This window comes from Hydrogenophaga sp. (assembly GCF_051860785.1).
Lineage (GTDB): Bacteria > Pseudomonadota > Gammaproteobacteria > Burkholderiales > Burkholderiaceae_C > Hydrogenophaga.
Genome location: NZ_JBIMLB010000001.1, coordinates 445,851 through 502,352, shown reverse-complemented (window position 1 = coordinate 502,352; position 56,502 = coordinate 445,851). Strand labels below are relative to the sequence as shown.

At 65.7% G+C, this 56,502-nt stretch carries 49 protein-coding genes (2 of these 49 running past the window's edge); 31 read left to right on the top strand and 18 right to left on the bottom strand.

Translation table 11 applies throughout. The annotated features are described in order from the left end of the window. Positions 1 to 629, bottom strand: the 5' portion of a protein-coding gene (locus ACTIF6_RS02355) for a patatin-like phospholipase family protein (protein ID WP_439586391.1). The gene continues 652 nt to the left of window position 1, outside the view; the window shows 629 of its 1,281 coding nt (coding positions 1–629); it begins with the start codon at positions 627 to 629; its stop codon lies off the left edge, out of view. A gap of 314 nt (positions 630 to 943) precedes the next feature. On the opposite strand from ACTIF6_RS02355, the gene hpf reads away from it, so the two are divergent. From hpf to hprK, 3 genes are all read left to right on the top strand, one after another. Beyond that, the gene (gene hpf / locus ACTIF6_RS02350; RefSeq protein ID WP_439586390.1) at positions 944 to 1,273 is read left to right on the top strand and encodes a ribosome hibernation-promoting factor, HPF/YfiA family; all 330 of its coding nucleotides are present in this window, start codon (positions 944 to 946) and stop codon (positions 1,271 to 1,273) included. A gap of 142 nt (positions 1,274 to 1,415) precedes the next feature. After that, entirely contained in the window at positions 1,416 to 1,886 is a 471-nt protein-coding gene (locus ACTIF6_RS02345; protein WP_439586389.1) for a PTS sugar transporter subunit IIA, read from the top strand. Between the two features lie 6 nt (positions 1,887 to 1,892). Then, positions 1,893 to 2,843, top strand: coding sequence for an HPr(Ser) kinase/phosphatase (gene hprK, locus ACTIF6_RS02340; protein ID WP_439586388.1), 951 nt, complete (start codon positions 1,893 to 1,895; stop codon positions 2,841 to 2,843). Between the two features lie 3 nt (positions 2,844 to 2,846). Here the strand turns inward: hprK and fur are convergent, their stop codons facing one another. Continuing rightward, complete coding sequence (gene fur, locus ACTIF6_RS02335) at positions 2,847 to 3,287, bottom strand: ferric iron uptake transcriptional regulator (RefSeq protein ID WP_439586387.1); 441 nt, start codon at positions 3,285 to 3,287, stop codon at positions 2,847 to 2,849. A 147-nt stretch (positions 3,288 to 3,434) separates the two neighbouring features. Between fur and ACTIF6_RS02330 the strand changes: the two genes are divergently transcribed. From ACTIF6_RS02330 to holA, 7 genes are all read left to right on the top strand, one after another. Next, a complete protein-coding gene (locus ACTIF6_RS02330; RefSeq protein ID WP_439586386.1) occupies positions 3,435 to 4,007 on the top strand; it encodes an outer membrane protein assembly factor BamE in 573 nt (190 codons plus the stop codon). Beyond that, positions 4,004 to 4,813 carry a 4-hydroxy-tetrahydrodipicolinate reductase gene (gene dapB, locus ACTIF6_RS02325; RefSeq protein WP_439586385.1) on the top strand — a complete coding sequence of 270 codons (810 nt, stop codon included), beginning with the start codon at positions 4,004 to 4,006 and terminating at the stop codon, positions 4,811 to 4,813. Before ACTIF6_RS02330 ends, dapB begins: the two co-directional genes overlap by 4 nt. Next, positions 4,810 to 5,484, top strand: coding sequence for a MotA/TolQ/ExbB proton channel family protein (locus ACTIF6_RS02320; RefSeq protein WP_439586384.1), 675 nt, complete (start codon positions 4,810 to 4,812; stop codon positions 5,482 to 5,484). The genes dapB and ACTIF6_RS02320 overlap by 4 nt, the downstream gene beginning before the upstream one ends. After that, a complete protein-coding gene (locus ACTIF6_RS02315) occupies positions 5,481 to 5,915 on the top strand; it encodes an ExbD/TolR family protein (protein WP_439586383.1) in 435 nt (144 codons plus the stop codon). The genes ACTIF6_RS02320 and ACTIF6_RS02315 overlap by 4 nt, the downstream gene beginning before the upstream one ends. Positions 5,916 to 6,027: 112 nt before the next feature. After that, complete coding sequence (gene leuS / locus ACTIF6_RS02310) at positions 6,028 to 8,676, top strand: leucine--tRNA ligase (protein WP_439586382.1); 2,649 nt, start codon at positions 6,028 to 6,030, stop codon at positions 8,674 to 8,676. A 10-nt stretch (positions 8,677 to 8,686) separates the two neighbouring features. After that, positions 8,687 to 9,235: an LPS-assembly lipoprotein LptE gene (locus ACTIF6_RS02305; protein ID WP_439586381.1), complete on the top strand. Its 549-nt coding sequence runs from the start codon at positions 8,687 to 8,689 to the stop codon at positions 9,233 to 9,235. A gap of 13 nt (positions 9,236 to 9,248) precedes the next feature. Continuing rightward, positions 9,249 to 10,301: a DNA polymerase III subunit delta gene (gene holA / locus ACTIF6_RS02300; protein ID WP_439586380.1), complete on the top strand. Its 1,053-nt coding sequence runs from the start codon at positions 9,249 to 9,251 to the stop codon at positions 10,299 to 10,301. Between the two features lie 28 nt (positions 10,302 to 10,329). Here holA and ACTIF6_RS02295 read toward each other — a convergent pair whose 3' ends face one another. Beyond that, entirely contained in the window at positions 10,330 to 11,298 is a 969-nt protein-coding gene (locus ACTIF6_RS02295) for a helix-turn-helix domain-containing protein (protein ID WP_439586379.1), read from the bottom strand. A gap of 192 nt (positions 11,299 to 11,490) precedes the next feature. On the opposite strand from ACTIF6_RS02295, the gene ACTIF6_RS02290 reads away from it, so the two are divergent. The 6 genes from ACTIF6_RS02290 to ACTIF6_RS02265 all read left to right on the top strand — a co-directional run bounded on the left by ACTIF6_RS02290 (position 11,491) and on the right by ACTIF6_RS02265 (position 17,885). Beyond that, positions 11,491 to 12,687, top strand: coding sequence for an amino acid ABC transporter substrate-binding protein (locus ACTIF6_RS02290; protein WP_439586378.1), 1,197 nt, complete (start codon positions 11,491 to 11,493; stop codon positions 12,685 to 12,687). Between the two features lie 108 nt (positions 12,688 to 12,795). Next, entirely contained in the window at positions 12,796 to 13,698 is a 903-nt protein-coding gene (locus tag ACTIF6_RS02285) for a branched-chain amino acid ABC transporter permease (RefSeq protein WP_439586377.1), read from the top strand. Between the two features lie 85 nt (positions 13,699 to 13,783). Continuing rightward, positions 13,784 to 14,812 (top strand): branched-chain amino acid ABC transporter permease, encoded by a 1,029-nt coding sequence (locus ACTIF6_RS02280; RefSeq protein WP_439586376.1) that lies wholly within the window; start codon positions 13,784 to 13,786, stop codon positions 14,810 to 14,812. After that, on the top strand, positions 14,802 to 15,593 hold the full coding sequence (locus tag ACTIF6_RS02275; RefSeq protein WP_439586375.1) for an ABC transporter ATP-binding protein: 792 nt from the start codon (positions 14,802 to 14,804) through the stop codon (positions 15,591 to 15,593). The genes ACTIF6_RS02280 and ACTIF6_RS02275 overlap by 11 nt, the downstream gene beginning before the upstream one ends. Beyond that, positions 15,590 to 16,408, top strand: a complete 819-nt coding sequence (locus tag ACTIF6_RS02270; protein ID WP_439586374.1) for an ABC transporter ATP-binding protein — start codon at positions 15,590 to 15,592, stop codon at positions 16,406 to 16,408. Before ACTIF6_RS02275 ends, ACTIF6_RS02270 begins: the two co-directional genes overlap by 4 nt. Before the next feature lie 22 nt (positions 16,409 to 16,430). Beyond that, positions 16,431 to 17,885, top strand: coding sequence for an aldehyde dehydrogenase (locus tag ACTIF6_RS02265; protein WP_439586373.1), 1,455 nt, complete (start codon positions 16,431 to 16,433; stop codon positions 17,883 to 17,885). Positions 17,886 to 17,893: 8 nt separating this feature from the next. Here ACTIF6_RS02265 and ACTIF6_RS02260 read toward each other — a convergent pair whose 3' ends face one another. Further along, the gene (locus ACTIF6_RS02260; protein ID WP_439586372.1) at positions 17,894 to 18,577 is read right to left on the bottom strand and encodes a winged helix-turn-helix transcriptional regulator; all 684 of its coding nucleotides are present in this window, start codon (positions 18,575 to 18,577) and stop codon (positions 17,894 to 17,896) included. 127 nt (positions 18,578 to 18,704) lie between these two features. On the opposite strand from ACTIF6_RS02260, the gene ACTIF6_RS02255 reads away from it, so the two are divergent. Further along, positions 18,705 to 19,595 carry a class I SAM-dependent methyltransferase gene (locus ACTIF6_RS02255; RefSeq protein WP_439586371.1) on the top strand — a complete coding sequence of 297 codons (891 nt, stop codon included), beginning with the start codon at positions 18,705 to 18,707 and terminating at the stop codon, positions 19,593 to 19,595. Positions 19,596 to 19,680: 85 nt separating this feature from the next. Then, complete coding sequence (locus ACTIF6_RS02250; protein ID WP_439586370.1) at positions 19,681 to 20,145, top strand: CreA family protein; 465 nt, start codon at positions 19,681 to 19,683, stop codon at positions 20,143 to 20,145. On the opposite strand, the gene ACTIF6_RS02245 is transcribed toward ACTIF6_RS02250, so the two are convergent. Next, complete coding sequence (locus tag ACTIF6_RS02245; protein WP_439586369.1) at positions 20,123 to 20,785, bottom strand: glutathione S-transferase; 663 nt, start codon at positions 20,783 to 20,785, stop codon at positions 20,123 to 20,125. The genes ACTIF6_RS02250 and ACTIF6_RS02245 overlap by 23 nt on opposite strands. A gap of 50 nt (positions 20,786 to 20,835) precedes the next feature. Here ACTIF6_RS02245 and ACTIF6_RS02240 point away from each other — a divergent pair, with 50 nt between their 5' ends. Genes ACTIF6_RS02240 through ACTIF6_RS02230 form a run of 3 tightly spaced genes read left to right on the top strand, consistent with a single transcriptional unit; the run spans position 20,836 to position 22,916 of the window. Continuing rightward, complete coding sequence (locus tag ACTIF6_RS02240) at positions 20,836 to 21,312, top strand: hypothetical protein (RefSeq protein WP_439586368.1); 477 nt, start codon at positions 20,836 to 20,838, stop codon at positions 21,310 to 21,312. Positions 21,313 to 21,333: 21 nt separating this feature from the next. Next, entirely contained in the window at positions 21,334 to 22,614 is a 1,281-nt protein-coding gene (locus tag ACTIF6_RS02235; protein ID WP_439586367.1) for a glutamate-5-semialdehyde dehydrogenase, read from the top strand. Positions 22,615 to 22,637: 23 nt separating this feature from the next. After that, on the top strand, positions 22,638 to 22,916 hold the full coding sequence (locus ACTIF6_RS02230) for a DUF2277 domain-containing protein (protein ID WP_439586366.1): 279 nt from the start codon (positions 22,638 to 22,640) through the stop codon (positions 22,914 to 22,916). Between the two features lie 3 nt (positions 22,917 to 22,919). On the opposite strand, the gene ACTIF6_RS02225 is transcribed toward ACTIF6_RS02230, so the two are convergent. Beyond that, positions 22,920 to 23,207: a hypothetical protein gene (locus ACTIF6_RS02225; protein ID WP_439586365.1), complete on the bottom strand. Its 288-nt coding sequence runs from the start codon at positions 23,205 to 23,207 to the stop codon at positions 22,920 to 22,922. 112 nt (positions 23,208 to 23,319) lie between these two features. Here ACTIF6_RS02225 and gshA point away from each other — a divergent pair, with 112 nt between their 5' ends. Both gshA and ACTIF6_RS02215 read left to right on the top strand, forming a co-directional pair. Then, positions 23,320 to 24,612 (top strand): glutamate--cysteine ligase, encoded by a 1,293-nt coding sequence (gshA, locus tag ACTIF6_RS02220; protein ID WP_439586364.1) that lies wholly within the window; start codon positions 23,320 to 23,322, stop codon positions 24,610 to 24,612. 132 nt (positions 24,613 to 24,744) lie between these two features. Further along, positions 24,745 to 26,613, top strand: coding sequence for a potassium transporter Kup (locus ACTIF6_RS02215; protein WP_439586363.1), 1,869 nt, complete (start codon positions 24,745 to 24,747; stop codon positions 26,611 to 26,613). 37 nt (positions 26,614 to 26,650) lie between these two features. On the opposite strand, the gene ACTIF6_RS02210 is transcribed toward ACTIF6_RS02215, so the two are convergent. The 7 genes from ACTIF6_RS02210 to ACTIF6_RS02180 form a co-directional block, all read right to left on the bottom strand. Further along, entirely contained in the window at positions 26,651 to 29,179 is a 2,529-nt protein-coding gene (locus ACTIF6_RS02210; RefSeq protein WP_439586529.1) for a calcium-binding protein, read from the bottom strand. Positions 29,180 to 30,042: 863 nt separating this feature from the next. Further along, positions 30,043 to 33,717 carry a hypothetical protein gene (locus ACTIF6_RS02205; protein ID WP_439586362.1) on the bottom strand — a complete coding sequence of 1,225 codons (3,675 nt, stop codon included), beginning with the start codon at positions 33,715 to 33,717 and terminating at the stop codon, positions 30,043 to 30,045. Positions 33,718 to 33,719: 2 nt separating this feature from the next. Then, positions 33,720 to 34,724 (bottom strand): hypothetical protein, encoded by a 1,005-nt coding sequence (locus ACTIF6_RS02200; RefSeq protein WP_439586361.1) that lies wholly within the window; start codon positions 34,722 to 34,724, stop codon positions 33,720 to 33,722. Positions 34,725 to 35,052: 328 nt separating this feature from the next. Continuing rightward, complete coding sequence (locus ACTIF6_RS02195) at positions 35,053 to 36,606, bottom strand: tripartite tricarboxylate transporter permease (RefSeq protein WP_439586360.1); 1,554 nt, start codon at positions 36,604 to 36,606, stop codon at positions 35,053 to 35,055. Between the two features lie 19 nt (positions 36,607 to 36,625). After that, positions 36,626 to 37,120 carry a tripartite tricarboxylate transporter TctB family protein gene (locus tag ACTIF6_RS02190; protein WP_439586359.1) on the bottom strand — a complete coding sequence of 165 codons (495 nt, stop codon included), beginning with the start codon at positions 37,118 to 37,120 and terminating at the stop codon, positions 36,626 to 36,628. 16 nt (positions 37,121 to 37,136) lie between these two features. Further along, entirely contained in the window at positions 37,137 to 38,945 is a 1,809-nt protein-coding gene (locus ACTIF6_RS02185; RefSeq protein WP_439586358.1) for a GspE/PulE family protein, read from the bottom strand. 7 nt (positions 38,946 to 38,952) lie between these two features. Next, entirely contained in the window at positions 38,953 to 39,735 is a 783-nt protein-coding gene (locus ACTIF6_RS02180) for a spermidine synthase (protein ID WP_439586357.1), read from the bottom strand. 146 nt (positions 39,736 to 39,881) lie between these two features. On the opposite strand from ACTIF6_RS02180, the gene ACTIF6_RS02175 reads away from it, so the two are divergent. Then, positions 39,882 to 40,697, top strand: a complete 816-nt coding sequence (locus ACTIF6_RS02175; protein WP_439586356.1) for a mechanosensitive ion channel family protein — start codon at positions 39,882 to 39,884, stop codon at positions 40,695 to 40,697. Between the two features lie 289 nt (positions 40,698 to 40,986). Here the strand turns inward: ACTIF6_RS02175 and recJ are convergent, their stop codons facing one another. After that, positions 40,987 to 42,723: a single-stranded-DNA-specific exonuclease RecJ gene (gene recJ / locus ACTIF6_RS02170; protein WP_439586355.1), complete on the bottom strand. Its 1,737-nt coding sequence runs from the start codon at positions 42,721 to 42,723 to the stop codon at positions 40,987 to 40,989. A 25-nt stretch (positions 42,724 to 42,748) separates the two neighbouring features. Next, positions 42,749 to 43,699, bottom strand: coding sequence for a hypothetical protein (locus tag ACTIF6_RS02165; RefSeq protein ID WP_439586354.1), 951 nt, complete (start codon positions 43,697 to 43,699; stop codon positions 42,749 to 42,751). Between the two features lie 36 nt (positions 43,700 to 43,735). Here ACTIF6_RS02165 and ACTIF6_RS02160 point away from each other — a divergent pair, with 36 nt between their 5' ends. Together ACTIF6_RS02160 and lolD are read left to right on the top strand one after the other, a co-directional pair. Beyond that, complete coding sequence (locus ACTIF6_RS02160; RefSeq protein ID WP_439586353.1) at positions 43,736 to 44,992, top strand: lipoprotein-releasing ABC transporter permease subunit; 1,257 nt, start codon at positions 43,736 to 43,738, stop codon at positions 44,990 to 44,992. An 87-nt stretch (positions 44,993 to 45,079) separates the two neighbouring features. Continuing rightward, entirely contained in the window at positions 45,080 to 45,754 is a 675-nt protein-coding gene (gene lolD, locus ACTIF6_RS02155; RefSeq protein WP_439586352.1) for a lipoprotein-releasing ABC transporter ATP-binding protein LolD, read from the top strand. On the opposite strand, the gene ACTIF6_RS02150 is transcribed toward lolD, so the two are convergent. Continuing rightward, entirely contained in the window at positions 45,751 to 46,176 is a 426-nt protein-coding gene (locus tag ACTIF6_RS02150; protein WP_439586351.1) for an META domain-containing protein, read from the bottom strand. The genes lolD and ACTIF6_RS02150 overlap by 4 nt on opposite strands. Positions 46,177 to 46,227: 51 nt before the next feature. On the opposite strand from ACTIF6_RS02150, the gene ACTIF6_RS02145 reads away from it, so the two are divergent. Beyond that, a complete protein-coding gene (locus ACTIF6_RS02145) occupies positions 46,228 to 47,064 on the top strand; it encodes a TatD family hydrolase (protein ID WP_439586350.1) in 837 nt (278 codons plus the stop codon). Continuing rightward, complete coding sequence (locus tag ACTIF6_RS02140; RefSeq protein WP_439586349.1) at positions 47,061 to 47,555, top strand: DNA-deoxyinosine glycosylase; 495 nt, start codon at positions 47,061 to 47,063, stop codon at positions 47,553 to 47,555. Before ACTIF6_RS02145 ends, ACTIF6_RS02140 begins: the two co-directional genes overlap by 4 nt. Before the next feature lie 20 nt (positions 47,556 to 47,575). Here ACTIF6_RS02140 and ACTIF6_RS02135 read toward each other — a convergent pair whose 3' ends face one another. Then, entirely contained in the window at positions 47,576 to 48,316 is a 741-nt protein-coding gene (locus ACTIF6_RS02135) for a LytR/AlgR family response regulator transcription factor (protein ID WP_439586348.1), read from the bottom strand. Positions 48,317 to 48,352: 36 nt separating this feature from the next. Further along, positions 48,353 to 49,414 carry a sensor histidine kinase gene (locus ACTIF6_RS02130; protein WP_439586347.1) on the bottom strand — a complete coding sequence of 354 codons (1,062 nt, stop codon included), beginning with the start codon at positions 49,412 to 49,414 and terminating at the stop codon, positions 48,353 to 48,355. Positions 49,415 to 49,562: 148 nt separating this feature from the next. On the opposite strand from ACTIF6_RS02130, the gene argH reads away from it, so the two are divergent. The 3 genes from argH to ACTIF6_RS02115 all read left to right on the top strand — a co-directional run. Further along, positions 49,563 to 51,014 (top strand): argininosuccinate lyase, encoded by a 1,452-nt coding sequence (argH, locus tag ACTIF6_RS02125; protein ID WP_439586346.1) that lies wholly within the window; start codon positions 49,563 to 49,565, stop codon positions 51,012 to 51,014. A 263-nt stretch (positions 51,015 to 51,277) separates the two neighbouring features. Then, a complete protein-coding gene (locus ACTIF6_RS02120; RefSeq protein ID WP_439586345.1) occupies positions 51,278 to 52,384 on the top strand; it encodes an HDOD domain-containing protein in 1,107 nt (368 codons plus the stop codon). Positions 52,385 to 52,452: 68 nt separating this feature from the next. Then, positions 52,453 to 56,502, top strand: the 5' portion of a protein-coding gene (locus tag ACTIF6_RS02115) for an alpha-2-macroglobulin family protein (RefSeq protein ID WP_439586528.1). The gene runs 1,890 nt beyond the window's last position; the window shows 4,050 of its 5,940 coding nt (coding positions 1–4,050); its start codon is at positions 52,453 to 52,455; its stop codon lies beyond the right edge, outside the window.

Sequence of the window (56,502 nt, the reverse complement as noted above, 5' to 3'; positions counted from 1 at the left end):
GGCTGGAAATCGGCGCGGCGGCCCGGGCGGTGCCAGGGCTGCACCGGGTGGTCCGGCCGCGTCTGGCAGAAGGTCCAGTGTTCCCCCGTGGTGTAGCTGGACGCGGTGACACCCAGCACATGAATGATCCGCTGTGCCAGCGCACGCTCGAGCGCGTCCAGATCGATGGCGCGATGCAGGGTGTCCACCAGCGGCAAGGTGTCGAGGAGGGCGCGATGCCGTCGCACCTGGCGCGCCAGGGTGAGTCCGGCCACGATGCGGTTGGCACGCACCCAGCCCGGAGCTTCCAGCCGGTACACGCGCTCCGAGCGAAGCGCGCTCCAGAACGTGGCCAGGCGGGGCAGGGCTTCCAGCCCGTGCACGGCCTGGCTGGCGAGGTAGCTGGCATTGAGCGCCCCGGCCGACGTGCCGAACAGCCACTGGAACGGAAAGGCCGGCTGCGGCGGCGGCGTGGGGTGCGCCCTGGCGGGCAAGCGTGTGGCCAGCATGGCAGCGATCGCCTTGAGCACGCCGGCCTGATAGGCCGTGCGGGCGCCACCGCCCATGAGCACCAGGGCGCAGGCGTCGGGTTGGGCGTCTGGCGTGGCGGGCAGCAGCGTGTTGTGGGTGATGAGGGTGTCGAGCGACAAGGGTGTGACTTTCCGGGCCCGCCCGCTGCGGCGGTGGCGTTGACGTTGGCTGGCTGCCCAAAATCATGACACACCGCTGCGTGCCCGGTGTGGCATTTGAACTGCCCATTGGCGAGCAGCGCATCTCGTGAAGGATGCACATGAACCCGTGCTCCCCCCAGGGGTATGAACACCATTTTTTTACATTCTTTGTCGGGGTATCGGCTTGCGCCGGGCGCCTTTCATGGGCATAGTGGGTTCAAGACATCCCCGTGGCCGCAGGGGGTCTTGCCCCCGGCGGCTTTTGTCAACCCGGAGCAAATGGAGGTTCATTCATGAATTTGACGATCAGCGGTCATCACCTCGAGGTCACCCCCGCCCTGCGCGGCTACGTCACCGACAAACTCGCACGCATCTCCCGACACTTTGACCAGGTGGTCGATATCAAGGTGCTGCTCACCGTGGACAACCTCAAGGAGAAGGACCAGCGGCAAAAGGCCGAGTGCAACATCCATGTCAAGGGGCGCGACCTTTTTGCTGCGAGTGCCCATGCGGACCTCTATGCCGCACTCGACGATCTGGCCGACAAGATGGACCGCCAGGTGCTGCGCTACAAGAGCAAGGCTCAGGACCACCACCACGACACCGTCAAACGCATCATGTGAAGCATTTCACGGCCCCTGTGGAGCGGGCCGTGACGTATGTTGCAATGCAACAAGCCGCTTGGATTGTCAAGCGGCTTTTTTGTGCCTTCGGTCTATTCAAGATGGCCCAACTCGGCATAATTTGCGGTCCGAAAGGGCTTACATGAACCGACTCTCCGCCATATTGCCCGCCGCGCAAGTGCTCGTCAGCGTGGACGCGACCAGCAAGAAACGCGCATTCGAAGAAGCGGGCCTGCTCTTCGAAACCCTTCACGGACTCAATCGCGCCCTCATCACCGACAGCCTGTTTGCCCGTGAGCGCCTCGGGTCCACGGGCCTGGGTCACGGCGTGGCCATTCCCCATGGCCGCATCAAGGGCCTCAAGCAGCCATTGGCGGCCGTGTTCCAGCTGGGCAACCCGATTGGCTTCGATGCGCCCGATGAGCAGCCCGTGCAGCTCATGATCTTCCTGCTCGTGCCCGAAGCCGCTACCCAGAAGCATCTGGAAATCCTCTCCGAGATCGCCGAGTTGCTGAGCGACAGTGCCCTGCGCGAGCAGATGAAGACCTCAGGCGACGCCGGTGCGTTGCACAAACTCATCACTTCCTGGCAATCGGCCCACGCTGCGGCCTGATCTCTTTTGAAACCCACCGTCGTCAGCGCCGATGTCCTCTTCGAGGACCATCGGGATGCCCTGAAGTGGCAGTGGATCGCCGGCCTGGGTGCCTCCGAACGGCGTTTTGACGAAGTCGCGATCCGCGCGGCGCGCTCGGGTGCCGACCTGGTCGGTTACCTCAATTACATCCACCCTTATCGCGTGCAGGTATTCGGTGAGCGCGAAGTCGCTTACCTCACCAGTCCGAGCGAAGACGACAACAAGCGCCGTGTGGCGCGCATCGTCACGCTGGAGCCGCCGGTGCTGGTGGTGGCCGATGGGCAGACTGCGCCCGACGCGCTCACCGCCATGTGCGAGCGGGCGCAGATTCCCATGTTCGCGACGCACGAGTCGGCGGCCTTTGTCATCGATGTGCTGCGCGCCTACCTCTCGCGCCATTTCGCCGACCGTGCTTCCATGCACGGCGTGTTCATGGACATCCTCGGCATGGGCGTTCTGATCACCGGTGAGTCGGGGCTGGGCAAGAGCGAACTCGGCCTCGAGCTGATTTCTCGTGGCCACGGTCTGGTGGCCGACGACGCGGTGGACCTCTACCGCATCAACCAGACCAGCATCGAAGGGCGCTGCCCGGAACTGTTGCAGAACCTGCTGGAAGTGCGCGGCATCGGCCTGCTCGACATCAAGGCCATCTTTGGTGAGACGGCGGTGCGGCGCAAGATGCGGCTCTCGCTCATTGTGCATCTGGTGCGGCGCGAGACCATGGAGCGCGACTACGAGCGCATGCCCCACGAACCCCTGTACCAGGACGTGCTGGGCGTGCCGGTGCGCAAGGCGGTGATCCAGGTGGTGGCGGGCCGCAACATCGCCGTGCTGGTGGAGGCCGCGGTGCGCAACACCATCCTGCAATTGCGCGGCATCGACACCTACCAGGAATTCGTTTCGCGCCACCGCGCGGCCATGTCGCGCGAAGAGTGAGCGTCAGGCTCTGTGGGTGTTGCCCTTGTGGGGGCAATCGGTCTTGGTGCAGTTGGCATAGAGCGAGAGGGCGTGTTCCTGCAGCGAGAAGCCCCGGGTCTTGGCCACCATCTGCTGGCGCTTCTCGATCTCGGCGTCGTAGAACTCTTCCACACGGCCGCAGTCCAGGCAGACGAGGTGGTCGTGGTGATGGCCTTCGTTGAGTTCGTAGACTGCCTTGCCGGATTCGAAGTTGCTGCGCGTGAGCAGGCCTGCCTGCTCGAACTGCATCAGCACCCGGTACACGGTGGCCAGGCCGATGTCGGAGCGCTCTTCCAGCAGCACGCGGAACACGTCCTCGGCCGTCATGTGGCGTTGCTTGGCGTTCTGGAACACCTCCAGAATCTTCAGCCGGGGCAAGGTGGCCTTGAGCCCGGTGCTCTTGAGTTCTTCGATGTTGGTCATGGCAGGGACGGCGTGCGGTTGGAAGAGGCGGTCCGACGCTGTGGGGACCCGGGACTACAATGACCGGATCATATCGCCAGCGCCCTGTGCCCGCCGCAATTTCCGTCGGTTCACATACAGGGCTCCGCGCTTACAAGGCCCGCTCTCATGCATTCATCTGGTCATCACGGCATTGCTGCCCTGAATCGCCCCCGTCTTGTGCGGGTCATCGTCTGTGCGCTGGCACTGGTGAGCCTGGGTGCCTGCTCAGGCTATGGCGACGGCACCTACGGCCTCACCAGCCTCGTCACACCCTACAAGATCGACATCCTGCAGGGGAATGTGGTCACACGCGAACAGTCGCAGTTGCTCAAGCCGGGCATGACACGCCCCCAGGTGCGCGACGTGCTGGGTTCGCCGCTGCTCACCAGCGTGTTCCATGCCGAACGCTGGGACTACGTGTTCACCTACAAGCGCCAGGGGCAGGAGCCGCAGCGCCGCAAGCTCACCGCTTTCTTCAAGGGCGATGTGCTGGATCGCGTCGAATCCGATGAATTGCCCAGCGAAGTGGAGTTCGTGGCCTCGCTCGACTCGCGCCGCAAGATGGGTAAGGTGCTGCCCCTGGAAGCCACGCCTGAACAGCTCAAGGCTTTCCAGGAGCGCAACCCCGGCACCCCGGTGACGCCACCGCCGAGCGCGCCGGCCGATGCGAACTACCCGCCCCTGGAGGGCGCTCAATGAGCGGCCCCTTGCGGGTCTGCGTGGCGGGCGCCAGCGGGCGCATGGGGCAGATGCTGGTGGAAGCGGTGCGTGCCAGCGGCGACAGTGTGCTCTCGGGCGCGCTCGACATCGCCAGCAGTCCCGCCATTGGACAGGATGCGGGTGCCTTCGCCGGCCATGCCACTGGCGTGACCATCACCGCCGACTTGTCGCAAGGCCTTTCGGGCAGCCAGTACCTGATCGACTTCACGCGCCCTGAAGGCACCATGGCGCACCTGCGCGAGTGCGCGAAGCACGGCGTGGCCGTGGTGATCGGCACCACGGGGTTTTCCGACGACCAGAAGGTGGAGATCGCGCAGATCGCCAAACGGATTCCGGTCGTCATGGCGCCCAACATGAGCGTGGGCGTCAACGTCACGCTCAAGCTGCTGGAGATGGCGGCCAAGGCCATGTCCACCGGCTACGACATCGAGATCATCGAGGCCCATCACCGCCACAAGGTGGATGCACCCAGCGGTACCGCGCTCAAGATGGGCGAGGTGATTGCCGACGCGCTGGGCCGTGACCTCAAGGATTGCGCTGTTTACGCCCGCGAAGGCGTGACCGGCGAGCGCGACCCGTCCAGCATCGGTTTCGCCACCATCCGTGGTGGCGATATCGTGGGCGACCACACCGTGCTGTTTGCCGGTACCGGTGAGCGCATCGAGATCACGCACAAGTCGAGCAGCCGCGCCACCTACGCGCAAGGCAGCCTGCGCGCCGTGCGTTTTCTGGCCGACAAGCCGGCCGGCTTGTACGACATGTTCGACGTCCTCGCACTGAAATGACCGACGGCGTGGGCCAGGGGCTCCTGCAGACGTTGGCGCAGGCCGATGCGCTGGGTCGTGTGGTCGCATTGCTCTTGCTGGCCATGTCGGTGTCGAGCTGGGTGGTGATTCTCTGGAAAGGCTGGATGCTGCGCCGCGCTGCGCGGGACGTGGCCTTGAGCACAGCGGCGTTCTGGCAATCGGCCGATCTCGACGACGCCGAGCGCCGTCTGGAGCGTTTCGATGCGCAGCGCATCGTGCTGCCGCTGCTGCAGGCCGCGCGCGGCCTCGACGATGCCGCACCCCGGACCCTGGCCACCTCGGCCGATCGGTCGCAGCAACTCACGCGCGTGCTGCGCGGTGCCCTGCACGGCGTGCTGCACCGCCTGCAGTTCGGCCAGGTGCTGCTGGCCACGGTCGGCTCGACCGCGCCCTTCGTCGGCCTGCTCGGCACGGTCTGGGGCATCTACCACGCACTCACCGGCATCGGCCAGGAAGGGCGCTTCCACATCGAGCAGGTGTCCGGCCCTGTGGGTGAGGCGCTGGTGATGACCGCCGCCGGCCTGGCGGTGGCCATTCCCGCGGTGCTGGCCTACAACGTGCTGGGTCGGCAGATCGCCCGTATCGAGGCCGATCTGGAGGGCTTTGCGCGCGATCTGCGCGAATTGCTGCACAAGGGAGTGGGGGCATGAGCTTCGGTGGGCTCGAGAAGCCCGTGGGCCACCAGCCCATGAGCGACATCAACGTCACGCCCCTGGTGGACGTGATGCTGGTGCTGCTGGTCATTTTCATCATCGCTGCGCCGTTCATGGCCAGTCGGCTGGCGCTGGACCTGCCGCAGGCCGAGACGCCGAGCCTGGCGCAGGCGGGCAACGAAGCCATTGTTTCGGTCGAGGTCGATGCCCGGGGCCAGATCCACTGGGATGGCCAACCTGTGTCCCAGGACACCCTGCGCGAGCGCCTGCAGGAAGCCGCGCGGCGCGACCCATCGACCGAACTGCAATTGCGCGCCGACGCCAGCGTGCCTTATGGTCAGGTGGTGCAGCTCATCGGCCTGGCGCAGTCGGCCGGGCTCTCGCGCATCGGCTTCGTGGCCGACGCGCCGCCGGCCCCCGCGCGCTGAAAGCCGCCGCCACCGGGCGGGCGCGGGCCAAGGCCTAAAATCCGGCATCTCCCGCGCTGCAGCGCGCCGTCTTCCCCCTCACCCCGTCCCCGGCCTGTCCGGATCCTGGTTCATGCAAGAAAAGTACGCCCACCAAGATGTCGAGCGCGCCGCGCACGCCCACTGGAACGCCACCGACGCCTACCGCGTGAGCGAAGTCGCCGGCAAGAAGAAGTTCTACGCCTGCTCGATGCTGCCCTACCCCAGCGGCAAGCTGCACATGGGCCACGTGCGCAACTACACCATCAACGACATGCTGGCACGGCAGCTGCGCATGGCCGGCCACAACGTGCTCATGCCCATGGGCTGGGACGCCTTCGGCCTGCCGGCCGAGAACGCGGCGCTCAAGAACAAGGTGCCGCCAGCCAAATGGACCTACGACAACATCGCCTACATGAAGCAGCAGTTGCAGGCGATGGGACTGGCGATCGACTGGTCGCGCGAGATCGCCACCTGTGATCCCAGCTACTACAAGTGGAACCAGTGGCTGTTCCTGAAGATGCTGGAGAAAGGCACTGCCTACCGCAAGACCCAGGTGGTGAACTGGGATCCGGTGGACCAGACCGTGCTGGCCAACGAGCAGGTGATCGACGGCAAGGGCTGGCGCACCGGCGCGCCAGTCGAGAAGCGCGAGATTCCCGGCTACTACCTCAAGATCACCGACTATGCCGAGGAACTGCTCGAGCATGTGCAGATCGGCAACCCCAAGGCCACGCTCAATGGGTGGCCCGACAAGGTGCGCCTGATGCAGGAGAACTGGATCGGCAAGAGCGAGGGTGTGCGCTTTGCCTTCCCGCACACGATCCAGGACGAAAGCGGTGCGCCGATCGGCGGCGGCCGGATGTACGTCTTCACCACGCGCGCCGACACCATCATGGGTGTCACCTTCTGCGCGGTGGCGCCCGAACATCCGCTGGCCATGCACGCAGCCGCGAGCAACCCCGCCCTGGCCGCTTTCATCGAGGAATGCAAGACCGGTGGCACCACCGAGGCCGAACTCGCGGTGCAGGAGAAGAAGGGCATGTCCACGGGCCTGTCCGTCACGCATCCACTCACAGGGGATGAAGTGGAGGTGTGGGTCGGCAACTACGTGCTGATGAGCTATGGCGATGGCGCGGTGATGGGCGTGCCCGCGCACGACGAGCGCGACTTCGCGTTCGCCAACAAGTACGGCCTGCGCATTCGGCAGGTGGTGTCGGTCGAGGGCGAGGTTTTCAGCACCGATGTCTGGGCCGACTGGTATGGTGACAAGCAGCGCGGCGTGTGTGTGAACTCCGGCGTGCTCGACGGCCTGGCCTACAAGGCCGCCGTGGACAAGGTGGCCACGCTGCTGGCCAACAAGGGCATGGGCGAGAAGAAGACCACCTTCCGACTGCGCGACTGGGGCGTGAGCCGCCAGCGCTACTGGGGCACGCCCATCCCCATCATCCACTGCGACGAGCACGGCGCCGTGCCGGTGCCCGAGAAGGACCTGCCGGTGGTGTTGCCCACCGACTGCGTGCCCGATGGCTCCGGCAACCCGCTGCACAAGCACGAGGGCTTTCACGCAGGCGTGACCTGCCCCGTGTGTGGCAAGGCCGCGCGCCGCGAGACCGACACCATGGACACCTTTGTCGACTCGTCGTGGTACTTCATGCGCTACTGCGACCCGGCCAGTACTGAAGCAATGGTGGCCGATGGTGCGAAGTACTGGATGCCGATGGACCAGTACATCGGCGGCGTTGAGCACGCGGTGCTGCATCTGCTGTATGCACGCTTCTGGACCAAAGTGATGCGCGATCTCGGCCTGCTGACGGTCGATGAGCCCTTCACCCGGCTGTTGACCCAGGGGATGGTGCTCAACCACATCTACTTCCATCGTGACGAGAAGGGCGGCAAACACTACCACCCGCCCCTCGAAGTAACGCCCATTCTTGACGCCGAAGGGCGCATTGCCGGTGGCAGGGCCGCAGATGGCACACCGCTCGAGTATGGTGGCGTCGGCAAGATGGGCAAAAGCGAGCGCAACGGCGTCGATCCGCAGGACCTGATCGAGAAGTACGGCGCCGACACCGCGCGCCTGTACACCATGTTCACCGCGCCGCCCGAGGCCACGCTGGAGTGGAACGACGCGGCGGTGGAGGGCAGCTACCGCTTCCTGCGCCGCGTGTGGGCCTTTGGTGTGAAGCTCTCCGCTGCCGGTGGCCTGGGCGCGCTGGCGGCTGGCGTGTCGAAGCAGCCGCTGTCCAAGGCCGCCAAGGCCCTGCGGCTGGAGATCCACACCGTGCTCAAGCAGGTGGACTACGACTACCAGCGCATGCAATACAACACCGTGGTCTCGGGTGCCATGAAGATGCTGAACGCGCTGGAGGATTTCAAGGGCGACGGCGGTGCGGGCGACACCGCCGCGCAGGCCGAAGGCTTCGGCATCCTGCTGCGCGCGCTCTATCCCGCCACACCGCACATCACGCACACGCTCTGGAGCGAGCTGGGTTACAGCGGCGAGCTGCTCGATGCTCCCTGGCCGCAGGCCGACGAATCGGCCTTGCAGCGCGACGAGATCGAGCTGGTGCTGCAGGTCAATGGCAAGCTGCGCGGCAGCGTGACCGTGCCCGCTGGTGCCGACAAGGCCGTCATCGAGGCAGCGGCGCTGGCCAGCGAGGCGTTCATCAAGCAGGCCGCGGGTGCCGCGCCCAAGAAAGTGATCGTGGTGCCCGGCCGGTTGGTCAACATCGTTGTCTGAGGTTCGATCCATGAATGCCGTTGCCCGCCCCGATCTTCTGCCACGCCGTCGCGTCCTGCTGGACATGGCCATCGGTCTGGCTTCGCTCGGCCTGGCGGGTTGTGGCTTCGCGTTGCGCAAGGCGCCCACCTTTGCCTTCCAGACGATCCGTCTGCAAGGCAACGAGGGCACGGCCGTGGCGCGCGAGCTGCGTGAGGCGTTGCAGGCCAATGGTCTTCAGGTGCTGACCTCGGCAGCCGCCCAGCCCACTCAGCCAACTCAGCCCGCGCAGGTGGTGCTCACCGTGGTCACCGACCAGCGCGAGCGCGCGGTGGTGGGGCAGACGGCGGCGGGCCAGGTGCGTGAACTGCAGTTGCGCACGCGCTTCGTTTTCCGCCTGCGCGCCGCCAACGAGAAAACCCTGATCGATGACACCGAGCTGCTGCTCGAGCGCGACATCAGCTTCACCGAGACGGCCGTGCTGTCCAAGGACGCCGAAGAAGCCATGCTGTACCGCGACATGCAGGGCGACATCGTGCAGCAGGTGCTGCGACGGCTCGCGGCGGTGAAGTCGCTCTGAGGACCGGGCGCCCATGCAGATCGCCGCACCGCAACTTGCTGTCCATCTGCAGAAAGGGCTGAGGAGCCTCTACACCCTGCATGGCGATGAACCACTGCTGGTGCAGGAAGCCGCCGACGCCATCCGCGCCACCGCGCGCGAACAGGGGTACACCGAGCGAACGGTGCACACCGTGGCTGGCGCGCATTTCGACTGGGGCGAGGTGCTGGCCAGTGGTGGCTCCATGAGCCTGTTCGCCGACAGGCAACTCATCGAGATCCGCATCCCGTCCGGCAAACCGGGCAAGGACGGCTCGCAGGCGCTGCAGCAGATCGCCGAGGCCGCGAAGGACAACGACAGCACGCTCACGCTGGTGATCCTGCCGCGGCTGGACATGGCCACGCAGAAGGGCGCCTGGTTCGCGGCGCTGGAGAGTTTCGGCGCCACCATCAAGTTCGACCCCGTGGACCGCAAGGCGCTGCCGGCCTGGATCGCACAGCGCCTTCAGCAGCAGGGCCAGCGCGTGGCGGCGGGCGAAGAAGGCCAACGCACGCTGCAGTTCTTTGCCGACCGGGTAGAGGGCAACCTGCTCGCCGCGCACCAGGAGATCCAGAAGCTGGCGCTGCTGCACCCTCAAGGTGAACTTTCCTTCGACCAGGTGGAGGCGGCGGTGCTGAATGTGGCGCGTTACGACGCCTTCAAGCTGGCAGAAGCGGTGCTGGGCGGGCAGGTGCAGCGGGTGCAGCGCATGCTGGCGGGCTTGCAGGCCGAGGGGGAGGCGCCTGTGCTGGTGCACTGGGCGCTGTCGGAGGACATCCGCACCTTGCACCGCGTGCGCACGGCGCTGGATGCAGGGCGGCCGTTGCCGATGGCGCTGCGCGAGAACCGGGTGTGGGGTGTGAAGGAGAAGCTCATGGAGCGAGCGTTGCCTTTGCTGAACCTGGCCACGCTGTCTCGCTGGCTGGACGATGCGCACACGGTGGATGGGATCGTGAAGGGTCTCAAGGTGCCCACCTGGCCTGCGGATCCCTGGCAGGCTTTGCAGCAGTTGGCTCACAAGGTCTCATTGGCCTGTTCGGTTCGCTGACGCCATCGCGCAGCGAACAGGCACCCGCTCAGATCGCCGAACGGGTCCTCAGGGCAGATTCCCGGAAATCGCTGGGCGACTGCCCCGTGTGCTCCCGGAACACGCGGCTGAAATGCGCCCCGTTGTTGAAACCCCAGGAGAAAGCGATCTCCGTGATGGTGCGCTGCGAGCGTGAAGGGTTGGAGAGTTCGCGCATGCAGGCCTGGATGCGCTGGCGCTGGATGTAGTGGGCCAGCGTGTCGTCTTCGGCGCTGAAGGCGTTGTGCAGATGGCGTTTGCTGCAGTTCAAGGCCTGGGCAATGTGGTCCAGCGTGAGGGAGGGGTCGCGCAGGTGCTGGCCGATGTGCTCGCGGATGCGGTCGCGAAACGCCTCGAGTTGCGTGGTGGCGTTGCCTTTGCCCGCCAGCTCCTGCAGCGACAGCCGCACCAGTTCCACGATGAGCTCCCCCGCACCGCGCGCCGCGTTCTCGCTCATGCCCGGCAGCTCCTGGTAAGTGGCGCGCATGGTCTCCAGTGCCACGCGTGCGATGCCGCTCACGCCGCCCACGTGCCGCGCCATCAGCGGCTCCAGCCGCAACCCGCGTTCCGTGAGCTGGTCCTTGGGCAACATCACGATCAGGTGTTCCACCCGCTCCGGGTTGGCGATTTCGTAGCTGCCGGTGGTGTCGTAAATCGCCCAGCCACCCGGGCGCACCCAGGCCTCGCGGCCCTGCTGCTGCACCGCCGCGCTGCCTTGCCAGGGCGCCACGATCTTCAGGTAGGCGCGCTCGCTGCCGCGCGCCAGCTGGGGGCTGCGCAGCACGCGGTGGCGGTTGGCTTCCAGCTTGGTCAGCACCACGTCGCCCGCGTGCGAGGCCGACATGTGCCCATCAAACACCGTGTCGCCGTACAGGTCCGACTCCAGGCCGCCGAAATGCGTCCACACCCAGTCGCGCCAGATCGCCGCGCGCTCGCCCGGCGCGACGATGTCGGTGCTCATCACGGAGGAAGAAGTCATGTGGGGTTTCCGGGGTGGGACGGTAGACCAAATTATCGACGGCGGGATCGAGCAGCGCGCCAGGCGATTTCAAGGGTTAACCCGCACCGTTGTGCACGCTCCGACAAGCCGGCAGTGCACCGACGGCATAGCGTGCGGCGCCTGTTCTGCTTAGCATGAGGGCTCGGTCAACCACAACGCCAGGAGACAACCATGGTCCATCCCACTCGACGTCTGGTCATCAAGAGCGCCGCCGCCACGGTGGGCGCCATGTCCATCGCCCCTCAGTTGCTGGCGCAGCCCGCGCCCGTTCGCATCGGCTATTCCATGTCGCGCACCGGCCCCTGGACCGGCGGTGCGCAGGTGAGCCAGGAGCCCAACTACCTGCTGTGGGCCGAGCAGCAGAACGCCGCCGGCGGCCTGGACGTGAAAGGTACGCGCCGCAAGATCGAGCTCATCAGCAGCGACGACCGCAGCGACATGGAAACCGTGATTCGCACTTACGAAAAGCTCATGGGCAGCGACAAGGTCGACCTGATCCTGCCGCCCTGGGGCAGCAACGCCAACTTCGGCGTGGCGCCATTGGCCAACCGCTTCGGCTACCCCTTCCTCGCGCCCACCGCGCTCTCGCGCCGCCTGGCCGAGATGAAGCTGCCCTACTTCTTCCTGCTGCTGCAGCAACCCAAGCCCATGTGCGACGCGCTGGTCGACATGTTCAAGGCCAATGGCGTGAAGACGGTCGCCGTGGTCTATGTGGACGACCTGTTCGGTCTCGAGAACTACTCGGCGCTGAAGGTGGCGCTGCAGGGCACCGGCATCAGCCTGGTGCAGGAAACCAGCTACCCCGGTGGCGTGAAAGATCTGGGCCCCACGCTGCGCAGCATCAAAGACAAGAACCCCGACGCGTTCGTGGGTTTCACCTACCCGCCCGACACCATCCTGGCCAGCCGCCAGAGCAAGGAAATCGGCTTCAACCCGAAATTCTTCTACGCCTCGGTGGGCACCGCGTTCCCGCTGTACAAGAACGTGATGACGCCGGCCGGCGCCGAAGGCGTGCTCGGCATGGGTTCGTGGAACAGCAAGACCAGCCCAGGTGCCAAGGCCTACTTTGACGCCCACGTGGCGAGCCAGAAGAAGGAACCCGATCGCTGGGCCAGCGGCGCCTGCTGGGCAGGGCTGGAGATCCTCACCAACGCGGTGAAGGCGCAGGGCCTGGACCGCAAGGCGATCCGCGACTACGTGGCCAACACCACGCACAAGACCATCATCGGCGACATCAAGTTCAGCGGCAGCGAGAACGTCGGCACGCCGGGCACGGTCGGCCAGTGGCAGAACGGCGAGTTCGAGGTGGTGTGGCCGCAGAAGGTGGCCACGGCCAAACTGAATCCGGCCAAACCCGCCTGGAGGTAGAGCTCCCCCCGCGCCGCGCCTGCGGCGCGTCACCCCTCAAGGGGCAACGTCTGCGGCCCGGCAAAGCCGGTTCCGCGACGTTCTGGATCAGTTTCTTCTCTCTCCCGTATGTCCTTCTCTTCCTGGCTCGAACTCATCGCCTCCGGTCTCATCACCGGGGGCATCTATGCGCTCGTCGCGCTCGGGCTGAACCTGCAGTACGGGCTGATGCGCATCCTCAACATCGCGCACGGTGAATTCCTGATGGTCGGCGCCTTCGTCACCTGGATGGTTCAGACCTCGTTCGGGCTGTCTCCGCTGTGGATGATTCCGGTCTCGTTCGGGTTGCTGATGGCGCTGGGCGTGGCGGTGCACTGGCTGTGTTTCCGGCGGCTCACGGCGACCTCGCCCAACCTCGATGTGTTCGAGGCACGCGGTCTGATGGTCGCCTTCGGCCTCATGTTTCTGGTGCAGAACTTCATCTCCTACGTGTGGGGCGGTGACCTGCGCGGCTACGACTACCTCACGCAACCGCTGTCGATCCCGCTGCCCGGCGGGAATGCGCAGTTCGCGGTCAACAAGCTGCTGGTGTTCGCGCTGGCGCTGCTGTTCTCCGGCGCGCTCATCGTGCTGCTGCGCATGACGCTGCTGGGCAAGGGTGTGCGTGCGCTCATGCAGTCACCCATCGGCGCGCAGCTCGTCGGCATCGACACCAAGCGCCTGCACCCGCTCATGTTCGGCATCGGCCTGGGTCTGTCCGGCGTGGCGGGCTGCCTGCTCTCCATGGCCTACACCATCAGCCCGTCCATGGGCGAGCCCTACACCGTCACCGCGCTCATCGTCATCACGCTCGGCGGCTTCGGCAGCATGGGCGGCGCGCTGGCCGGCGGCCTGCTGCTCGGCGTGATCGAGGCCATCGGCATGCACTTCACCAATCCTTCGCTCAAGGCCTTGCTGAGCTATGTGGTGTTCATCGGCGTGCTTCTGCTGCGCCCCGAAGGCCTGTTCGCCAGAAAAACAAGAAAAGCATGACCCCCACGCTCGTCACTTCGTGTACTTCGCTGCCCCCCGAGGGGGCTGTCGGCCCCTTGGGGCGGCCCGGCGGAGCCGACTTCGCATGAACTCTCGTCAATTCCTCATCCGCGACCTGCTGGTCCTCTTCGGCTTCACCGGCTGGGCGATCGCGCTGCCCGGCTTCGCCAGCGAGTTCATCGTCTCCATGGCGCTCACCTGCCTGATGTACGTGGCGCTGTCGTCGAGCTGGGCGCTGTTCTGCGGCACCACGCGTTACCTGTCGCTGGCCACCTCGGCCTTCTTCGGCATCGGCGCCTACACCAGCGCCTTGCTGCTGGAGACCGTGCCCTGGGTGCAGGCCATTGCGCTCGGTGCACTCATCGCAGCGGCCGTGGCGGTGATCATGGGCGCTGCCGTGCTGCACCTGCGCGGCACCTACTTCGCGGTGCTCACCTTCGGCATGACCGAGCTCATCCGCCATGCCATCAGCTATTTCGAGAAGAGCGTCACCGGCACCGTGGGCCGCGTGCTCATGGTGGTGCCCGAGCGCGACACCATCTACTTCACCGTGCTCGCGCTCGCCGTGCTCACGGTGGCGCTGTCCATCGGCATCCGCCGCACGCGCTTCGGCCTGGCCATGCTCGGCATCGGCGCCGACGAGCAACGCGCGCAGACCCTGGGTGTGAACACGCGCCTGGTGAAGATCGCCGGCTTTGCCCTCACGGCGGCGGTGGCCGGCGCGGTGGGTGCGGCCATGTCGGTGCGCTGGACCTACATCGACCCGCACACCGTGTTCAACCCCTTCATTGGTTTTCAGACCGTGCTGATCGCGCTCATCGGCGGCGCCATGACGCTCTGGGGTCCGCTGATTGCCGCCATCGTCTTCAGTGTGCTGGCCGAGACGCTGCGCCTGCAGGTGCCGCAGGTCTACATGATGTCGCTCGGCCTGCTGCTGATCCTCTCGGTGCTGTACCTGCCGGGTGGCCTCGCTTCGCTGCGCGCTGAAACCTTCCGGGGCTGGCGCGACAGCTCCAAGGCTTGGTGGAAAGACATCAAGGACGACCTGAGCGGCGAGACGAAACGGCGAAAGCTTCGCGAGAAAGAACAGCGGGAGCGGCGCCATGTCTACTGAAGCCCTACCTTTGCTCGATGCCCGCGAAGTCACCGTGCGCTTCGGTGGCCTCACCGCCGTGGACGCGGTCAGCGCGCGCTTCATGCCCGGTGAACTCGTCGGCATCATCGGCCCCAACGGAGCGGGCAAGACCACATTTTTCAACGCCATTTCCGGCGTGACGAAGCCCAGCAGCGGCACGTTGCAGGTGCAGGGCCGCGAACTGGCCGGCAAGGCGCCGCACCGCTTCGCCGCGAATGGCCTGGCGCGCACCTTCCAGACGCCGCGCACCTTCGGCGACATGCTGGTGCGCGACAACATCGCCTTCGGCTTGAAGTTCGCCGGCCGGCGCCCGCGCAAGTACGTGTTCTGGGGCGAAGAGACCACGGTGCCCTGGGTGCTGCGCACGCCCGAGAGCATCCTCGGCCTCATTGGTCTCAGCGCGCAGGCCGGCCTGCCGGCCGCCGCCATCACGCCCTCACAGCAGCGCCTGCTGGAGATCGGTATGGCGCTGGCCACGCGCCCGCGCTTGCTGCTGCTCGACGAAGTGGCCGCTGGGCTGACCGAATTCGAACTCGAGGAAATGGCGCGCCTGATCCGCCGCCTGCGTGACGAACTGGACCTCACCGTGGTCTGGATCGAGCACGCTGTGACCACGCTGCTGCGCCATGTGGAGCGCGTGATCGTGCTGCACCAGGGCCGCAAGATCGCCGACGGCACACCGGCCGAGGTGGTGCGCAACGCCGAGGTGATCGAGGCCTACCTGGGCGACGAGATGAGCGAAGAGGAGGCCACCGCATGATGTGGTACCGCCAGACCCCGTTCGAGCTCGGCGGCGGTGCGCGTGCCCGGCTCAAGGTGGACGGCCTTTCGGCCGGCTACGGCGCTTTCCTTGTGCTGCGCGACGTGAAGCTCGACATCCAGCCCGGTCTGACCGTGGTGCTCGGCCCCAACGGCGCGGGCAAGACCACGCTGCTCAAGGCGCTCAACGGCCTGATCCCGCGCATGGGCACGGTGCTGCTCGATGGCGAGGAGCTGGCCGAGAAAACGCACGAGATCGTGGAGGCCGGTGTGGCGCTGGTGCCCGAGGGCCGGCAGCTGTTTCCGCAGATGACGGTGGCCGAGAACCTGGAGCTCGGTGGCTGGCTGGTGCCGAAGGCCGAGCGCGCGCGCCGGCTGGAGCAGGCCTTTGCCGATTTCCCCAAGCTGAAGGAACGCGCCACGCAGATGGCTGGCACCATGAGTGGTGGCGAGCAGCAGATGGTGGCCGTTGCGCGCGCCATGATGTGCGCGCCGCGCCTGCTCATGCTCGACGAGCCCTCGCTCGGTCTGGCGCCGCGCATGGTCGACGAACTGCTGGCGATTGCGCGCCGCATCGCCGATGCCGGCACCACCGTGCTGATGGTGGAGCAGAACGTGAAGAAGGCGCTGGCCGTGGCCGACCGCGGCTACGTGCTCGAACGCGGCACGCTTGTGGCCAGTGGCCCGGCGAAGCTGCTCGCACGCTCCACCGTGATTCGCGAGGCCTACCTGGGCGCCGACAAGGACCCCGCCACCGGCATCACCAGCGCGGCCGATGCCGTGAACCGCCGCAAGGCATTGGCCACCACCGCCTGAACACCTTTCAAGGAGAAACCCCATGTCCGACATGTCCATGCTCATCAACGGCCTGAAGGTCACCGCCGAAAAAGGTGCCACCTTCGAACGCCGCAACCCACTCGACGGCAGCGTCGCCACGCGCGCACCCGCTGCCTCGCCGGCCGACGCGGTGATGGCGGTGGAAGCCGCCGCCGAAGCCTTCCGCGCCTGGAGCGAGACCGGTCCCGGCGAGCGCCGCGCGCTGCTGCTGAAAGCGGCCGATGCGCTGGAGGCCAAGACGCCGGCCTTCATCGAAGCCGTGTCCGCAGAGACCGGCGCCACCGGCATGTGGGGCGGCTTCAACGTGTTCCTGGCCGCCGGCATGATCCGCGAGGCCGCCGCGCTCACCACGCAAGTGGCGGGCGAAGTGATTCCGTCCGACGTGCCCGGCTCGCTGGCCATGGGCGTGCGCCAGCCGGCCGGCGTGGTGCTGGGCATTGCCCCGTGGAACGCACCCATCATCCTGGGCGTGCGGGCCATCTGCGTGCCGCTCGCCTGCGGCAACACGGTGATCTTCAAGGGCAGCGAGAACTGCCCGCGCACGCACCAGCTCATCGTCGAGGCCTTCCAGGAAGCGGGCTTCCCGCCGGGCGTGGTGAACTACATCACCAACGCCCCGGCCGACGCCGGTGCCGTGGTGGAGGCGATGGTGGCGCACCCTGCGGTGCGCCGCGTGAACTTCACCGGCTCCACCAAGGTGGGCAAGATCATCGCCATGACCTGCGCGAAGTACCTGAAGCCTGTCGTGCTCGAACTCGGCGGCAAGGCACCTCTGGTGATCCTGGACGACGCCAACATCGAAGACGCCGTCAACGGCGCGGCCTTCGGCTGCTTCGCCAACAGCGGCCAGATCTGCATGAGCACCGAGCGCCTCATCGTTGACGAGAAGATCGCCGACGAGTTCGTGAAGAAGTTCGGCGACAAGGCCAAGTCCTTGCCGCTGGGCGACCCGCGCAAGCCCGAGCCGGTGGTGCTCGGCTCGGTCATCGGCATGGGCACGGTGGACCACTGCAATGCGCTGATCGACGACGCGCTGGCCAAGGGCGCCAAGCTGGTGTGCGGCGGCAAGGCCGACACCACCCTCATGCCCGCCACGGTGCTCGACCACGTGACCCCGGCCATGCGCATCTACCACGAGGAAACCTTCGGCCCGGTGAAATGCGTGGTGCGCGTGAAGGGTGTGGAAGAAGCCATTGCCTGCGCCAACGACAACGAATACGGCCTCTCGGCCGCCGTGTTCGGCGGTGACATCGCCCGCGCCTTCAACGTGGCCCGCAAGATCGATTCCGGCATCTGCCACGTGAACGGCCCGACCGTGCACGACGAAGCGCAGATGCCGTTTGGCGGCGTCAAGGGCTCTGGCATCGGGCGCTTCGGCGGCAAGGCTGGTATTGCCGAGTTCACCGAACTGCGCTGGATCACGCTGCAGACGACGCCGCGGCACTATCCGTTCTGAGCGCGGCCTCAGCGCTGCGCCATGCGCGTCGGGGCGAACATGCTTCGTCCCAGCCAGCGCCAGAGCCGCTGACCGTTGCGCCCAGCTCCCTGCACCGTGAGGCCACCGGCCTGGATTTCCTGTTCGGGGTCGCTGTCGCCGGTCCAGATTTCGGTGAGTGCGCGCACCGTCGAGTCGACCAGCACGCTGACGTCGTGACCCGGGTCGTCCCGGCACAGATCGGCCACGTGGTCTTCCACCACCAGCCACCATTGCCGCTCGGTTGCAGGGCCATCGCTGAACCGGAAGTGGACCACCGTGCGTTCTGCGTCGGGGAACTCTTCCATGCGCGCGAAGCGGCGGATGTCCCACATCAGAAAGCCCGCGTCGAGCTGCTCGCGCCGCAGCCGGCTGCCGATCCAGCGCGCGCCCCAGTGGCCGAGGCCGACGACGATCGGCCGCAGTTCCTCGCCAGCGGGCGTCAGGTGGTACTCCCAGTTTTTTTCGACGCGGCGCCGCTCAACGACGCCGATCTCTTCCAGCTTGCGCAAGCGCTGCGTCAGCAGCGTGGCCGACATGCGCGGCACGCCGCGGTGGATGTCGTTGAAGCGGTGGCTGCCGCAGAGCAGCTCGCGCACCACCAGGGGCGTCCACAGTTCACCCAACACCTCGGCCCCTCGGGCGACGGTACAGAACTGCATGTAGTCGATCATGCGGGCCAGTCTAGCGGTGTGCCGCCAGAACGCCTACTCCAGATTCTGGACTTGAGGGCGCTCTGCATCGGGCTTAACTTGAAGACCGACCGTGCACATCGCACCGGTCTTTTCAAGGAGCACTGCCATGACCGAGACCCTCGTTTCCTCCCCCGCTGCCCCGGCGGTTTTCGACGCCGAGAAGTTTCGCCAGACCACGCGCGCGCAGTGGGAGAACGCCGCCGAAGCCTGGAACCGATGGGGACCGTTGCTGGCGCGCTGGCTCGGCCCTGCAACCGAGGCCATGCTGGACATGGCGGCGGTCGGCCCCGGCGCGCGCGTGCTCGACGTGGCGGCCGGCGCGGGTGAACAGACCCTGGTCGCGGCGCGCCGCGTGGGTGCGCGCGGCCACGTGCTGGCCACCGACATCTCGCCGGCGATCCTGCGCCACGCGAGATCGGCGGCCGAACAGGCCGGGCTGTCGAACGTGGACACCCGGGAGCTCGATGGCGAGCGCCACGACCAGTTGCCCGGTGCCTCCTTCGACGCCGCGGTGTCGCGCGTCGGGCTGATCTACTTCCCCGACCAACAGCGGGCGCTGGCCGGCATCCGCCATGCGCTGAAGCCGGGCGGGCGCTTTGCCGCGGTGGTGTATTCCACGGCCGAGCGCAACCCCTTCTTCGCCGTGCCGGTCGGCATCATCCGGCGCCGCGCGCAGTTGCCACCACCATTGCCCGGGCAGCCGGGGCCGTTCTCCCTGGGGGGCGAGGGCGTGCTGGCGAAGGCGCTGGAGCAGGCGGGCTTCCGGGACGTGGAGGTGCGCAATGTCGATTCCCCGGTCCGTCTGCCCACGGCCGCCGAGTGCGCGCGCTTCGAACGGGAGTCCTTCGGTGCCCTGCACCAGATGATGGCCGGCCTGAGCGACGACGAACGCGCCGACACGTGGAGGGAGATCAAGCAGGCCTTGCTCAGCTTCGAAACCGAGGCAGATGGTTTCGTGGGCCCGTGCGAGATGTTGGTGGGGGCGGGCACGCGCTGACCGGGCCGCGCTGGATCACGCTGCATGTCGAACTCGCAGCGGCCTGCTACTGTGTGGGCATTCAGAATCTTCCAAAAGGTCCACCATGCGCCGCTGCGTCCTCCCTGTCCTGCTGCTGCTCGCCTCCACCGCCCACGCCGAGGAGATCGGCTCGGTCGACACCGTCTTCAAGTTCATCGGCCCGGACCACAAGATCGTGGTCGAGGCCTACGACGATCCCGGTGTGACCGGCGTCACCTGCTACATCTCGCGCGCCAAAACCGGCGGCATCAAGGGCGCGTTCGGCCTGGCCGAGGACAAGTCGGAGGCGTCCATCGCCTGCCGGCAGGTCGGCCCCATCGCCATCGCCAAGCCGGTCAAGGAGCAGGAAGAGATCTTCAGCGAGCGCACCAGCCTGATCTTCAAGCGGCTGCGCATTGTGCGCATGGTGGATGCCAAGCGGAATTCGCTCGTGTACCTCACGTATTCCGACCGCGTGATCGAGGGTTCGCCGCAGAACTCGGTGGCGGTGGTGGCCGTGGATCGCGCTACGCCGATTCCGCTGCGTTGAAGGGCGGGAACCTCGTCGCTCGGCCCGCGGGCAGTCTGACCATGGCCGCTTCGAACAAGGGGTGAGACAGCCAGTCTGAAAGCCAGGTCTTGAGGGCTGGCAAGGGCAGCGTCCCGAACCAGGCAGGTTCCACCGCCGCGAACTGGCGCACGAACGGAAAGACGGCGATGTCCGTGGCGCAAGGGATCTCGCCACCCAGCTGGGCCGAGTGCTGCAGGTGCACGTCCAGCGGCTTCAGCAGCGCATCCATGGCGGCATCCCGGTGCTGGGCTCTGTCTGCCTCGTCGAAGCGTTCGGGGTATTTGTAGCGGTCGAGGTGGTGCTTGAAGCGGCCATCGCACGCACGGAGCAGGTCAAGGTTGTCCGTGCTTTGCGCCCGCATCCACCAGTGTTGCGGGTCGTTCACGCCGAACGCCCATTGCACGATGTCCAGGCTCTGCTCGAGCACGCCGCCGTCGGCGAGCTGAAGCACGGGAACGGTGCCTTTGGGCGACAGGGCCAGCATGGCGGCGGGTTTGTCGCGCAGCACGATTTCGTGCGCATCGAATGCGATGCCCGCTACCAGCAAGGCCATGCGCGCGCGCATGGCGTAAGGGCAACGCCGGTAGCTGTAGAGCAGAGGCACGGGTGCAGGGGTCATGGGATGGGATTAAATCCCACAACCTCGATCTGCCTGTACCCTCCACCCCCATGACATCAGACACCCAGGAACCCATTCACGAAGACCGCCTCTGGAGCGACGACCACTGGACCGCACGGGTCATCAAGAACGAAGACGACGACGGCTGGGCCGTTGCCATTTACCTGGACAACGCGCCAGAACCCGCCCTGGTCGGACCCTGGACCATGGGTCGTGACAAGAAGAACCCCAAGCCGCTGGACACGGCTGCCTTCAACACCCTGGTGAAGACGGCGAAGGAAGTCATTCGGCGTTCGGAGCAGCAGCTTCACGCGCAGTTGAACAAGAACGTGACGGTGACGGTCGACGGGCGGCGCATCCGCGTGGCGCTGGCGATCGTTCCCGACGAAGAGGGCGCCACCGCGACACTGAGCGCGCACGACGAATTCGATGTGGAACTGGCCCGTGTGCCTGTGCCGCCCACCTTCAAGCTGAGCGTGGACACCGCTCAGGCATGGATAACTGCCGGGTTCGAGCGGCCGCGCTGAACCTCTGCGAAAATTCGCGGCATGAACGCGACCAGCACCACCGAACTCATGCACACGCTGGGCCAGCAGGCCAAGGCGGCGTCGGCACACATGGCCAAGGCCAGTGCGGCCACCAAGTTGGCGGCGCTGCGCGGCCTGGCCGCCCTGCTGCGAGCCAATGTGGACGCTCTGCAGTTGGACAACGCGAAAGACCTGGAGCGCGCCCGCGCCAACGGCCTGTCCGAACCCATGGTGGACCGGCTCAAGCTCACGCCCAAGGTCATCGAGATTTGCGCCCAGGGCTGCGAACAGCTGGCGGCCATGCCCGACATCATTGGCGACATCACCGGCATGAAACAGATGCCCAGTGGCATCCGCGTGGGCCAGATGCGCGTGCCCATCGGCGTGTTCGGCATGGTCTACGAGAGCCGGCCCAACGTCACCATCGAAGCCGCGTCGCTGTCCATCAAGAGCGGCAACGCCGCCATCCTGCGCGGCGGCTCCGAGGCCATCGAATCCAACCGCGCCCTGGCAGCGCTGGTGCAACGCGCCTTGACAGATGCCGGCCTGCCGGCCGATGCGGTGCAGCTCGTGCCCACCACCGACCGCGCCGCCGTGGGCCAGCTCATCACCATGCCGCAGTACGTGGACGTGATCATCCCGCGCGGCGGCAAGGGCCTGATCGAGCGCATCAGTGCCGAGGCCAAGGTGCCGGTGATCAAGCACCTGGACGGCAACTGCCACACGTATGTGGACGATCCCTGCGACATCGCCATGGCGGTGAAGGTGGCGGACAACGCCAAGACGCAGAAGTACAGCCCCTGCAACGCCACCGAGAGCTTGCTGGTGGCGCGTGGCGTGGCGACTGATTTCCTGCCGAAGATCGGCGCGATCTACGCCGGCAAGGGGGTTGAAATGCGCGTGTGCGCCACCTCACGTGCGCTCTTGGCAGACGTGAAAGGTGCGAACGTGAAAGACGCCACCGAGGCCGACTGGTCCGAGGAATACCTGGCGCCGGTCATCAGCATCAAGGTGGTGGCGGGTGTGGACGAAGCCATTGCGCACATCAACCACTACTCGTCGCACCACACCGACGCCATCCTCACCACCGACCACGTTCATGCTCAGCGCTTCCTGCGCGAAGTCGACTCGGCCAGCGTGATGGTGAATGCGAGCACCCGCTTCGCTGATGGTTTCGAGTTCGGCCTGGGTGCCGAAATCGGCATCTCCACCGACAAGTTCCACGCACGCGGCCCCGTGGGTGTGGAGGGCCTGACCTCGCTGAAGTACGTGGTGCTGGGCGAGGGCGAGGTGCGCGGCTGATTCACACCGGGAGGGACGTGGCCATGTGCCGGAACATCAAGACCCTGTTCAACTTCGAGCCCCCTGCCACCGAGCTGGAAATCCGCGACGCCGCGCTGCAGTTCGTGCGCAAGCTCAGCGGCTTCAACGTGCCGTCCCAGGCCAACGAGGCGGCTTTCGAGCGGGCTGTGGAGCAGGTGGCGGGCTCTGCAAGAGATCTCATCCAGTCGTTGTGCACCAACGCCGCACCGCGCGACCGCGAGGTTGAAGCGGCCAAGGCGCGGGCCCGGTCGGCCGCGCGCTTCGGCACGCCGGCAGGCTGACGCTCAGCGCCGCCCCGGCCAATCCGTACCGCCCTCGCCCTCGAACACCGCGCGCAGCAGGTTGCCGGCCTGCGAAGCCAGCGTGGCCAGGCCCCAGATCATCAGCCACGGGCTGGAGCGGGTGGGCTGCATGCCGCTGTCCCACCAGTACGCAAACGCCCCCGCGAGGGTGAACAGGGTGCCCAACAAGAGAAACACCACCATCAGCAGCACCCGCAGGCCAGTGCTCTCGGGCGGGCGCAGCACGCTGAACCAGGCGGCCAGGGCGGTGAGCAGGGCGAAGAAGGTCATGGCAAGGGCTCCTTGGGAGTCGATTGTGGGTGAACCGGGTGCCCGTCTGGCTTGAAAAAACCGCCATTCGGCCCCATTACACTGGTTGCCTCCCACCCCATCCGTCTCCGCCATGGTCCCCCACCTCGTCACCGCCCTGACCGGCCCCATCAACGAGCTCGAACAGCGCATCCTCGAATCCACCCCGGTGATCGAGCGCTGGTTCCGGCTGGAGTGGATGGAGCACACGCCGCCGTTCTACACCTCGGTGGACGTGCGCAACGCCGGCTTCAAGCTGGCGCCGGTGGACACGAACCTGTATCCCGGCGGCTGGAACCACCTCACGCCCGAAATGCTGCCGCTGGCGGTGCAGGCCGCCATGGCCGCCATCGAGAAAATCTGCCCCGAAGCCAAGAACCTGCTGCTGGTGCCCGAGAACACCAAGGACATCTTCTATCTGAGCAACCTGGCGCAACTGCAGCGCATCTTCTACATGGCCGGGCTCAACGTGCGCCTGGGTTCCATCTCCAACGACATCAAGGCGCCCACCACCATCGAGCTGCCTGGCGGCGAAAAGGTGGTGCTGGAGCCGCTGATCCGCAGCAAGCGCCGCCTTGGCCTGAAGAACTTCGACCCCTGTACCATCCTGCTCAACAACGACCTGAGCGCCGGCGTGCCCGGCATCCTGGAAGACCTGCACGAGCAGTACCTGCTGCCGCCGCTGCACGGTGGCTGGGGAACGCGGCGCAAGAGCCACCACTTCAAGGCCTACGAAGAAGTGTCCAAGCGCTTCGGCAAGCTGCTCGGCATGGACCACTGGCTGATCAACCCCATGTTCAACCAGTGCGGCCAGGTCGATTTCAACACCGACGCCGGGCTGGATTGCCTGCGCACCAACACCGACGCGCTGCTCGGCAAGATCCGCCGCAAGTACAAGGAATACGGCATCAACGAGAAGCCGTTCGTGGTGGTCAAGGCCGACAACGGCACGGGCGGCATGGGCATCCTGACCGTGCGCGACGCCAAGGACATCGACAACCTTTCCGCCAAGACCAAGGCCCGCATGGCCGTGACGCAGGGCGGTCAGGAAGTGCACGAGGTCATCATCCAGGAAGGCGTGCTGACCAACGAGCGCATCAACAGCGCCGTGGCCGAGCCGGTCGTCTACATGATGGACCGCTACGTGGTCGGCGGCTTCTACCGCGTGCACGCCGACCGCGGCGTGGACGAGAACCTGAACGCGCCAGGCTCCAGCTACGTGCCGCTGGCGTTCGAGCAGAGCGCGCAGTTGCCACAGCCCGGCGTGAAGCCTGGAGCCAGCGTACCCAATCGCTTCTACATGTACGGCGTGATCGGTCGCCTGGCCATGCTGGCCGCCAGTTACGAGCTTGAAGCCACGGACCCCGACGCCGAGGTCTACGAGTAAGTTGCTGCGGCGCAACATTTTCTTGGGCGCGCCGCTTTAGACGACAGAGCCCACAGACAGGGCGGGCTGGGCCGGCGCAAAATCGCGTTCCCCCGACAACGAACCCCGGGCCGAACAGGCCGGGGTTGTTTTGTGTCAGCTTCCAAGTCGTCACTGGCGGCGCTCACCCTGGGCGCCATTGGCGTGGTCTACGGCGATATCGGCACCAGCGTGCTGTACGCCGTCAAAGAGGTCTTTGGTTCCGGCCACGTTCCGTTCACCCACGCCAACGTCTACGGCATCCTCTCCATCCTGTTCTGGACGCTGACGGTCATCGTCTCGCTGAAGTACGTCTCGCTCGTGCTGCGCGCGGACAACAACGGCGAAGGTGGGCTGATCGCCATGCTGGCGCTGGCGTCCACGGCGGTGAAAGACCGGCCCGCGCTGCGCCAGGGCCTGCTGGCCGTGGGCATCTTCGGCACCGCGCTGTTCTATGGCGATGGCGTCATCACGCCGGCCATCTCGGTGCTGTCGGCGGTCGAAGGCCTGGAGGTGATCTCGCCGCACTTCAGGCACTACGTGGTGCCCATCACGCTGATGGTGCTGTTCGCCCTGTTCGCGGTGCAGAAGCGCGGCACCACGGGCATCGGCCGCTTCTTCGGGCCCATCACGCTTACCTGGTTCCTCACCATCGCCGCCCTCGGCGTGGCACAGATCGTGGGCCATCCCGAGATCCTGGGCGCGCTCAGCCCGCTGCATGCGCTGCGCTTCCTGTGGGAACAGCCCGGCACCACCTTCATCATCCTGGGCGCGGTGGTGCTGTGCGTCACCGGCGCCGAAGCGCTCTACGCCGACCTGGGCCACTTCGGCAAGCGGCCGATCCGCCTGGCCTGGTTCCTGGTCGTCATGCCTTGCCTCACGCTCAACTACTTTGGCCAGGGTGCCTTGCTGCTGGAGCGGCCCGAGGCGGTGAAGAACCCCTTCTTCAACATGGCGCCCGAGTGGATGCTGCTGCCGCTGGTGGTCCTCGCCACCCTGGCCACGGTGATCGCCTCGCAGGCGCTGATCACCGGTGCCTTCAGCGTGACCAAGCAGGCCATCCAGCTCGGCTACCTGCCACGCCTGAAGGTGCTGCACACCAGCGTGCGGCACACCGGCCAGATCTACATGCCGTTCGTGAACTGGGGGCTGTTCACCGCCATCGTGCTCGCGGTCGTCATGTTCAGATCGTCCACCAACCTGGCGGCCGCCTATGGCATCGCGGTCACGCTGGACATGCTCATCACCACGGTGCTCACGTTCTACGTGATCCGCTACAGCTGGAAATACCCGTTGTGGGTGTGCCTGGCCGCCACCGGCTTCTTCTTCCTGGTCGATCTGGCCTTCTTCAGCTCCAACCTGCTCAAGCTGTTCGCTGGTGGCTGGTTCCCGCTGCTCATCGGCGGTGTGGTGTTCACCCTCATGATGACCTGGAAGCGCGGTCGCTCGCTGATGCTGGAGAAGCAGCACGCCGACGCCATCGAACTCGGCAGTTTTCTCGACGCCCTGTTCGTTGCTCCGCCGGTTCGCGTTGAAGGCACCGCCGTGTTTCTCACCGCCGATGCCGGTACCGTGCCCAACGCCATGCTGCACAACCTCAAGCACAACAAGGTGCTGCACGTGCAGAACCTGTTCGTCACCGTGCGCAGCCACGAGGTGCCCTGGATCGGCCTGGAGAAACGCCTGCAGATCGAGCCTCTGGGGCACGACTGCTGGCAGGTGACGGTGAACTACGGCTTCAAGAACGATCAGGATCTGCCCGAAGCACTGGAAGCCATGCGCGGGCGTGGCTGCGAAGTGGGGCCCATGACCACCAGCTACTTCCTCTCGCGCGATGTGGTGGTGCCCACCATCGGCAGCGGCATGGCGCCCTGGCGCGAGAAGCTGTTTGCGCAGATGCACCACAACGCCAGCGGCGCGGCGGAATTCCTGAATCTGCCGAGCAATGCGGTGATCGAGCTGGGGTCGAAGGTGGAGATCTGAACAGGAGGTCGTCCAGGCTGAGCCCCACCCCAGCCCGTCACATCACCACCACCGCCTGCTGCACGAACAGCTCGCGCCCCGCCGCCCCGCTGTGCGTGTACACCGCGTAGTCCAGTCCCTGGTGTTGCTGGGTGCCCGCGCCGCTCCAGCTCCCCGAGCCACCCACCAGTTGCACCGCATCGCCCGCATCCCCCAGCACGATCAGCCGGTCTTCATCTTCGTCGGGCATGCTCAGCAACTGGTCGATGGTGAGTTTTGCGGTGTTGTTGCCCCCACCGGTCAGGTCGATCCGCTCGATGCCCGTGAACGTGGTCTGCCCGTAGGCCGTGAAGTCCAGCAGCACCCCGCTCTGGTCGCTCCTGAGCGCCAGTGTGTCCGTGCCCGCCCCACCGTCGTAGCGCGAGTGGGCCAGGGCGGCCCGCTCGGCCGTGCCCAGTGTGATCACGTCGTCGCCTGCGCCCGTCACCTGGCTGGCCGCCACCGCGCCTGGCGCCGCCTGGCTGCTCACGCGCAGCTGGATCGTGCTGCCGCTGGTGAATGCCGGGTCGGTGAGCGTGACCGTGGTGCCGCTGACGGCGCTCGTGGCGTCCTGCCAGGTTTCACCGCCGTCGATGGAGTATTCGAGCCGCTCGGTCAGGATCGGCGTGCCGCCCGCGCTGAGCCAGTTCGCCTGCACCGCCATGAATGCTCCCGTGGCTTCGTTATAGAGCCGGGTGTCGGCATTGGCGTTGAAGACGATGTGGCCGTCGGCGAACCAGAGCTCGTCGTCTTCGCCCACGCTGGTGAGCCTGACCACTTCGGTGGGCCGGGTCTTGTGGGTGAAGGTGTAGACGCCGGTGTCCTGCTCGATCGTCTGGGTGTAGTCGTTCAACTGGCCAGTGAAGCGGATGCGATCGTTGCCAGAGCCGAGCACACGCGCATCGATGCCGGTGCCCGGGGTGACGTAGACCGAATCGTCGCCCGCGCCGCCCATCACCACGTTCATGGCCTGCCCGCTGCTGCGCAGGGGGGCGAGGTCCTGGCCGAGCATGCCCTTGATGTTGACCTGGATCGGCAGGCCGGTGGCCACGGGGCTGTGGGCTTGTGCGTCGGTGAGCACGGTGGCCAGCGGGCGCGAGAGCGTGGCACTGAGGGTGGTTGTGGTGGTGTCGATACCCTGGATGGCGAGGGTGGCATCGGGTGTGTTCGCCGGGGTGCCCTGAGGCACCAGGAAGCTGGCTTCAATGGCCTTGAAGGCGCCGGTGCTCTCGTCGTAGAGGCGGGCATCGCTCAGGGCGTTGAAGACGATATGACCGTCCTGGAAGTACAGCACATCGTCATCGCCCACGCTGGTGAGCTGGAGCACTTCGCCCAGGCGGGTCTTGTGGGCGAAGGTGTAGACACCGGTGTCCTGGTCGATCGCCTGGAAGTAGTCGCTCAGCTTGCCGGTGAGGTAGATGGTGTCGGCACCCGAGCCCATGACCCGGGCGTCCACCCGCATGCCCGCGCCCACGTGCAGCGTGTCGTCTCCAGAGGAGCCGGTGACGACGTGCAGGGCTGGCGCACTGGAGTCACCCAGGCCGATGACGGGGTGGGCGAGGTCGAGTTCGTCGCCTCCGGCGCGCTTGAGGACGTACCGGATCTGGGTGGCCGGTGTTTCTGCGGTGACCATCCAGTGGACGACGTCATCGAAGTCCCAGGTCTTGCCGTTGGCGAAGGCGATGGTCTCGACGGTGCCGCGCTCGGCGTCGAAGTAGCCGCTCACCCGCACCTGGTCGTTGCCTGCGCCACCGAAGTTCAGGATGAGATCGGTGCCTTCCCGGCTGGGGCGGGTGCTGGTGGGGGTGGGGGTGGGGCTGATGCCGTCTCCCAGGCGCAGGGTATCGTGGCCCTGGCCGTCGAGCTCGATGAGGGTGTCGGAGCCGCCGCCGAGGTGGTAGTGGTAGGTGTCGTCGCCTGCACCGCCTGCGAGGACGTTGGCGGCGCTGTTGCCGGTGAGGTGGTTGGCTTCGCTGTTGCCGCTGCCGTCGATGGCGTTCTCTCCGGTGAGGATGAGGCTGAGGTAGCCGTCGGGCAGGGTGCGGGTGGTGTCGGACTGAACGGGTGAAACAAAATCTCGCTCGATGTGCAGGGTGAGCACACTACTGATTTCAGCTCCAGCGTGATCGGTGGCCGTCACTCGCACTGCAAACTGCTTTCCTATGCTTTCCTCAGGCGCAGCTCCGCGCAACGACCACGAGATTGAATCGAATTCAAGCCAATCGGGGAGCGCCGAACCATCTGCCAAGGTCGCCGTGAGATCAAGGACATCCCCGGTGTCAGGGTCGACAAACGTATCTGCCGGAAGCACATAGTTCAGTTCGGCATCCAAGTAAAACGTTTGCTCCCCCAATGCCCGCGCCTGTGGAGCGCTGTTGTAACGGCCACCTGCCGCCAGGATTTGCAACACGTCCTCTTGGCTCCATACAGTGCCATCTGCAAACTCGAAAATAGCTTGCTGATGCGGGCCAGCGAAGTAATGGAGCAAAGTTACGGCATCCGATTCTGAGAATTGCACCACCAAAAGATTAGGAAAGTACTGTGACATATTTACATTGGGCGCGACAAAAATTAACTCCGACAGCCAGCCTGCCGACTCACTTCGAAGCAGAGTCACATCAATAGGATTTAAGCCCACCGAAAAGCGGACCACATCCTGCCCTGCGGATGAGGTGCCCGCGGCATCACCGGGAAATACAAAATCAAGTCCATCTCCATTTTCAAAGAAGAATACATCCTTCTTTAGGCCTCCTCGCAAGTAATCGCTTCCGCCAGCGCTTTTGATAAAGTTGGAATAGTCAGCAGAGCCCGTAATGTTATTCCTGCCTTCATCACCAACCAATGTCAATTGACCCATGATGTCAGCATATGTCCATCGAGTTCCATCCGAAAATTCGATAACCGCAGGTTGATGAAGTCCTCTTCCATTAGAAAAATATGAAGCAAAAAACTGCTTCAAATAAATCTGATCACCTTGCCCGAAATCGATAAGCAAGTCATGGCCTGCACCATACACATACGGCGCAGTGGGGTCTTGTACTTTAAATAATCGATAAAGCGTCACTTGTTCAGGCAGCAAGCCTTCACCAAGAAGGATCTTGTCGTTGTTGATATAGCCAGTGGGTTTGACTTCGGGACCCCAAACAGCGTCGATCCCATCACCTTTTTTATATACAACTGTATTTTTTCCGCTTGCATTCAAGCGCAAAATATCATCCCCCTTCTCACTCTGTATCGTCACCTCAAAACCCTCTATCGCTCGAAGACTTTCGGCAGAAACAGTACCCTGCGATGCAGCGTACGCAACTTGTACTTCCGTCATCGGCCCATCGTCGAACACCAGCGTAGGACGACGAGAAATATCAGCAGCATATTTCGCCAATACGATTTGATCTTCATTGGGAAGAACCATCAACAGGTCGTCGGCCCTGCAAGGAATCGAGCTTGAGAGGCCCGAAACCCTTGCAACCGAAGAGTACTACCGCTCGCAGCCTCAAGATGATCTTGCCCATCACCAGGCGCAAAAATAACCGTTGCGTGAGCCAAAGGAAATTGCCAAGAATTGCTGCCTATCAATTTGATGATGTCGTTTCCTGCATCTCCACTGACGACAAGATGTTCAGCCTGAGCCACATCTTTCTCAATCAACTCTAAAATATCGTCCCCGGCTCCGCCACTGATTCGACCATTGCTTGAATAAAACATCAAATGGTCATTTCCGCCGAGCCCATTCATTGGCATGGCAACATATCGCATCGCCAGAATTCGGTCAGACTCATCGGTACCAGTGCCCAGCAACTCACCCAAATGTACCGCCCCTGCATTCCCCGGACCAAAACCGATATCAGGGCGATTGTATTGGTTGTAAGCATATGACGTCAATGTGACCGTATTCTCGAAATCGTAGTAAATTAACAGATCCCATTTACTCAACTCTCCGCTGCTCAATGCAATATTTCGAACATTTGCGCCAGATCTGATTCGATCAGAAAGAGTAAGCGTGTCCAGCTGCGACAAGGTTATGGTGTCATGTCCGCCCCCAACCAGATGCACCGTGTTACCAACGCCGATGCTCGAACCTCGCACCGTATCGTTACCCGCTCCAACATATAAAGAATTCCCCTCCCTTGAAAGGCTTATTTCATTATCTCCATCACCAGCATCAATGGTGTTGAAACTGCCCATAATCTCAATGAAATCATTGCCATGCAGTGCAACAACCTGGTTGTAATCACCCGAAACTCGAATTCTATTATTTCCATCTCCGCCGAGCAGGATATTTCTGTTTCCCGACGCATAGAGAGAGTCGTTGCCTAGTCCTCCATCCAGCAAGTTCCCACTCCCCATGGATACTGAAATGGAGTCATTCCCATCGCCACCGATCATTACACTATTGTTGCTGTAATACTCCAAAGAACTCGAATCCAATACATCATTCCCCGGCCCACCATCAAAGTATGAATTCCCCATCCCCTTCAGCCAGTCATCGCCTTCATCGCCAATCAGCACATTAAACAAGCGCATGGCGAAAAGCTCATCATTCCCAGGCCCCCCGACAAGGGTCAGTCGATAAGAAACCGGAATGAACGCCATCCCATCGCCCCAAAGCCGATCATTTCCACTCGTGCCAGCTATTGAGCGAGGGCCAGGTCCAAAGCCCATCGTCTGCTCATGCAACGCAACTCCAGCCACCGATCCCTCCTGCGAAAGCGGCTCCGTCGGAGCATAAAAATCGCGAAGTGTGATGCCCAGATTCCGATCCGGGGTCCAGTCCTCAATGGTCAGGCTGCCGCCGAGAGTCTGAACTTTCGGCACGATGATCAAATGCATCCTGCCTCCACCGACATTGAGTTTGAACGCTTGATACGTTCCACTGTCGTCCACCCATATGCTGCTGGAGCCCTGTACTCGAGAGAAGCCGCCTAAAGTTAGATCGCCCAGTTGAATCTGACCCAGCCCATCTGCATCCTGAACGGTGTCGCGGCCCCAGCCGGTTGCGCTGAACTTGTAGGTGTCGACTCCGTCACCGCCCCGCAATACGTCGTCACCCGCACCGCCGATCAGTACGTCATTGCCTTCGCCGCCTTCCAGGTGATCATTTCCGCCCAGGCCATTCAGCGTGTCGTTGCCTCCGCCGCCGTAGAGACGATCACCCACCGCGTTGTCAGTGCCGTTGATGACCTCGCCAGCCGAGTGGCCGAAGTGCACCTTGTTCGCAGGTGCGTTCAAGCCAGCACCACTGATGCGCTGCACCAGGATCAATGCCTGAGAAGCATCGAAGAAATCCGTGTTCGTGCTGCCAGTCGGGTTCGTGGCGTTGTTGATGTTGCGCTGGTTCAAAGCCGCCAGCATGGCCGCGCGGTCGGCCAGCCATTCGGCACTGAAGTTCAACACCTTGGAAGTGTCGCCATAGAGTACGGCGTTCTTGTCCGCCTGCCAGGCCAAGTAGTCAATACCGTGACCGGATTGCAGGACGCTGGTAAGCGCAGCCTGCGCATCCGGGGTGGTTCCCTTGAGATAGAACGGGCTCAGTGTCTGCAAGGCAATCAGGGCGCCAAAATCTAGACGAGCATTGGTGGCCAACTCCGCACCGGACACGCCGAATATGAGTCGATCCCTCAATGTCAAAAAGGACGGTGACTGAATCAGCGCTTCCAGATTCTCATGGAAGCCTTCGCGGTGCCCGATGTCACCGAACCCAGAGGCTCCATTCTTGTACGGCGTCTTCTCAACATTGGCTCCCAGCAGCATCCTTCGCATGGCATCGAGAACGTTCTCCAAGGGGTCAGCTTCGTAGCTGGCATTGGCGCCATTGGCGGGCACGATGTTGCTGGTGCGGGGCAAGAGGTCAATGAACTTGCCCAGAGTGAACCCTGAGTCAAGCTGCGTCATGGCTCGCTGCAGGGCGAGCGAGTCGGCCAGCAAGGTGATGGAGTGGCCGTTGCCGAAGTCGCCCGTGGTATCGAAGAAGCCGCCGAGCAAGCCTTCCAGCCCCGGCTGCGACTCAATGCCGACTTTGAGAACGGGGCCGTGTACGCCGGAATTGGCCGTGAAGTTGAGGTTCTCCACCGTCTCGTAGCCGAGCACCTGGGTGATGAGTGGGTCGGCCGTGGTGCCTGTGCGATTATCGTCGGCCAGCGCGTGCCAGCCCAGGCCAAACTTGTCCTTGGTGGCGATCACGGCCCACAGGTAGCGCGGGTCGTTGTACAGGTTTTTGGCGTCAAAGGGCTGGTCTTTAAGCGCAACGGCCGTGGAGCGGATCATGGCGCCGGCATCTGACGGCACGGGCGCATGCGCAGCATCGTTCAGCACGGCCTCATAGAACGCCAGCATGTCTTTCAAGCTGCCTGCGTGCGCGTCCCAAGTGCCCCGGCCTGCACCGTTGAAGGTTACCGTCTGCCCGCCGTTCATCTCGCTCTGGTGCAGTTCGGTGAACACGGTGGCCAGATGCCCGCCCAGGCTGTAGCCGGTGACGTTGAGTTTGGCGCCTTGCGGCAGCAGCGCATTGCCCAGGCTGTCCTTGTTGTCCTTGAGCCATTGAAAGTAGTGTTCCAGCGCGGTCTGCTGGGCCAAAGCAAACCCGTGGAAGGAAATGCTGTTGATGTCAGCGCCTGTCTTGTCGCGTTCGCCGTCACCGCCTTTTGCCCAGTCTCGAAACTCGGTGGAGCGGATGGCCAGCGTGTATTCGTTGGTGGGGGCACCATGCTCATCCAGCACCCGGATCAGCGTGGCGGAAAGCCCCGTGTTGGCCAGGATGTCGCTGTTGAGCTTGGGCTTGCCGTCGATGCCTTCAGGCGCGGGGCGGTAGCCGGTGGGCGTGGGGTTGTCCGACCACTGGTGGACAATGGTGTATTTGCTGGTGAACTCCTGGGCTTGCTGTTCCGTCATGCGGGTGAAGCCGGGGTAGCCCTCGTTTAGGGAGGTGTTGCCTTCGCTGGCGCCTGGTGGGTAGCCAATGCGGTTGGTGCCGAGACGGAGTTGACGTTCAACCGCATCCATGTCGGACAAACTGATGCCTTCAAAGTAAGACTCCGCTGCCATCTGTTGCAGAACGAAGTTGTAGAGTGAGCTGATGTTGGTGTTCATATTTATTTCTTCCCTAGAGACGGTTCAATGGTTTTAAGAACTGAGGCTGCGAACGAGGAGAACTCGCGCCCTCCCGGATACTCCGGCGCCTGGCGACAAGGTGTGGCCACCTCCCATGCGGCCTCGTCTCCGTTGCGTCGATTGCCCATCGTGATGACGAACTGGCGACGAAGAGCGAGCACTTCCTTGGTTTGAAGGTCGTAGATCAACAGCTCGCCTCCAGCGATGCCGTGCTCCCTGTCACGTGAGCGCTTGATGCCACGCCACGTGTAGCCATATCGCGCTGTGAACTGGGGAATGCCAATCACCTGCATCGGTGTTTTTTCGCGCAAGTGATCTGTCAGTCGCCCTTCTTGGTCACGTGACCGCTCTCTCGTGAGTCCAAAAATTCGAACATACGGATCTGCAATCTGCTTCTGCCAATCGACATCTTTGCGATGGGGTTGCTCGACAAACCGGTAGTGCATGTGTGGGGGCGATACAAACCAGCCGCCTTCTGTTTGAAGGCTTCCGCTGGCGATCACAAACTCGCGTTCCATCCACGGGTTCTCTGGTCCATACAGCTTGCCCATCAAGCCTGAACGAGCCTTTCTTGGCGCTGGCGGCCGTGCGAAATACACGCCTTCCACATTCGGCACCGTCCTCACGATCCACTGCCCAGCCTCGGTGCTGCACAAGTGATTGAAGTAGCGAATCGACGCCTTTCGATGCGCACCGAACCAAAGCCTTTCGCTCAACGGCTGTTCAAAGTCGAAGGGGACTGGCTTGGGCACCACCGCTGGTGGTTTGAGGCTGTGCGCAATGCGCGCCTCCGCATCGCTCAGCCAGGCCTCTGGTATCGGCATGGCTTGACCTTCGGTGGCCACAAGTCTGTCCCAGCCCGGTGGTGGCCCTTGTGGTTCTTTCGAGTGCAATGCCCCACCTGAAATCAGCATGCTGATGCCGCCCAAGGCAAGGCAAGCCCATCCCCTGCCGAGAAGGCGTCTCGGCGTGTCCATCATGTTCAAGCGACGGCCCCTTCTATCGTTGCCATCCAGTCCATATCGGCCACGAGATGGCCCTGCGCTTGCCTGGCGCCCGCCATTGAAGCGTCTACCGCGATTTCCGACATCCCCACCTCCCCGCATTTTGTAGGCCTTGCGTAGTACAAGGTGCGGCGCATTCTCTAGGCGCGGGGAAACCGCGTCAATACGGGAGCGCGCGGCTCAAATGGGGGTGAAAGATGTTTATTGGCGGCCGATCAGCAACTCGAGCCACGCCAATGACGATCTGTGGCAAAAGTTCGTTATTTCAGGCTTCTAAGGAATTTTTTGTGATGCGTTCACGTGGCGCGACTCAGCGCTGCTGCCCCCGTCGCCCCGGCTGCAACACCACCACCAGCAGCAGCCCAATCGCCGCCATCAGCAGCAACGCCGACACCGGCCGTTCGAGGAAAACGAACCAGTCTCCGCGCGACAACTGCAGCGCACGGCGCAGGTGCTCTTCCAGTCCAGGCGCCAGCACGAAACCCAGCAGCAGCGCCACGCCCTCGCCGCCCAGGCGTTGCAGCACAAAAGCCAGCAGGCCCAAGCCAATGACCAGCCACACACCCCAGCCGTGCGGCCCCAGCGCAAGCGCGCCCAGGCCACACGCCACCATGAGGCCGGCGAGCAAGGCACGGCGCGGGATGCGCAGCACTTGCAGCAGCGCCGGCTGCCACCAGCGCGCCAGCGGCAGGTTGAGCAGGACCAGCAGCACGTTGCCGACCCACATGGAGACCAGCAAACCCCAGAACAACGCGGGTTGCACCTTCATGACCGAGGGGCCGGGTTCGATGGCGTGCAGGCCGAGTGCGCCGAGCAGCAATGCCATCACGGCATTGGGCGGCAGGCCCAGGGCGAGCATGGGCAGGTAGGCCGTTTGCGCGCCGGCGTTGTTGGCGGCTTCGGGCGCGGCCACGCCGCGCAGGTTGCCTTCGCCCAATGGCGGTGTGCGCTGGCGCGAGGCCACCTTCTCCACCTGGTACGCCGCCAGCGAAGACAGCAGCGCACCGCCACCAGGCACCACACCGAGCACCACGCCCAGGCCGGTACCGCGCAGCAGCGCGGGCACGGCGTCGCGCCATTCTTCCCGGCTTGGGCGGTCGTCCATGCTGGGCAATTCGCGGGCCGGCTCCGGGTCCGCCGCGGGTGCGAGTGAAGAGAGGCCGGCCAGTTCAGCCGCCACCGGCGCCACCACGAAGAAGCCGAGCGCGAGTGCGATGAAGCCCACGCCGTTGGCGAGCCCATGCTGCCGACCCATCCATGGCTCGAGCGCCTCGGGTACAAAGCGGGCGGTGCCGGTGTGCACGTCCCAGCCGGTCAGGCCGAGCAGGATGCCGAGCACGGCCATGGCCAGTGCTTTCAGGAAGGAGCCCGATGCCAGCACGGTGGCGCCCATCAGGCCCACCACCAGCAGCATGAAGCGCTCGGCCGATCCGAACTGGAGGCCGAGCGCGACCACCGGCAGCACGAGTGCCGCCACCACCGCGATGCCGAAACAGCCCGCCGCGAAGGAGCTGACGGTGGCCATGGTCAGCGCGGTGCCTGCCCGGCCCTGGCGTGCCAGTGGATGGCCATCCAGACTGGTCATGACCGACGAGGCTTCGCCCGGCTGGTTGTGCACGATGGCGGGCAGCGAGCCACCGTATTGCGCGCCGTAGTACACGCCGGCCAGCACCAGCAGCGCGGGCAGCGGCGGCAGGCCGAGCGTGGCCGGCAGCAGCAGCGCGATGGCGGTGACGGGACCCAAGCCGGGCAGCAGGCCGAACACACTGCCCACCAGCACGCCCACCGCAATCAAGGCCAGTGGCTGCAGCGCCCCCACGGCGGAGGCGCCCAGCATCAACGAGTCCCACCAGGAAAGCGGCATGGTCGCGGTGCCTTGTGTGTCAGCCCGCAGCGGGCCCCGGCCACAGGGGCACGTTCAGCCCGAGCAACCCCACCCAGATGGCGCTGACCAGCACGGCCAGCAGCAGCGACCACCAGCCGGCACGCGCACCCCCGCCCATCGCCACCGCCAGCAACAGGCCTGCGACGCCGATCACGAGGCCGAAAGTGGGAAAACCCGACAAGGCGGACCCGACCCACGGCCATTGCGAAGGGCCGGTGCACAGCGCGAGCCAGAGCAGGCCACCGAGCACGCGCAGCATCGACCCCAGGCCCCAGTGAGCCACGCGCCCGCCGCCCAGGGCTTCGAAGGTGAGCGCCTTGAAGAGGATGAGCACACCCAGCAGGCCCAGCAGCAGGCCCATGAGCAAGGGGAAGTAGCCGGGGCCCATGTCGGCCGTCGAGCCCAGTGGGTGCCGTGTGGCGGCCCAGCCGAAGCCGATGCCGAAGGCCAGGAACAGCAGGCCGGCCAGAAAGTCCTGCAGGTTCTTGATCATGGGGCCACGTGTCAGCTCACTGCACGGGCGGTGTGCAGGCGAGCACTTCGTCCATGGTGGTCAGGCCCTCGGCCACGCGCGCCGCGCCGCCCAGGCGCAGCGGGCGCATGCCGTCCTGCACGGCCTGCTTGCGCAGCACGTCCAGGCGCGGTTCGCGGCTGACCTTGTCCTTGAAGCCCTCGGTGACCACCAGCAATTCGTAGAGGCCCATGCGACCTCGAAAGCCCGTCATGCGGCATTCCACACAGCCCACCGGCTGGTAGGGCCGGTAGCTGCCGCTCACCTGCCAGGGCTTCACGAGTTCGGCCAGCGTTTCGCGCGAAGCGGCCACCTCTTCCTTGTCTTGCGGCTTGCGGCACGCGGGGCAGAGTGTGCGCACCAGCCGCTGCGCGAGCACGCCCAGCACGGTGGCGTTGATGAGGTAGGGCGGTATGCCCAGCTCCATGAGCCGCATGATGGCGGCGGGCGCATCGTTGGTGTGCAGCGTGGTGAACACCAGGTGACCGGTAAGCGCGGCCTGCACGGCCATTTCGGCGGTGGCGAGGTCGCGCACCTCGCCCACCATGATGATGTCCGGGTCCTGCCGCATGAGCGCGCGCAGACCCTGGGCGAAGTCGAGGTCCAGGTGCGGCTGCACCTGGGTCTGGTTGAAGGCCGGTTCGATCATCTCGATCGGGTCTTCCACTGTGCTCACGTTCACCTCTTCGGTGGCCAGGCGCTTGAGCGTGGCGTAGAGCGTGGTGGTCTTGCCCGAGCCGGTGGGGCCGGTCACCAGCACGATGCCGTGCGGGTGTTTCGTGAGTCCTTCCCATCGCTGCGCGTCGTGCGCGGCAAAGCCCAGCGCGGCGAGGTCTTTCACCGTGGAGTCGGGGTCGAAGATGCGCATGACGAGCTTCTCGCCGAATGCGGTGGGCAAGGTTGACAGGCGCATTTCCACTTCCTCGCCACGCGCCTGACCCACGCCGGGGCGCAGCGTCTTGATGCGACCGTCCTGCGGGCGGCGGCGCTCCACCACGTCCATGCGGCCGAGCAGCTTGATGCGCGCGGTCATGGCGTTCATCACGCCGATCGGCATCTGGTACACCGGGTGCAGCACACCGTCGATGCGGAAGCGGATCACGCCCTGCTCGCGCCGCGGCTCCAGGTGGATGTCGCTGGCGCGCTGGTCGAAGGCGTACTGCCAGAGCCAGTCCACCACCTGCACCACGCCCTGGTCGTTGGCGTCGAGCTGCTTGTTGGCCTTGCCCATCTCCACCAGTTGCTCGAAGCTGCCGAAGCCACCCTGGCCGCCGCTCTTGCTGGCCGCGCGCACCGACTTGGCCAGCGCAAAGAACTCTGCCGTGAAGCTGCTGATGGCCTGCGGGCTGGAGAGCACCAGGCGCACGGTGCGGCGCGTCTGGCGCTCCACCTCGGGCACCCAGTCGCGCAGAAAGGGTTCGGCGGTGGCCACCACCACTTCGGTGGGACTCACCAGCACCGGCAGCACCTTGTGGCGCTCGGCGTAGGCCGCGCTCATCACGTCGGCCACCTTGCCCACGTCCACCTTCAGTGGGTCGATGCGCATGTATTCCAGGCCGCTGCGCGTCGCCAGCCACTGCGTGAGCTCTTCTACATCGAGCACGTGGCGATCGGCGGCGCGCGACATGCCCACCACCGAAAGGCGCTGCAAGGGATGCTGCGAGCTGTGGGCCGAAGCGCAGCGTGCGATGGTGCGCTCGGCTTCTTCGGTGGAGATCACGCCGTCCTCGCGCAGCCATTCCACGAGGCGCCGCCAGTCCAGGGGGCCTTCGATGTGCGCGGGGTTGGGCTTCTGCAAGGTCTTCATGGCGCAATCAGGATACCGGTTTGAACAGGCGCAGCCACTTCACAGCGGGTAAACCCCAGCGCTCCTGCACCGCTTCGGCACGCGCCAGCAGGGCCATGCGCGTGGGACGCTCGGGTGTTCGTTGGGCCAGCACCACAGTGTTGCCTTCGCGCGTGGGCTTGAGGGCCCACACGGCGTCGGTGCCGAAGGCTGCGCAGATGCTTTGCAGCGATCGCTCGTAGCTCGCATCGCGGCCGAACAGATTGACGGTGAGGCAGCCTTCATCGGTCAGCGCAGCGCGACAGTCGGCATAGAAGTCGGGGCTGTCGAGCACGGGCGCGGCGGCCTCGTGGTCGTACAGATCCACCTGCAAGGCGTCGTACGCGGCGAGGTGGTCGGCGCGGCGAATCTCTTCGCCCGCATCGGCGAGCACCACGCGAAGGCGTGGCCCATCGGCCGGCAGCTTGAACCATTGCCGGCACACCGCAAGCACCTGCGGATTGATCTCGATCGCGGTGGTGTCCATGCGCAGCTTCTTGAAGCAGAACTTGGTGAGCGCAGCCGAGCCCAGGCCGAGTTGCATCGCGCGTCGTGCACTCACCGAATCGGGTTCCACGAACAGCAGCCAGGCCATCATGCGCTGGACGTAATCGAGCTCGATGTCGAACGGCGCATTCAGCAGCATGGAGCCCTGAATCCATTCGGTGCCCAGGTGCAGGAAACGAACTTCAACGTCTTCGGAGATCGTGACCTCGGGCAGCGACTGGGGCGCCCGGCGCTGCCGCGCGGCGGCATTGGCACCGGCCTTCACGCGCCCACACCCCGGCTATCCGCAAGGCATCCGCAGGAGCACAATCCGTCGGCCTGCGAGGTCCTGGGGGGGACGCCGCCGCGAGGTTGGCCAGGTGGGTGTGAATGCTGCATCTGTTGGATCACCTTCTTCTAAAGGAAAACATTATGAACACGGAAGTCATCTGGGGTTTTCTGGTCACGCAGGGTGCCGATTTCGGCCTCAAGGTGTTGGGAGCCATCGCGGCGTGGGTCGTGGGTCGATGGTTGATCGGCATTGCGGTGGGGTTGATCGGCCGGGCCATGGAGAAGGGCCGCAAGCTCGATCAGACGCTGATCCAGTACCTCAAGTCCATCATCTCGGTGCTGCTCACCATCGTGCTGATCCTGGCGATCCTGGACATCTTTGGCGTGCGCACCACGTCGTTTGCGGCGTTGCTCGCGGGTGCGGGCCTGGCGATTGGCGTGGCCTGGAGCGGCATGCTGGCCAACTTCGCTGCCGGCATCTTCCTGCAGGTGTTGCGGCCCTACAAGGTGGGCGATTTCATTTGCGCGGGCGGCGTCACCGGCACGGTGAAGGAGCTGGGCCTGTTCGCCACCACCATCCTGACGCCGGACAACGTGACGACCATCGTGGGCAACAACAAGGTGTTTGCCGACAACATCCAGAACTTCAGTCAGGAACCGTTCCGGCGCGTGGACTGTGTGGCGAAGGTGGCCAACGGGGTGGATGTCAACGACGCCATGGCGCGCCTGCGCACCGCCGTGGCCGCGATTCCCAACGTGGTGACCTCCCCCGCACCCGACGTGGAGATCCTGCAGTTCACCCCCGAAGGGCCTTTGCTCTGTGTGCGTCCCTACACGCACACCGACCACTACTGGCAGGTCTACTTCGACACGCACAAGGCGGTGGTGAGCACGTTCGGGGCTGCGGGGTATCCGGTGCCTGAGACGCCTGTGTTGCATCGGACGGTTGCTGCTTGAGTTTGATTTTTCTCCGGCGGTTTCCTGTTGCCGGGGCGGGGTAACCGACTCCGCGAATGTCCTCCGGAAGGCTTCGCCGTCCTCCCCCTTTATTTCGCTGCGTCGGTTACCCCGCCCCAGCAACAGGACTGGCGTGCGAGATGATGGTGTGCTCACACCCTTCAGCTCGGAGCGACTGGGCGCTCTGCGCAGCGAAATATAGGGGGAGACGGCCAAAGGCCGTCGGAGGACATTCGCGGAGCAGAGCGCCCAGTCGCTCCGAGCCCGCGAGGTACAGGCAATAAAAGCCTCATACCTCAGCCGCCTCAACAAGAAACCGCACCCGCCTCTGCCCCTGCCACTCATCCGCATCCAGCCGAAACGCAATCTTCACGCGCTCGGGCAGCGGTTCGGTGTGGCTGAACCAGATGCCGTCCACCGGCTCGCCCTGGTGCTTGAGTTTCAGCGCCAGATGCTTCTCGCCCACCAGCCGCTGCGACACCACCTGCACCTCCTCGCAAAACACCGGAGGCGCAAAACCCTGACCCCACACCTCCTGGTGCAAGGTGTCCACCAGATCCGGCCGGCGGTACTTCGCCTCCAGCGGGCCATCCGCCTCGATGCGGCGTTGCAGCGTGGCTGCGTCCAGCCATTCGTGCGCCACCTGCTGCAGCGCCGCTTCAAAAGTTTCCAGGTGTTCTTCGTCGATCGTGCAGCCGGCCGCCATGGCATGGCCGCCGAACCGCAGCAGCACGCCCGGGTGGCGCTTGGCCACGAGATCCAGCGCATCGCGCAGGTGAAACCCCGCGATGGAGCGGCCCGAACCCTTGAGCTCATGTTCCTTGCCTTCGGCGCCACTGGCGGCAAACACGAAGGTGGGGCGGTGCAACTTGTCCTTCAGGCGCGAGGCCACGATGCCCACCACGCCCTCGTGGAAATCAGGGTCGAACACCACCAGGGCTGGCGGTGGTTCTTCGGATTCGTCGAACATCTCCTCGGCCAATTGCAGCGCCTGTTCGCGCATGTCGCCCTCGATCACCTTGCGCTCGCGGTTGATGCCGTCGAGCGTGCGCGCGAGTTCATCGGCGCGCAATGCGTCGTCGGTCGTCAGGCATTCAATCCCCAGCGTCATGTCGGCCAGGCGACCAGCCGCGTTCAGGCGGGGCCCGAGCGCAAAGCCGAAGTCGAAACCGGTGGCCGCCGCCGGCTTGCGCGCCGCCGCGTTGAACAGCGCCGTCATGCCCGGCGGCATCGCGCCCTGGCGAACGCGCTTGAGGCCTTGCGCGACCAGGCGGCGGTTGTTGGCGTCGAGTTTCACCACATCGGCCACGGTGCCCAGCGCCACCAGGGGCAGCAAGGAATCGATCTTCGGTTGGTTCTGCGCCGTGAACACGCCGCGCTCGCGCAACTCCGCCCGCAGCGCCAACAGCACATAGAACATCACGCCCACACCCGCGATCGACTTGCTTTCGAACGGGCAGCCCGGCTGGTTCGGGTTGACGATGATGCAGTCTTGCGGCAGCGTGACTTCGCCATCCTTCATCGCCGGCAGATGGTGGTCGGTCACGATCACCTGCAGACCCAACTCGCGCGCAGCGCGAACGCCCTCCACGCTGGCAATGCCGTTGTCCACCGTCACCAGCACGTCTGCGCCCTGCGCCTTCACGCGCTTCGCGATCGAAGGTGTCAGGCCGTAGCCGTCGGTCACGCGGTCGGGCACGAGGTAGTTCACACGGTCGAAGCCAAGAGGAGCGCCCAGCAGGCGCAAGCCGCGCAGGCCCACGGCGCAGGCCGTGGCGCCATCGCAGTCGTAGTCGGCCACGATGCAGATGGCCTGTTTCGCCGCCATCGCATCGGCCAGCGCGCGCGCGGCCTGCTGTGCGCCGAGCATCTGCGTGGGCGGGATCAGGCGTGCCAGCGCGTCGTCGAGTTCGTCCTTGCTGGTGATGCCGCGTGCAGCGAACAGGCGCGCCAGCAGCGGATGCAGGCCGCCTTGCTCGAGTGCCCAGGCGGCGCGGGGTGGCACGTCGCGGGTGATGATCTTCATGGCGAGAAAAGGTCTTTCATGGGGTTCACAGGGTATCCAGCACCGCCAGAGAGGGCCGCGCCGAGAACAGCGATGCGATTCGAGCGCGCATCGACGTGGGGCGCGGCTCCAGGGTGACGGCACGTTGCTCGCCCGCCAGGGTCAGTTGCACGGGGTCTCCTGCGCGGCATGCATCCAGCAGCATCGCACACGCGTCCGCATCCACGTCCCGCCAAGCCTGTCGGTAGACGGCTGCGTCCAGCGCCAGCGCGCTGGCGCACAGGCGGTTTTCAACGATCACCTGCGGCGCGGGCGGGGGCATGGCGTCGAGCACGCCCGCGCCGGTGAGCCACACCGCATTGACAGGCAACTGGCCGCGCTGTGCGCGCTCGTCGTTGACACGGTGGGTGTAGAACAACATCTGCATTTCGTTGTGCAGCCGTTGCCAGAGTCCCCCGAACGGGCCACCAGCGATGGGCAGGACGCCGGGCGTGAGCTGGCGACCGGCGAGGCGGTCGGTGGACCAGGTGGTGAGGTCGCGCAAGGGTTCGCCGGTGGCCAGCCACGCCCCGGCGCTCATGTACGTCAGGCGCAGGCCGTCTTCGGCGAAGTAGGGCGCGGCCGCTTCCAGCAAGGCACGGGAGTCGGCTTCCTGCAGCCCCAGCAGCGCGGCATCTCCCAGGCGAACCTGGTCACCCCCCACTTGCAGATGGCAGGGCTTGATCCAGCCGCAGGGCTCGCCGATGGTTCGCGTTTCGAAAGCCGCCCAGGGCACCCGGCCGGGCTCGCGCGGGAGGCCCAGCAGTCCGGCCAGCACCAGCTCGTAAGGCATCGACGGAGCATCGGGATCGCAATCGGTCTGGGAAACCACCTGCATGCGGCGCAGCAACGCCGCCAGGCTCGGCAGGTCTTCCACCGCCGGGGTCGGCCACAGCGGCTGCTGGTCGGAAGCGCCGGCAGCGGCAAAGGGGATGAGCAAGTGGCGGGCGGCGGACATGAAGGGATTGTGGGGGATGCCACAATGCCGGCTCCCATGCAAACCCCCTACGAACTCATTCTGGGCTGGCGCTACACGCGCGCTGGCCGCGCCACCCGGCGCAACGGCTTCATTTCCTTCATCTCCGGGGTGTCCATGCTGGGCATCGCGCTGGGCGTGGCCGCGCTCATCATCGTGCTCTCGGTCATGAACGGCTTCCAGAAAGAGGTGCGCGACCGCATGCTCGGGGTGCTGGCGCACATCGAGGTGTTCGAGCCCAGCGGCCAGGCCATCCCCGATCTGCCGCGCGTGCTGGGCAGCATCGAAGGCCACCCGGAGGTACTGGGCGCAGCACCCTTCGTGGGCGCACAGGCGCTGATTGCGCGCGGCGAAGACATGAAGGGCACGCTGGTGCGCGGCATCGACCCGGCGCTGGAGCCCAACGTGACCGATCTGGCGGCCGACCTTTCCGCCAACGTGCTGCCCCGCCTGGTGCCGGGCGAGTTCGGCGTGATCCTCGGTGGCGAGCTGGCGCGCAGCCTGGGCGTGATCGTGGGCGACAGCGTCACGCTGATCGCGCCCAGTGGCCAGGTGACGCCTGCGGGCGTGGTGCCGCGCATCCGTCAGATGAACGTGGTGGGCGTGTTCAATTCCGGCCATTTCGAATACGACTCGGCGCTGGCGCTGCTGCACCAGGAAGACGCCGCGCGCATCTTCCGCGTGGAAGGCCCGACCGGCGTGCGCATCAAGATCAAGGATCTGCATGCCGCGCGCGAGGTGGCCGTGTCCATCGCCGCCGGGCTCGACCCCGGCCTGCTGGTGCGCGACTGGACGCGCCAGAACCGCACCTGGTTCGCCGCCGTGCAGCTCGAGAAACGCATGATGTTCATCATCCTCACGCTCATCGTGGCGGTGGCCGCGTTCAACCTCGTGTCCACGCTCGTGATGACCGTGACCGACAAGCGCGCCGACATCGCCATCCTGCGCACGCTGGGTGCGAGCCCGCGCAGCATCATGGGCGTGTTCATGGTGCAGGGCGCCATGGTCGGCGTCATCGGCACCGGCGCGGGTCTGCTGCTCGGCCTCGGCGTGGCCTTCAACATCGACACCCTGGTGCCCGCGCTGGAAAGGCTGCTCGGCGCGAGCTTCCTCCCGCAGGACATCTACCTCATCAGCCGCATGCCCAGCGACCCGCAGCGGGCCGACATCATGCCGGTGGCGGTGATCTCGCTGGTGCTGTCGTTCCTGGCCACCATCTACCCGAGCTGGCGCGCGAGCCGCGTGAATCCTGCTGAAGCCCTCCGCTATGAGTGATACAGCCCCCACGCTCCGCCGCTGCGCGGGTCGCTGCCCCCCGAGGGGGCGCGTTTCGCCTTGGGGCGGCCCGGCGGCGAAACCCCTATGACCAATACCGTTCTTCAGGCCCAGGGCCTCACCAAACGCTTCCACGAAGGCCGTCTCGACGTCACCGTGCTCACCGGCGTGGACCTGACCGTGCGCGCTGGCGAGACGGTCGCCATCGTGGGGGCTTCGGGCTCGGGCAAGAGCACCCTGCTGCACCTGCTCGGCGGGCTGGACGCGCCCACCAATGGCAGCGTGCAGCTCATGGGGCAGACGCTCTCGGGATTGAGCGCCGCCCAGCAAGGTGACTTGCGCAACCGCCACCTGGGTTTCGTGTACCAGTTCCATCACCTGCTGCCCGAGTTCAGCGCGCGCGACAACGTGGCCATGCCGCTCTGGATTCGCCGCATGCTGCGCGCCGAAGCGGCCGAACGCGCGTCGAAGATGCTGGAGCGCGTGGGCCTGGCGAGCCGCCTGGCCCACCGCCCGGCCGAACTCTCAGGCGGCGAGCGTCAGCGCGTGGCCATTGCCCGCGCCCTCGTCACCCAGCCCGCCTGCGTGCTGGCCGACGAACCCACCGGCAACCTGGACCGCAGCACCGCCGAGGGCGTGTTCCAACTGATGATGGAACTCGCCCGCGACCAGGGCACGGCCTTCATCGTGGTCACGCACGACGAGACGCTGGCCGCGCGCTGCGGCCGCGTGCTTCATTTGACTACGGGTGTCTTGACTTAAGGCTTGGTTCGGACAAAACGAAGGGGTTTGTCCATGCCCTTCACGTGCACCTGCATCGTCCTGCCCTGCACCTCCACCCGCTCGGCCTTCTCCAGCGCGCCCAGGTAGCGCGCCTCCTGCTCGCCCACCGCACCGGCGCAGGCCATGCGCGTGGACCCCATCTGCCCAATGGCGATGCGGTCGCTCATGAGGGTGTAGGAGCCGAAGAAGCGGTTGCAGGAGCCATTGCCAGCCACGCGCCCGGCTTCGGGAAACACCAGCGTGGCCTCCACGCGATCCAGCACGGCGGTACCACCCAGGTCCTCCAGGCGCCATTCGCTGCCCACCAGCGGTGCGGCAGCGGGCGCGCCGGGCATGGCACAGGCGGAAAGAACCATCAACACGGGAGCGGCGAGCCCGGCGAGGCGGAAGGTGGACGACATGGGGGGTTCCTTTCGTGACGGCACAATGGCCCGTTATACCGCCATGCCGCCATGTGGATCGATACACACTGCCATCTGGATGCCCCCGAGTTCGGCCCTGACCACGCGCTGGCCGTGGCCGCGCGCGAACGCGCAGCGGCGCTGGGCGTAGGCCGTTGCGTGATCCCGGCCGTGGAGCGCGCCAATTTCGACACCGTGCGCGCGCTGGCCCACCGGCTGGGAGACGCTTACGCGCTGGGCATCCATCCCCTGTACGTGCCGCAGGCACGGGACAGCGACCTCGACCTGCTGGACGCCGCGCTGACCGAGCACCGCGACGACCCGCGTCTGGTGGCCGTGGGCGAGATCGGGCTGGATTTTTTCGTGCCCGCGCTGTGCACGCCCGAGATGCGCGAGCGGCAGGTGGCCTTCTACCGCGCCCAGCTCCGGCTGGCCCGCAAGCACGGCCTGCCGGTGATCCTGCACGTGCGCCGCAGCGCCGACGTGTTGCTCAAGCACCTGCGCGAGCTCCCCACAGGTAGCGGCATCGCGCACGCCTTCAACGGCAGCGAACAGCAGGCCCAAGCCTTCCTGAACCAGGGCTTCAAGCTGGGTTTCGGCGGCGCGGTCACCTTCGAACCCGCGAAGCAACTGCGCCGCCTCGCCAGCGCTCTTCCGCTCGATGCGCTGGTGCTGGAGACGGACGCGCCCGACATTCCGCCGCAGTGGCTCTACGCCACGGCGGCCGAGCGCGCTGAAGGGTGCGCGCAGGGCGTGAACACGCCCGCCGAGTTGCCGCGCATCGGCGCCGTGCTGGCGGGCCTGCGCGGCATCGGTGTGGACGAGATGCAAGCCGCGGCGCAGGCCAACGCATGGACCGCCCTGCCGCGGCTGAAAGCGCTGACATGAAGCGCCTGGAAGGCCTGGCGCCGGTGCTGGACGCGAACACGCGCGTGCTGGTGCTGGGCAGCTTTCCCGGCGTGGCTTCGCTGCGCGCGCAGCAGTACTACGGCCACCCGCAGAACCACTTCTGGAAGATCCTGGGCGCCTTGTGGGCCCTGCCCCTGCCGGCCATGCCCTACGCGGAACGTGTGGCGGTGCTGCGCGAACGCGGCCTGGGTGTCTGGGATGTGTACCGCGCCTGCGAACGCGAGGGCAGCCTGGACACGGCGATTCAGAACGCCGAACTCAACGATTTCGCAGCTGCGCGGCGCGAATGCCCGCTGCTGGAGGCGATCGCCCACAACGGGGGCGAAAGTTTTCGCCATGCGAAGCACACAGAGCCGTTTGGTTTGCCGGTCTACCGGCTGCCATCCACCAGCCCGGCCAACGCCAGCTGGAGCTTTGACCGCAAGCTGGCGGCCTGGGCCGAGGTGCTGCGGCGGCACGGCGTGGCCTGACGGCCAAGCGAGAAAAGCGCTCAGCTCATCAGGGCTTCGCGCACTGCGGCGAGCTGGCGGCGCGAGACAGCCAGGCGCTCCTCCACGCCGTCGAGCCGCACCATCCAGCCCTCGCCCTCCACCGGGTCGTTGTGCTTCTCCACCGCCCGCACGGCGCGGCGCGAAACCAGCGCATTGCGGTGCACGCGCACGAACAGGTGGGCGTAGCGCTGCTCCAGGTCGCTGAGCGCGCCGTCGTAGATGTGTTCCTTGTCGGCCGTGCGCACGGTGATGTACTTCAGCTCGGCCTTGAGGTAGATCACGTCGGCCAGCGCCACGCGCTCGCTGCGCCCGCGTTCCTGGATGATCAGGCTCTCGGGCAGACCCGCGTCACCGCCGGCTTCCCCGGCACTGAGCAGGCGTTGCGCCTTCTGCAGCGCCTGCTGCAGGCGCTCGCGCCGCACCGGCTTGGTGAGGTAGTCGACGGCTTCGAGCTCGAAGGCGTGCACCGCGTGCTCGGCATACGCCGTGACGAAGATCACCGCCGGTGGCTTCGCCATCTCGCGCAGCGTGTTGGCCAGCGCGATGCCGTCCACACCGGGCATGTGGATGTCGAGCATCACCAGATCGCACTGCGTGCGCTGGATCTGCTCCATCGCCTGCACCGCATTCGATGCCTCACCCACCACGTCGGTGCGCGGCTCGGTGCATTCGGCCAGCAGGGCACGCAGCCGCGATCGGGCCAGCGCCTCGTCGTCAACGATCAATACCTTCAATGCCATGTCACGCTCCGTATCCAGAACCCGTCCAATACGCGCTTATACCGGTATTTCGAGTCGGACCTGAAACACCCCGTTGACCAGGGCGCTCTGAAACCGCCCCTCCACGTCGTGCAACAGCGTCAGTCGCTGGCGCACGTTGTCCAGCGCCAGACCATTGCCGGGGCGACCACTGCCCGCCGGCACGGTATTGGTCACCTTGATCACCACCACGCTGCCCCGGCGCTGCGTGCTGATGCGCACGATGGCCCCGGTGGGACTCGGCTCCACCCCGTGTTTGACGGCATTCTCCACCAGCGGTTGAAGGATGAGTGGGGGGAGCTTGGCCTTGGAGGCCGACTCGTCCACGCTCCATTCCACCTTGAGCCGCTCCCCGAAGCGCACCTGCTCGATGCCCAGGTAGTGCTCGGCCAGTTCCAGTTCCTGCCACAGGGGCACGGCCTCTTTCGGGTCGGCCAGGGCATGGCGGAACAGCTCGCTCAGGTCTTCCAGCAGGCTCTCGGCCTTGGCGGGTTCCTCGCGCACCAGTGCGATGGCGCTGTTGAGCGTGTTGAACAGGAAATGCGGGCGGATGCGCGCCTGCAACTCGGCCAGGCGCGCAGTGGTGCCGGCGGGGGTGCGTGCCTTGGCGCGCCACATGAGCGCAGCCACCAGCACGGCCGACACCAGCGCACCCGCGGACGCGCTCGCCACCCAGGGTGCCAGGTCGGCCAGGCCCATGAGCACCAGCAGGCCACAGCCATAGAGGCCGGAAACAGCACCCAGCGCCGTGGCCGCGGCCCACTGGCCCGGCATGGGCAGCAGGCCCAGCTGGCGCTTGAGACCACACACCGTGAGCAGCCAGGCCAGCACGGCCGGCAGCGCAGCGCCGGTCAGGATGGCCATCTGCGTCACCCAGCCCACCACGGTGTGCACGCCGAACATGGACGCCACGGCGACCACGGCCTGCACGAACAGCACGGCACGCAGCACCGTGCCGACCTGGCAGGTGTCGAACACCTGGACGCGCGCACGCACGTGCTCGGGCATCTCCGACAGTGGCCGCGCACCCGCCGCATGCGCCAGCTCCTGGAAGCTCGATAAAATTCTGGAATCTTTCATGGGAAGCGTTTTCCGTCCTCGGGTCGGCCAACATGAGGGCCAGCACAGGGATCCGTCGCGCCGTCCACCGGCCCGGGCATGCACCTCGTGGCCCCTTCCCTGGCGGACGTCCGCTCCATTCATCTCCCATCCAGCCGCTGGCAACACCATGTCCACCAATCAACTCGACAAGAAATCCGAAGCCTGGTCCGCCCTATTCTCGGAGCCCATGAGCGAGTTGGTCAAGCGATACACGGCCAGTGTCTTCTTCGACAAGCGCCTGTGGCGGGCCGACATCACCGGCAGCCTGGCGCACGCGGGCATGCTCGCGGCCCAGAACATCATCGGCCGCGACGACCTCGAATCCATCCAGCGCGGCATGGCGCAGATCACCGCCGAGATCGAGGACGGCAGCTTCGAATGGAAGCTCGACCTGGAAGACGTGCACCTCAACATCGAGGCGCGCCTGACCCAGCTGGTGGGCGACGCAGGCAAACGGCTGCACACCGGCCGCAGCCGCAACGACCAGGTCGCCACCGACGTGCGCCTGTGGCTGCGCGACGAGATCGACCTCATCGTCCCGCTGTTGGGCGAATTGCAGGCCGCGCTGGTGGACGTGGCGGAGAAGAACGTGGAGGTCATCCTGCCCGGCTTCACCCACCTGCAGGTGGCGCAGCCGGTGAGCTTTGCGCACCACCTGCTGGCCTATGTGGAGATGTTCTCGCGTGATGCCGAGCGCATGGCCGACGTGCGCCGTCGCACCAACCGCCTGCCGCTGGGCTCGGCCGCGCTGGCCGGCACCACCTACCCGCTGGACCGCGAACTCGTGGCGCGCACCCTGGGCATGGTGAACGAGCGCGGCGAGCCGCAGGTGTGCCAGAACAGCCTGGACGGCGTGAGCGACCGCGACTTCGCCATCGAGTTCACCGCCGCCGCCTCGCTGTGCATGGTGCACATCAGCCGTTTCAGCGAAGAACTCATTTTGTGGATGAGCCAGAACTTCGGCTTCGTGAAGATCGCCGACCGTTTCACCACGGGCAGTTCGATCATGCCGCAGAAGAAAAACCCCGATGTGCCCGAACTCGCACGCGGCAAGACCGGCCGCGTGGTCGGCCACCTCATGGGCCTGATCACCCTCATGAAGGGCCAGCCACTGGCCTACAACAAGGACAACCAGGAAGACAAGGAACCGCTGTTCGACACCGTGGACACGCTCAAGGACACGCTGCGCATCTTCGTCGAGATGGTGGGCGGCCAGCCCAACCCGGCCACCGGGCAGAAGGAAGGCGGCATCACGGTCAACGCCATCGCCATGGAGGACGCGGCCAAGAAGGGCTACGCCACCGCCACCGACCTGGCCGACTACCTGGTGAAGAAGGGCCTGCCGTTCCGCGACGCGCACGAGACCGTGGCCCACGCCGTCAAGGCCGCCGTCTCGCACAACTGCGACCTGTCCGAACTGCCGCTGACGGTGCTGCAAGGGTTCAATGCGTCGATTGAAAAGGACGTGTACGAGTGTCTGAGCCTGCGCGGCAGCCTGAACGCCCGCAACACCCTGGGCGGCACCGCGCCAGCCCAGGTGCGCGCGCAGATCGCGCGGCACCGCGCGCGCCTGGGCTGAAGGAGCCTAGGGCCTGTTCACACTATTTTTCCAAGTGCGAATGGGGTGGAAACAGCGCCACTCGGCGTTGCGAATCCTTGCCGGGGGAAACCCCGGCTGCGTTTCGCGCCTTGCGCATGGCCTTTTTGATCCGCAACGCATCTTGGAAAAATAGTGTGAACAGGCCCTAGTTCAAGTCGGCGGTAAAACCCGTCGATAAGTGGGGAAGCCCCTCATCTGCCACAGGCAGGTGAGGCCTGACGCCCCCTCTCAGGAGGTCTTCCATGTCCAACCTGCTGCTCTCCGTGACGGCCGTACCGCTGCTTGCGCTCGCCTGGTGGGGATTCCGCCGGTCGACCCCGCAAGCCGTTCGTCCAGCGCACAAGGCCGTGGTGCAGATGCCCGTGCCCACCGCAATGGCCCCGGTGGCGCGCGACGAGGCGCCCGTCCCCGAGGCACTCATCCGGTTTCACTGGTGCACCGAAGACCAGATGGAGCCCGACAAGCGCGACCGGCTGATGGCGGCCATCCGCGACATCCCGCATCCACCCCAGGCCCTGCAGCGGATCCTCTCGCCCGACTTCATGGCGCGGGCCAGTTCAACCGAACTGCGCGAGGTGATCATGGGCGAGCCCCTGATCGCGGCCAAGGTGCTGGCTTCGATCAACAGCCCGTTCTATGGCCTGCACACGCCCGTCACGGACCTGGGCCAGGCGGTCACCTTCCTCGGCATCCACAGCGTGCACAGCACCTGCCTGCAACACATGCTGGCCGGATCGTTCAAGCCGAAACTGCCCGGCGTGCAGAAGACCTTCGAGACGCTGTGGAAGGCCAGCGCCATCGCCAGCGAGATCGCTTCGCGCCTGGACAAGGCGTTGCACCTGCCCGTGCAGGGTTCACTCGCCACCCAGGTCGTGCTGAGTTTCGTCGGCCTGCTGGCCACAGCCTCGGTGATTCCCCCGACGGGGTTGTCTGCCTGGCTGCAGCGCGACCGCCTGGGCCGCGCCCGGCTGGAGCAGGATCTGCTGGGCCTGAACAGCACCGAGATTGGCCACCTGCTACTGACCCACCGGTGGTCCTTGCCCACCGGCCTGGTGACCGACGTGCACGAGGGCAGCCGCCTGCTGGCCACCGCGCCGCAGGACATCGCCCCCGAGCGCGTGCCACGGCTGGCGCTGGCTTACCTGTGCGCCCGCCTGGGCGAACGGTTGGCCCTGGGTCAGCTCTCCTCGCTCGAGAACTACCTGCCCGCAGAAGACGAAGCGGTGGACATGCACCACCTGCGCGCCTGCCTGGCGCACCCCGCGTTGAACCGCCTGAACGAGGCGCTGCATTCGCCCGACATGCTTCGCGCAGTTCGACAGATGCAGGCACCCGCCGCGGCAGACTGACCCGGTTCTTTCGGCTACCCTTGGCTTCGGCCAAGGAGGAACCCGTGAAGAACATCCCGTCCCGCTGGATGGCAGCCGCCCTGCTCGCTTTCGCCCAGCCGGCGTCTGCACTCCAGATCGTCAGCCTGTCGCCTCAGGGCGAAGTTGCCCGTGTGCGGCAGGTCGTCCTGAAGTTCAATGAGAGCGCCATCCGTTTCGGCGATGCGAATGCGCCCGCACCGGTGGCATTGAGTTGCAGCGACGCGCAGGCCACCCAGGGCAACGGCCGCTGGATCAGCGACCGCGAATGGGCCTTCGAATTCGAGAACGACCTGCCGCCGGGCGTGAATTGCACGGTGCAGGCCAAGAGCGGCTTCAAGTCCCCACAGGGTGCCGAACTGCCCACCACCCGCTACCGGTTCAACACCGGTGGCCCGTTCGTGCAGAGCATGCGTCCGGGCACGTCGATGCGCATCGACGAGGAGCAATATTTCGTCCTGCGGCTGAACGGCGCGGCGAGCCTGGACAGCGTGCGGGCCAACGTGTGGTGCGCCGTTGAAGGCCTGGGTGAACGGGTGCCGGTCCGGCTCATCGAAGGCGACGAACGCGCCGCGCTGCTGAAATCGCAACACCTGGACAAGCTCGCCGCCCAGGACCCGCTGCGCTACGTGGCGCTGTCGTGCAACCGCCGCTTCACGGCGGACTCGCGGGTCTCCGTCGTGTTCGGCAAAGGCGTGGCCACGCCATCGGGCGTGGCGAACACGGTTGAGAGGCGATTCAACTTCCAGGTGCGCGAGCCCTTTGCCGTGAGCTTCAGCTGCGAGCGCGAGAACGCGCAAGCCGCCTGCCTGCCGATCCGTCCGATGACGCTCGATTTCAACGCGCCGGTGCCGCGCCGGGTGGCCGAAGGCATCCGCCTGAAGTCGCCGCAGCAGACGCACAGGCCAGTGTTCGACGAGGCCAATGCCGACGGCGACAGCGTGGTCACCGAAGTGCGGTTCAAGCCGCCCTTCGCCGAGCAGGCCGCCTTCACCATCGAGTTGCCGCAGGATTTCAAAGACGCCGCGGGACGCGCGCCGGTCAACGGCGACAACTTTCCACTGCCGGTGCGCACAGCCCCCATGCCGCCACTGGCCAAATTCGCCGCATCGCCCTTCGGCATCGTCGAGCGCTTCGCCGAACCCGGTGGCACGCCCCTGCTGCCGGTGACGCTGCGCAACGTGGAGGCCGCGCTGCAGGTGCAGGGCCTCGCACCGGGTCAGGTGAGCGACCTGCAACCCCGGACCGACGCGGACATCATTGTCTGGTTCCGCAAGCTGCAGCGCTACAACCAGTTCAACGTCTCGCGCAAGCAGGCACAGGCCGATGCCGTGGGACCGCTGCCCAAGGTGCTGGAAGACCGCGACAAGCGCTGGGTCGAGTCGCGCGCCGTGTCGCTGCTGAAGGGCCAGGCTGGCGTGAAGGTGCTGGACCTGCCCCGACCCGCGAACAACGACCCACGCCCGTTCGAGGTGGTCGGCATTCCACTCACCCCCGGATTCCACGTGGTCGAGATCGCATCGCCTTCGCTGGGCGGCGCGCTGCTGGACGAACGCTATGGCGGCTCGCGCACGATGTACGTCCGCACCTCGGCGCTGGTGACCAACCTGGGCGTGCATTTCAAGCTGGGACGCGAGAATGCCCTGGCCTGGGTCACCTCGCTGGACAAGGGCAAGCCTGTGGCCGGTGCGTTCGTGCGCGTGTCGGACTGCACGGGCAAGGAGGTGGCCACAGGCACCACCAACGCCCAGGGTGTGGCCGATCTCAAGGGCGTGCCTCCCGAGGCGAAATACTGTGGCAGTGAGGACGGCGAGAGCTCGCAGGCCTACTTCGTCAGCGCACGGCTCAAGGAAGGCGCCACGGAAGACATGGCCTTCACCTGGAGCGACTGGTACCGGGGCATCGAGCCCTGGCGCTTCAACGTGCCCACCAGCCGCGACGCCCGCCCCGACGAACGCGCCCATACGGTGTTCGACCGCACGCTGCTGCGGGCCGGCGAAACGGTGTCGATGAAGCACCTGATCCGCACCGAGACGGGCCAGGGCTTCGGCGTGCCCGCCACCCGCCCCGACACCCTGGTGATCACCCACATGGGCAGCGGCCAGCAGTTCACGCAGCCGGTGGTGTGGCGCCGAACGGCCACCGGTGGCCAGAGCGCGGAGAACACGTTTGCCGTGCCACCTGCCGCCAAACTGGGCAACTACCAGGTGCTGCTGAAAAGCGCGGATGAACGCGAGCGCCAGTTCAGCTCCGGTGAATTCCGCGTCGAGGAATTCCGCCTGCCGGTGCTGGAAGGCCGCATCACACCGACGGAGAAGAAGGCGCTGGTCAACATGCAGTCTGTGCCGACCGACCTGCAGATCAACTACGTCTCGGGCGGCGGTGCGGCCAACCTGCCGGTGCGCGTGTCGGCCCTCGTGCGCGGCAAGTACCTGAACTACAGCGACTTCGAGGCCTTCAGCTTCCAGCCACCGCGCAGCGACGGTGGCAGCGGCACAGAAGGTGGGGAAGGTGGCGAGGAAGAAGCCACCGCGGCGCAGGACCAGCGCGTCATCGCCGACAAGCTGCCCGTCACGCTGGACCGCAATGGCGCGGGCAAGGTCACCATCGACCAGGTGCCCACGGCCGCGCAACCACAGGAACTGCTGCTGGAGGCCACCTACGCCGACCCGAATGGCGAGTTGCAGACCTTGCGCAGCGTGTCCACCCTGTGGCCGGCCGAGGTGGTGGCGGGCATCAAGACCGAAGGCTGGGTGTCGGCCAGCCAGAAGATCCGGTTCCAGGCGCTGGCGCTGGACCTTGCCGGCAAGCCCGCTGCCGGCATTTCGCTGGACGTGAAGGCGGTGGCCCGCATCGTCACCACCAGCCGCAAGCGCATGGTGGGCGGCTTCTACACCTACGACAACAAGACGGAAACCCGGGACCTGGGCTCGGTGTGCAGCGGCAAGAGCGATGCGCGCGGCCTGCTGCTGTGCGAAGCGAAACTCGGCGAGCCGGGCGAGGTGGAGCTCGTCGTGACGGCGAAGGACGCGTCGGGCCGCAGCATCCAGGCCGCCAGCTCGGTGTACGTGACGCGCCAGGGCGAACTCTGGTTCGGCGGCGAGAACCACGACCGCATCGACCTGTTGCCCGAGAAGAAGACCTACCAGCCCGGCGAGACGGCCAGCTTTCAGGTTCGCATGCCGTTCCGCTTCGCCACCGCGCTGCTCACGGTGGAGCGCGAAGGCATCGTGGAATCGCAGGTGGTGCAGCTCAACGGCCAGGATCCCACCGTGCGCCTGAAGATCCAGGAAGGCTGGGGACCCAATGTGTACGTGAGCGTGCTCGCGCTTCGCGGCCGGCTGCGCGAGGTGCCGTGGTATTCCTTCTTCACCTGGGGCTACAAGGCGCCGCGCGAGTGGTGGACCTCGTTCTGGTACGAGGGCCGCGAGTACGTGGCGCCCACCGCTCTGGTGGACCTTAGCAAGCCCGCCTTCCGCCTCGGCCTGGCCGAGATCCGCGTGGGCACCCAGGCACACCAGATCGACGTGAGCGTGAAGGCCGACCAGGAGAGCTACGCCGTGCGCACGCAGGCGAAGGTCACCATCACCGCCAAGCTGCCCAACGGCCAGCCGGCGGCGAACGCCGAAGTGGCGCTGGCCGCGGTGGACCAGGCCTTGCTGGAACTGATGCCCAACACCAGCTGGAACCTGCTGGATGCCATGCTGCAGCGGCGCGCCTGGGGCGTTGAAACGTCGACCGCGCAGATGGAGATCATCGGCCGGCGGCACTACGGCCGCAAGGCGGTGCCCGCGGGCGGTGGCGGCGGCAAGAGCGGCGCGCGCGAACTGCTCGATACGCTGCTGCTGTGGAACCCCCGCGTCACGCTGGACGACAAGGGCCAGGCGGTGGTGACGGTGCCGCTCAACGATGCGCTCACCACGTTCCGGATCGTCGCCGTGGCCGACTCGGGCACGGGTCAGTTCGGCACCGGGCAGACCAGCATTCGGGCCACACAGGACCTGCAGATCATCAGCGGCCTGCCACCGCTGGTGCGCGAGGACGACCAGTTCCGCGCGCAGATCACCCTGCGCAACACCACGCTGAAGGCCATGAAGGTG

Excerpts from the sequence above, each read along its gene's own strand:
- ACTIF6_RS02315 (WP_439586383.1), top strand. The coding sequence starts at position 5,481 with ATGAGCTTCGGTGGGCTCGAGAAGCCCGTGGGCCACCAGCCCATGAGC.
- dapB (WP_439586385.1), top strand. The coding sequence starts at position 4,004 with ATGAGCGGCCCCTTGCGGGTCTGCGTGGCGGGCGCCAGCGGGCGCATG.
- ACTIF6_RS02245 (WP_439586369.1), bottom strand. The coding sequence starts at position 20,785 with ATGACCCCTGCACCCGTGCCTCTGCTCTACAGCTACCGGCGTTGCCCT.
- ACTIF6_RS02240 (WP_439586368.1), top strand. The coding sequence starts at position 20,836 with ATGACATCAGACACCCAGGAACCCATTCACGAAGACCGCCTCTGGAGC.
- ACTIF6_RS02345 (WP_439586389.1), top strand. The coding sequence starts at position 1,416 with ATGAACCGACTCTCCGCCATATTGCCCGCCGCGCAAGTGCTCGTCAGC.
- ACTIF6_RS02185 (WP_439586358.1), bottom strand. The coding sequence starts at position 38,945 with ATGAAGACCTTGCAGAAGCCCAACCCCGCGCACATCGAAGGCCCCCTG.
- ACTIF6_RS02295 (WP_439586379.1), bottom strand. The coding sequence starts at position 11,298 with ATGACTTCTTCCTCCGTGATGAGCACCGACATCGTCGCGCCGGGCGAG.
- ACTIF6_RS02265 (WP_439586373.1), top strand. The coding sequence starts at position 16,431 with ATGTCCGACATGTCCATGCTCATCAACGGCCTGAAGGTCACCGCCGAA.
- ACTIF6_RS02235 (WP_439586367.1), top strand. The coding sequence starts at position 21,334 with ATGAACGCGACCAGCACCACCGAACTCATGCACACGCTGGGCCAGCAG.
- ACTIF6_RS02255 (WP_439586371.1), top strand. The coding sequence starts at position 18,705 with ATGACCGAGACCCTCGTTTCCTCCCCCGCTGCCCCGGCGGTTTTCGAC.
- ACTIF6_RS02205 (WP_439586362.1), bottom strand. The coding sequence starts at position 33,717 with ATGAACACCAACATCAGCTCACTCTACAACTTCGTTCTGCAACAGATG.
- ACTIF6_RS02210 (WP_439586529.1), bottom strand. The coding sequence starts at position 29,179 with ATGTCACAGTACTTTCCTAATCTTTTGGTGGTGCAATTCTCAGAATCG.
- ACTIF6_RS02230 (WP_439586366.1), top strand. The coding sequence starts at position 22,638 with ATGTGCCGGAACATCAAGACCCTGTTCAACTTCGAGCCCCCTGCCACC.
- argH (WP_439586346.1), top strand. The coding sequence starts at position 49,563 with ATGTCCACCAATCAACTCGACAAGAAATCCGAAGCCTGGTCCGCCCTA.
- ACTIF6_RS02280 (WP_439586376.1), top strand. The coding sequence starts at position 13,784 with ATGAACTCTCGTCAATTCCTCATCCGCGACCTGCTGGTCCTCTTCGGC.
- ACTIF6_RS02305 (WP_439586381.1), top strand. The coding sequence starts at position 8,687 with ATGAATGCCGTTGCCCGCCCCGATCTTCTGCCACGCCGTCGCGTCCTG.
- ACTIF6_RS02160 (WP_439586353.1), top strand. The coding sequence starts at position 43,736 with ATGCAAACCCCCTACGAACTCATTCTGGGCTGGCGCTACACGCGCGCT.
- ACTIF6_RS02190 (WP_439586359.1), bottom strand. The coding sequence starts at position 37,120 with ATGATCAAGAACCTGCAGGACTTTCTGGCCGGCCTGCTGTTCCTGGCC.
- fur (WP_439586387.1), bottom strand. The coding sequence starts at position 3,287 with ATGACCAACATCGAAGAACTCAAGAGCACCGGGCTCAAGGCCACCTTG.
- hpf (WP_439586390.1), top strand. The coding sequence starts at position 944 with ATGAATTTGACGATCAGCGGTCATCACCTCGAGGTCACCCCCGCCCTG.
- gshA (WP_439586364.1), top strand. The coding sequence starts at position 23,320 with ATGGTCCCCCACCTCGTCACCGCCCTGACCGGCCCCATCAACGAGCTC.
- ACTIF6_RS02165 (WP_439586354.1), bottom strand. The coding sequence starts at position 43,699 with ATGTCCGCCGCCCGCCACTTGCTCATCCCCTTTGCCGCTGCCGGCGCT.
- ACTIF6_RS02290 (WP_439586378.1), top strand. The coding sequence starts at position 11,491 with ATGGTCCATCCCACTCGACGTCTGGTCATCAAGAGCGCCGCCGCCACG.
- leuS (WP_439586382.1), top strand. The coding sequence starts at position 6,028 with ATGCAAGAAAAGTACGCCCACCAAGATGTCGAGCGCGCCGCGCACGCC.
- ACTIF6_RS02285 (WP_439586377.1), top strand. The coding sequence starts at position 12,796 with ATGTCCTTCTCTTCCTGGCTCGAACTCATCGCCTCCGGTCTCATCACC.
- lolD (WP_439586352.1), top strand. The coding sequence starts at position 45,080 with ATGACCAATACCGTTCTTCAGGCCCAGGGCCTCACCAAACGCTTCCAC.
- ACTIF6_RS02270 (WP_439586374.1), top strand. The coding sequence starts at position 15,590 with ATGATGTGGTACCGCCAGACCCCGTTCGAGCTCGGCGGCGGTGCGCGT.
- ACTIF6_RS02135 (WP_439586348.1), bottom strand. The coding sequence starts at position 48,316 with ATGGCATTGAAGGTATTGATCGTTGACGACGAGGCGCTGGCCCGATCG.
- recJ (WP_439586355.1), bottom strand. The coding sequence starts at position 42,723 with ATGAAGATCATCACCCGCGACGTGCCACCCCGCGCCGCCTGGGCACTC.
- ACTIF6_RS02175 (WP_439586356.1), top strand. The coding sequence starts at position 39,882 with ATGAACACGGAAGTCATCTGGGGTTTTCTGGTCACGCAGGGTGCCGAT.
- ACTIF6_RS02275 (WP_439586375.1), top strand. The coding sequence starts at position 14,802 with ATGTCTACTGAAGCCCTACCTTTGCTCGATGCCCGCGAAGTCACCGTG.
- ACTIF6_RS02150 (WP_439586351.1), bottom strand. The coding sequence starts at position 46,176 with ATGTCGTCCACCTTCCGCCTCGCCGGGCTCGCCGCTCCCGTGTTGATG.
- ACTIF6_RS02145 (WP_439586350.1), top strand. The coding sequence starts at position 46,228 with ATGTGGATCGATACACACTGCCATCTGGATGCCCCCGAGTTCGGCCCT.
- ACTIF6_RS02225 (WP_439586365.1), bottom strand. The coding sequence starts at position 23,207 with ATGACCTTCTTCGCCCTGCTCACCGCCCTGGCCGCCTGGTTCAGCGTG.
- ACTIF6_RS02130 (WP_439586347.1), bottom strand. The coding sequence starts at position 49,414 with ATGAAAGATTCCAGAATTTTATCGAGCTTCCAGGAGCTGGCGCATGCG.
- holA (WP_439586380.1), top strand. The coding sequence starts at position 9,249 with ATGCAGATCGCCGCACCGCAACTTGCTGTCCATCTGCAGAAAGGGCTG.
- ACTIF6_RS02330 (WP_439586386.1), top strand. The coding sequence starts at position 3,435 with ATGCATTCATCTGGTCATCACGGCATTGCTGCCCTGAATCGCCCCCGT.
- ACTIF6_RS02320 (WP_439586384.1), top strand. The coding sequence starts at position 4,810 with ATGACCGACGGCGTGGGCCAGGGGCTCCTGCAGACGTTGGCGCAGGCC.
- ACTIF6_RS02260 (WP_439586372.1), bottom strand. The coding sequence starts at position 18,577 with ATGATCGACTACATGCAGTTCTGTACCGTCGCCCGAGGGGCCGAGGTG.
- ACTIF6_RS02120 (WP_439586345.1), top strand. The coding sequence starts at position 51,278 with ATGTCCAACCTGCTGCTCTCCGTGACGGCCGTACCGCTGCTTGCGCTC.
- ACTIF6_RS02250 (WP_439586370.1), top strand. The coding sequence starts at position 19,681 with ATGCGCCGCTGCGTCCTCCCTGTCCTGCTGCTGCTCGCCTCCACCGCC.
- ACTIF6_RS02140 (WP_439586349.1), top strand. The coding sequence starts at position 47,061 with ATGAAGCGCCTGGAAGGCCTGGCGCCGGTGCTGGACGCGAACACGCGC.
- ACTIF6_RS02195 (WP_439586360.1), bottom strand. The coding sequence starts at position 36,606 with ATGCCGCTTTCCTGGTGGGACTCGTTGATGCTGGGCGCCTCCGCCGTG.